The 56,222-nt window shown below is 59.9% G+C and carries 58 protein-coding genes and 1 pseudogene (2 of these 59 running past the window's edge); 17 read left to right on the top strand and 42 right to left on the bottom strand.

Annotated features, from left to right (window positions below; genetic code table 11):
* Both CAF73_RS17705 and CAF73_RS17700 read right to left on the bottom strand, forming a co-directional pair.
* Positions 1–202, bottom strand: the beginning of a protein-coding gene (locus CAF73_RS17705) for a PaaI family thioesterase (protein ID WP_007959014.1). The gene continues 251 nt to the left of window position 1, outside the view; only the first 202 of its 453 coding nucleotides appear in the window; the start codon lies at positions 200–202; its stop codon lies beyond the left edge, outside the window.
* Positions 199–675, bottom strand: a complete 477-nt coding sequence (locus tag CAF73_RS17700) for a PaaI family thioesterase (protein ID WP_085703368.1) — start codon at positions 673–675, stop codon at positions 199–201. Before CAF73_RS17700 ends, CAF73_RS17705 begins: the two co-directional genes overlap by 4 nt.
* 158 nt (positions 676–833) lie before the next feature.
* Between CAF73_RS17700 and CAF73_RS17695 the strand changes: the two genes are divergently transcribed.
* Entirely contained in the window at positions 834–1,070 is a 237-nt protein-coding gene (locus CAF73_RS17695) for a hypothetical protein (protein WP_011333123.1), read from the top strand.
* Positions 1,071–1,147: 77 nt separating this feature from the next.
* On the opposite strand, the gene CAF73_RS17690 is transcribed toward CAF73_RS17695, so the two are convergent.
* From CAF73_RS17690 to sdhC, 12 genes are all read right to left on the bottom strand, one after another.
* The gene (locus CAF73_RS17690; protein WP_085699366.1) at positions 1,148–1,549 is read right to left on the bottom strand and encodes an MAPEG family protein; all 402 of its coding nucleotides are present in this window, start codon (positions 1,547–1,549) and stop codon (positions 1,148–1,150) included.
* Positions 1,549–2,286: a DUF599 domain-containing protein gene (locus tag CAF73_RS17685; protein WP_085699368.1), complete on the bottom strand. Its 738-nt coding sequence runs from the start codon at positions 2,284–2,286 to the stop codon at positions 1,549–1,551. Before CAF73_RS17685 ends, CAF73_RS17690 begins: the two co-directional genes overlap by 1 nt.
* A gap of 151 nt (positions 2,287–2,437) precedes the next feature.
* Entirely contained in the window at positions 2,438–3,751 is a 1,314-nt protein-coding gene (gene brnQ, locus CAF73_RS17680) for a branched-chain amino acid transport system II carrier protein (RefSeq protein ID WP_085703367.1), read from the bottom strand.
* A 329-nt stretch (positions 3,752–4,080) separates the two neighbouring features.
* Entirely contained in the window at positions 4,081–4,965 is an 885-nt protein-coding gene (gene sucD / locus CAF73_RS17675) for a succinate--CoA ligase subunit alpha (RefSeq protein WP_011333119.1), read from the bottom strand.
* Positions 4,965–6,131: an ADP-forming succinate--CoA ligase subunit beta gene (gene sucC / locus CAF73_RS17670; protein ID WP_007959029.1), complete on the bottom strand. Its 1,167-nt coding sequence runs from the start codon at positions 6,129–6,131 to the stop codon at positions 4,965–4,967. The genes sucD and sucC overlap by 1 nt, the downstream gene beginning before the upstream one ends.
* Positions 6,132–6,332: 201 nt before the next feature.
* A complete protein-coding gene (lpdA, locus tag CAF73_RS17665) occupies positions 6,333–7,769 on the bottom strand; it encodes a dihydrolipoyl dehydrogenase (RefSeq protein WP_085682946.1) in 1,437 nt (478 codons plus the stop codon).
* 97 nt (positions 7,770–7,866) lie between these two features.
* Complete coding sequence (odhB, locus tag CAF73_RS17660; protein WP_085699372.1) at positions 7,867–9,093, bottom strand: 2-oxoglutarate dehydrogenase complex dihydrolipoyllysine-residue succinyltransferase; 1,227 nt, start codon at positions 9,091–9,093, stop codon at positions 7,867–7,869.
* 42 nt (positions 9,094–9,135) lie between these two features.
* Positions 9,136–11,967, bottom strand: coding sequence for a 2-oxoglutarate dehydrogenase E1 component (locus tag CAF73_RS17655; protein ID WP_085699374.1), 2,832 nt, complete (start codon positions 11,965–11,967; stop codon positions 9,136–9,138).
* Positions 11,968–12,220: 253 nt separating this feature from the next.
* The gene (locus CAF73_RS17650; RefSeq protein WP_065260469.1) at positions 12,221–12,925 is read right to left on the bottom strand and encodes a succinate dehydrogenase iron-sulfur subunit; all 705 of its coding nucleotides are present in this window, start codon (positions 12,923–12,925) and stop codon (positions 12,221–12,223) included.
* Between the two features lie 11 nt (positions 12,926–12,936).
* Positions 12,937–14,709, bottom strand: coding sequence for a succinate dehydrogenase flavoprotein subunit (gene sdhA / locus CAF73_RS17645; RefSeq protein WP_085703366.1), 1,773 nt, complete (start codon positions 14,707–14,709; stop codon positions 12,937–12,939).
* Between the two features lie 3 nt (positions 14,710–14,712).
* On the bottom strand, positions 14,713–15,081 hold the full coding sequence (gene sdhD, locus CAF73_RS17640; protein WP_007977503.1) for a succinate dehydrogenase, hydrophobic membrane anchor protein: 369 nt from the start codon (positions 15,079–15,081) through the stop codon (positions 14,713–14,715).
* Positions 15,075–15,449, bottom strand: coding sequence for a succinate dehydrogenase, cytochrome b556 subunit (gene sdhC / locus CAF73_RS17635; RefSeq protein WP_011333113.1), 375 nt, complete (start codon positions 15,447–15,449; stop codon positions 15,075–15,077). The genes sdhD and sdhC overlap by 7 nt, the downstream gene beginning before the upstream one ends.
* A 364-nt stretch (positions 15,450–15,813) precedes the next feature.
* On the opposite strand from sdhC, the gene gltA reads away from it, so the two are divergent.
* Positions 15,814–17,103, top strand: a complete 1,290-nt coding sequence (gltA, locus tag CAF73_RS17630; protein ID WP_007959044.1) for a citrate synthase — start codon at positions 15,814–15,816, stop codon at positions 17,101–17,103.
* A 270-nt stretch (positions 17,104–17,373) separates the two neighbouring features.
* Here the strand turns inward: gltA and CAF73_RS17625 are convergent, their stop codons facing one another.
* From CAF73_RS17625 to CAF73_RS17610, 4 genes are all read right to left on the bottom strand, one after another.
* Positions 17,374–19,032: a cation acetate symporter gene (locus CAF73_RS17625; RefSeq protein ID WP_085699376.1), complete on the bottom strand. Its 1,659-nt coding sequence runs from the start codon at positions 19,030–19,032 to the stop codon at positions 17,374–17,376.
* Positions 19,029–19,340 (bottom strand): DUF485 domain-containing protein, encoded by a 312-nt coding sequence (locus tag CAF73_RS17620; protein ID WP_085682951.1) that lies wholly within the window; start codon positions 19,338–19,340, stop codon positions 19,029–19,031. Before CAF73_RS17620 ends, CAF73_RS17625 begins: the two co-directional genes overlap by 4 nt.
* A gap of 230 nt (positions 19,341–19,570) precedes the next feature.
* Positions 19,571–20,422, bottom strand: coding sequence for a glycine betaine ABC transporter substrate-binding protein (locus tag CAF73_RS17615; protein ID WP_085699378.1), 852 nt, complete (start codon positions 20,420–20,422; stop codon positions 19,571–19,573).
* A 97-nt stretch (positions 20,423–20,519) separates the two neighbouring features.
* Positions 20,520–20,753, bottom strand: a complete 234-nt coding sequence (locus CAF73_RS17610) for a hypothetical protein (RefSeq protein ID WP_085699591.1) — start codon at positions 20,751–20,753, stop codon at positions 20,520–20,522.
* Between CAF73_RS17610 and CAF73_RS17605 the strand changes: the two genes are divergently transcribed.
* Positions 20,710–22,305, top strand: coding sequence for a beta (1-6) glucans synthase (locus CAF73_RS17605; protein WP_085703365.1), 1,596 nt, complete (start codon positions 20,710–20,712; stop codon positions 22,303–22,305). The two genes, CAF73_RS17610 and CAF73_RS17605, sit on opposite strands and share 44 nt — an antisense overlap.
* Before the next feature lie 100 nt (positions 22,306–22,405).
* Here CAF73_RS17605 and CAF73_RS17600 read toward each other — a convergent pair whose 3' ends face one another.
* Positions 22,406–25,117, bottom strand: coding sequence for an RHS repeat-associated core domain-containing protein (locus CAF73_RS17600; RefSeq protein ID WP_085703364.1), 2,712 nt, complete (start codon positions 25,115–25,117; stop codon positions 22,406–22,408).
* 101 nt (positions 25,118–25,218) lie between these two features.
* Positions 25,219–25,587: a hypothetical protein gene (locus CAF73_RS17595; protein ID WP_085703363.1), complete on the bottom strand. Its 369-nt coding sequence runs from the start codon at positions 25,585–25,587 to the stop codon at positions 25,219–25,221.
* Between the two features lie 223 nt (positions 25,588–25,810).
* Between CAF73_RS17595 and CAF73_RS17590 the strand changes: the two genes are divergently transcribed.
* Complete coding sequence (locus CAF73_RS17590) at positions 25,811–27,109, top strand: serine/threonine protein kinase (RefSeq protein ID WP_085703362.1); 1,299 nt, start codon at positions 25,811–25,813, stop codon at positions 27,107–27,109.
* Complete coding sequence (locus CAF73_RS17585) at positions 27,102–27,890, top strand: VacJ family lipoprotein (protein ID WP_085699386.1); 789 nt, start codon at positions 27,102–27,104, stop codon at positions 27,888–27,890. Before CAF73_RS17590 ends, CAF73_RS17585 begins: the two co-directional genes overlap by 8 nt.
* Positions 27,891–27,955: 65 nt before the next feature.
* Here the strand turns inward: CAF73_RS17585 and CAF73_RS17580 are convergent, their stop codons facing one another.
* The gene (locus CAF73_RS17580; protein ID WP_085703361.1) at positions 27,956–28,870 is read right to left on the bottom strand and encodes a DUF808 domain-containing protein; all 915 of its coding nucleotides are present in this window, start codon (positions 28,868–28,870) and stop codon (positions 27,956–27,958) included.
* 134 nt (positions 28,871–29,004) lie between these two features.
* Here CAF73_RS17580 and CAF73_RS17575 point away from each other — a divergent pair, with 134 nt between their 5' ends.
* Entirely contained in the window at positions 29,005–29,610 is a 606-nt protein-coding gene (locus CAF73_RS17575) for a TetR/AcrR family transcriptional regulator (RefSeq protein ID WP_085699390.1), read from the top strand.
* Between the two features lie 107 nt (positions 29,611–29,717).
* Here the strand turns inward: CAF73_RS17575 and CAF73_RS17570 are convergent, their stop codons facing one another.
* Together CAF73_RS17570 and CAF73_RS17565 are read right to left on the bottom strand one after the other, a co-directional pair.
* Positions 29,718–30,182, bottom strand: a complete 465-nt coding sequence (locus tag CAF73_RS17570; protein ID WP_085703360.1) for a transposase — start codon at positions 30,180–30,182, stop codon at positions 29,718–29,720.
* Positions 30,183–30,392: 210 nt separating this feature from the next.
* Complete coding sequence (locus CAF73_RS17565) at positions 30,393–30,833, bottom strand: heme-binding protein (protein ID WP_085703359.1); 441 nt, start codon at positions 30,831–30,833, stop codon at positions 30,393–30,395.
* Between the two features lie 268 nt (positions 30,834–31,101).
* Here CAF73_RS17565 and gcl point away from each other — a divergent pair, with 268 nt between their 5' ends.
* The 8 genes from gcl (at position 31,102) to CAF73_RS17520 (ending at position 40,600) form a co-directional block, all read left to right on the top strand.
* Positions 31,102–32,877, top strand: coding sequence for a glyoxylate carboligase (gene gcl / locus CAF73_RS17560; RefSeq protein WP_085699394.1), 1,776 nt, complete (start codon positions 31,102–31,104; stop codon positions 32,875–32,877).
* 138 nt (positions 32,878–33,015) lie between these two features.
* Positions 33,016–33,798: a hydroxypyruvate isomerase gene (gene hyi, locus CAF73_RS17555; RefSeq protein ID WP_085703358.1), complete on the top strand. Its 783-nt coding sequence runs from the start codon at positions 33,016–33,018 to the stop codon at positions 33,796–33,798.
* A gap of 43 nt (positions 33,799–33,841) precedes the next feature.
* The gene (locus CAF73_RS17550; RefSeq protein WP_085703357.1) at positions 33,842–34,735 is read left to right on the top strand and encodes a 2-hydroxy-3-oxopropionate reductase; all 894 of its coding nucleotides are present in this window, start codon (positions 33,842–33,844) and stop codon (positions 34,733–34,735) included.
* Positions 34,736–34,896: 161 nt separating this feature from the next.
* Positions 34,897–36,171 carry a glycerate kinase gene (locus CAF73_RS17545; protein WP_085699400.1) on the top strand — a complete coding sequence of 425 codons (1,275 nt, stop codon included), beginning with the start codon at positions 34,897–34,899 and terminating at the stop codon, positions 36,169–36,171.
* Positions 36,168–37,583, top strand: a complete 1,416-nt coding sequence (gene pyk / locus CAF73_RS17540; protein ID WP_085703356.1) for a pyruvate kinase — start codon at positions 36,168–36,170, stop codon at positions 37,581–37,583. The genes CAF73_RS17545 and pyk overlap by 4 nt, the downstream gene beginning before the upstream one ends.
* 151 nt (positions 37,584–37,734) lie before the next feature.
* Entirely contained in the window at positions 37,735–38,649 is a 915-nt protein-coding gene (locus CAF73_RS17530) for an urea transporter (RefSeq protein WP_085703354.1), read from the top strand.
* Positions 38,650–38,670: 21 nt separating this feature from the next.
* Positions 38,671–39,495, top strand: coding sequence for an ion transporter (locus tag CAF73_RS17525; protein WP_064378643.1), 825 nt, complete (start codon positions 38,671–38,673; stop codon positions 39,493–39,495).
* A gap of 106 nt (positions 39,496–39,601) precedes the next feature.
* Positions 39,602–40,600 (top strand): sulfate ABC transporter substrate-binding protein, encoded by a 999-nt coding sequence (locus CAF73_RS17520; RefSeq protein WP_085699406.1) that lies wholly within the window; start codon positions 39,602–39,604, stop codon positions 40,598–40,600.
* 55 nt (positions 40,601–40,655) lie between these two features.
* Here CAF73_RS17520 and CAF73_RS17515 read toward each other — a convergent pair whose 3' ends face one another.
* Positions 40,656–41,276, bottom strand: coding sequence for a DUF5666 domain-containing protein (locus tag CAF73_RS17515; RefSeq protein ID WP_085699408.1), 621 nt, complete (start codon positions 41,274–41,276; stop codon positions 40,656–40,658).
* A gap of 240 nt (positions 41,277–41,516) precedes the next feature.
* Between CAF73_RS17515 and CAF73_RS17510 the strand changes: the two genes are divergently transcribed.
* The gene (locus CAF73_RS17510; protein ID WP_085703353.1) at positions 41,517–42,704 is read left to right on the top strand and encodes an MFS transporter; all 1,188 of its coding nucleotides are present in this window, start codon (positions 41,517–41,519) and stop codon (positions 42,702–42,704) included.
* A gap of 46 nt (positions 42,705–42,750) precedes the next feature.
* Here CAF73_RS17510 and CAF73_RS17505 read toward each other — a convergent pair whose 3' ends face one another.
* From CAF73_RS17505 to ccmA, 13 genes and pseudogenes are all read right to left on the bottom strand, one after another.
* Positions 42,751–43,155: a type II toxin-antitoxin system HicB family antitoxin gene (locus tag CAF73_RS17505; protein WP_085703352.1), complete on the bottom strand. Its 405-nt coding sequence runs from the start codon at positions 43,153–43,155 to the stop codon at positions 42,751–42,753.
* Positions 43,156–43,160: 5 nt separating this feature from the next.
* Positions 43,161–43,366: pseudogene (locus tag CAF73_RS17500) on the bottom strand (type II toxin-antitoxin system HicA family toxin); the annotation flags it as partial.
* Between the two features lie 66 nt (positions 43,367–43,432).
* Entirely contained in the window at positions 43,433–43,603 is a 171-nt protein-coding gene (locus CAF73_RS30210) for a hypothetical protein (RefSeq protein ID WP_170929746.1), read from the bottom strand.
* Positions 43,603–44,010 carry a hypothetical protein gene (locus tag CAF73_RS17495; RefSeq protein ID WP_085682968.1) on the bottom strand — a complete coding sequence of 136 codons (408 nt, stop codon included), beginning with the start codon at positions 44,008–44,010 and terminating at the stop codon, positions 43,603–43,605. Before CAF73_RS17495 ends, CAF73_RS30210 begins: the two co-directional genes overlap by 1 nt.
* Before the next feature lie 25 nt (positions 44,011–44,035).
* Complete coding sequence (gene ccmI / locus CAF73_RS17490; protein ID WP_085699414.1) at positions 44,036–45,238, bottom strand: c-type cytochrome biogenesis protein CcmI; 1,203 nt, start codon at positions 45,236–45,238, stop codon at positions 44,036–44,038.
* Positions 45,235–45,705: a cytochrome c-type biogenesis protein gene (locus CAF73_RS17485; protein ID WP_011333089.1), complete on the bottom strand. Its 471-nt coding sequence runs from the start codon at positions 45,703–45,705 to the stop codon at positions 45,235–45,237. The genes ccmI and CAF73_RS17485 overlap by 4 nt, the downstream gene beginning before the upstream one ends.
* Positions 45,702–46,238, bottom strand: coding sequence for a DsbE family thiol:disulfide interchange protein (locus CAF73_RS17480; protein ID WP_011333088.1), 537 nt, complete (start codon positions 46,236–46,238; stop codon positions 45,702–45,704). Before CAF73_RS17480 ends, CAF73_RS17485 begins: the two co-directional genes overlap by 4 nt.
* Positions 46,235–48,223, bottom strand: coding sequence for a heme lyase CcmF/NrfE family subunit (locus CAF73_RS17475; protein WP_085699416.1), 1,989 nt, complete (start codon positions 48,221–48,223; stop codon positions 46,235–46,237). Before CAF73_RS17475 ends, CAF73_RS17480 begins: the two co-directional genes overlap by 4 nt.
* A 3-nt stretch (positions 48,224–48,226) precedes the next feature.
* On the bottom strand, positions 48,227–48,682 hold the full coding sequence (ccmE, locus tag CAF73_RS17470) for a cytochrome c maturation protein CcmE (protein ID WP_085699419.1): 456 nt from the start codon (positions 48,680–48,682) through the stop codon (positions 48,227–48,229).
* Positions 48,679–48,855 carry a heme exporter protein CcmD gene (gene ccmD / locus CAF73_RS17465; RefSeq protein ID WP_011333085.1) on the bottom strand — a complete coding sequence of 59 codons (177 nt, stop codon included), beginning with the start codon at positions 48,853–48,855 and terminating at the stop codon, positions 48,679–48,681. The genes ccmE and ccmD overlap by 4 nt, the downstream gene beginning before the upstream one ends.
* A complete protein-coding gene (locus CAF73_RS17460; RefSeq protein ID WP_085699421.1) occupies positions 48,852–49,607 on the bottom strand; it encodes a heme ABC transporter permease in 756 nt (251 codons plus the stop codon). Before CAF73_RS17460 ends, ccmD begins: the two co-directional genes overlap by 4 nt.
* Before the next feature lie 78 nt (positions 49,608–49,685).
* Positions 49,686–50,354, bottom strand: a complete 669-nt coding sequence (ccmB, locus tag CAF73_RS17455) for a heme exporter protein CcmB (RefSeq protein WP_007959235.1) — start codon at positions 50,352–50,354, stop codon at positions 49,686–49,688.
* Positions 50,351–50,986 (bottom strand): cytochrome c biogenesis heme-transporting ATPase CcmA, encoded by a 636-nt coding sequence (ccmA, locus tag CAF73_RS17450; protein WP_007959232.1) that lies wholly within the window; start codon positions 50,984–50,986, stop codon positions 50,351–50,353. Before ccmA ends, ccmB begins: the two co-directional genes overlap by 4 nt.
* 197 nt (positions 50,987–51,183) lie before the next feature.
* Here ccmA and CAF73_RS17445 point away from each other — a divergent pair, with 197 nt between their 5' ends.
* A complete protein-coding gene (locus CAF73_RS17445) occupies positions 51,184–52,758 on the top strand; it encodes a flagellar hook-length control protein FliK (protein ID WP_085703351.1) in 1,575 nt (524 codons plus the stop codon).
* Positions 52,755–53,084: an EscU/YscU/HrcU family type III secretion system export apparatus switch protein gene (locus tag CAF73_RS17440; protein ID WP_007959228.1), complete on the top strand. Its 330-nt coding sequence runs from the start codon at positions 52,755–52,757 to the stop codon at positions 53,082–53,084. Before CAF73_RS17445 ends, CAF73_RS17440 begins: the two co-directional genes overlap by 4 nt.
* A gap of 112 nt (positions 53,085–53,196) precedes the next feature.
* Here CAF73_RS17440 and CAF73_RS17435 read toward each other — a convergent pair whose 3' ends face one another.
* From CAF73_RS17435 to motD, 5 genes are all read right to left on the bottom strand, one after another.
* Positions 53,197–53,589 carry a DUF2802 domain-containing protein gene (locus tag CAF73_RS17435; protein WP_085703350.1) on the bottom strand — a complete coding sequence of 131 codons (393 nt, stop codon included), beginning with the start codon at positions 53,587–53,589 and terminating at the stop codon, positions 53,197–53,199.
* Positions 53,590–54,075 carry a chemotaxis protein CheW gene (locus tag CAF73_RS17430; RefSeq protein WP_065260749.1) on the bottom strand — a complete coding sequence of 162 codons (486 nt, stop codon included), beginning with the start codon at positions 54,073–54,075 and terminating at the stop codon, positions 53,590–53,592. It lies immediately after the preceding gene.
* Between the two features lie 73 nt (positions 54,076–54,148).
* Positions 54,149–55,102 (bottom strand): CheW domain-containing protein, encoded by a 954-nt coding sequence (locus tag CAF73_RS17425; protein ID WP_085699428.1) that lies wholly within the window; start codon positions 55,100–55,102, stop codon positions 54,149–54,151.
* A gap of 2 nt (positions 55,103–55,104) precedes the next feature.
* A complete protein-coding gene (locus CAF73_RS17420; RefSeq protein ID WP_011333076.1) occupies positions 55,105–55,893 on the bottom strand; it encodes a ParA family protein in 789 nt (262 codons plus the stop codon).
* A gap of 43 nt (positions 55,894–55,936) precedes the next feature.
* Positions 55,937–56,222 carry the 3' end of a flagellar motor protein MotD gene (gene motD, locus CAF73_RS17415; RefSeq protein WP_085699430.1) on the bottom strand. 605 nt of this gene lie beyond the right edge of the window, so the window shows 286 of its 891 coding nt (coding positions 606–891); its start codon lies beyond the right edge, outside the window; it ends in the stop codon at positions 55,937–55,939.

Below are 56,222 nucleotides of genomic sequence, written 5' to 3'. Positions count from 1 at the left end.
CGGCGATCACCCCGCCGTGAATCGCCGGCAATAAAGGGTTACCAATGTTGTCCTTGTTTGCCGGCAGCTTGAACAGCAAGTCGTCACCGACCCGCGAACACTCGACGCCGATGAGTCCGGCGTAGGGGATCAGTTTCAGCAGCGGCGCGTAGTCCCCCTTCTCGTGGGCCTCTTGCAGTTGCTGCTTGAAATCATCGCTCATGGGTTTTCTCCCTTGATCGCGCCACCAAAGCCTTTGGTGCCTTTAAGCCCCTTGCCCATGCGCATGAAGGTGCCGACAACGTGGGCAATCGGTTGCTCGGGATCGTCCTGATAAGCGAAGCCGCGGGCGAAGATCACATCGGTGGTGACTCGATAACATTGGGCGAAGCCATACACGTCTTTATTCGGCTCGGCGGCGTGCATGTAGTCGATGCGCAGATCGAGGGTCGGGCAGACTTCGAATTCCGGCAGGACGCACAGGGTCGACATGCCGCACGCCGTGTCCATCAGCGACGTGATCGCCCCGCCATGGACTACGCCGGTCAGCGGATTGCCGACGATTTGTGCACTGTACGGCAGCACCACCGTCAGGCCTTCGCGACTTGCGCTATGCACCTTCAATCCCAGCACCTGACAGTGGCGCAAGGCCGAGAGAAACCGTGTCGCACGCTCAAAAACGGGGCTTTCGGCCATTTGATAATTACTCTTGTTAATCACTGTTCGCCGTAGTGGAAAGAACAGCAAAAGTTCCATTGCAAAACAAACTTATATATCTGAAAGAAATGAGGAACTTAACCCAAGGGCCTGAGCTCTTAAGGCCAGTAGTTATTTTCCATAAGGAGAAACACCCCATGCGTAAGACTTTAGCTATTGCCTTGATGTTGACCGCTTCCCTCGGTCTCGCTGCCTGCGATAAAAAATCCGAGGACAAAGCTCAAGATGCCAACCAACATGCTGAACAAGCTCAGCAAAAAATGAACGAAGCTCAGGATAAAGTGAACGACGCGGCGAAAGAAAACGCCGAAGCCGCCAAAGATCAGGCCGAATCGAACGCTGCAGCGCAAGAAGAAGCTGCCAAGAAGCAATAAGCTGCTTCTCGATAGCAAAAAAGAAAACCCGTCAAGTGCGGGTTTTCTTTTGCCTGTGATTTTTTGCCAATGCCGTCTTAGAGCAAGACGGTTCTAAAAGTCGGACTAATCATCAGCAACAATGAACACACTAAGCCGACCAGCCAGACCAGACTGCGCAGCGTAGGAATATCCGCCAGGTAGAACCACAGATAGAGAATTCGCGAGATCACGAAGATGATCGCCAATGCATCGATCAGCCATCCCGCCGTCTGCGTGGTATGCGCCATCAGCACGCCAACGGCAAACAGGATGAACGCTTCGATGCTGTTCTGATGTGCCGCCAGCGCACGGGCCCCGTAACCGGTGAGTTGCGCCTGTTGCTGACGTGGCAGGTGGTTGTTGTAACCGCCCTGTTCTTTCATGGCCTTGCCGACCGGCATACGCGCCACGTAGATCAACAAAGCACTGATAAACACACACCAGAACGGAATACTCATCAAGCAGCCTCTTTGTTCGCTTCGGGCAATGGCGCCTCTGTAGGGGTATAGACCATTACATCGAGTACGTCGGAATGAAACTCGCGGCGATACAACACCAGCACCACGCCTGCACTCATCAACATGAACAGCCACGGGCTGACGAACCACGCCAGCATGCTCATTCCGAAGTAGTAGGAACGCAGACCAAAGTTGAACTGGTTGGCCGCCATCGAGATCACCCGCGCCGCCCGCGAGGCGAATGCCTTGCGCTCCTGCTCCGACACTTGCCGCTCACCGATCATCGGGGCCGAGCCGACCAGAATGGCGGCGAAGTTGTACTGACGCATGCACCAGCTGAAGGTGAAGAAGGCATAGACGAACACCAGCGCCAGGCACAGCAATTTGATCTCCGACATGCCCTGCGAGGCCTGTTGCACCATCGGAATATCCGCCAGCAGCGACACCGCGCGCTCGGAAGCGCCGAGCACGGTCAGAATGCCCGCCAGGATAATCAGCGTACTGGAGGCGAAGAACGAGGCGTTGCGTTCCAGGTTACCGATCACACTGGCGTCGGCGATACGGTTGTCACGCAGCAGCATGCGGCGCATCCAGTCTTCGCGGTACAGGTGCAGCACGCTGGCCAGGCACGCGGTATCACGACCTTTCCAGGTGGCATAACGGGTGTAGCCGGCCCAGCAGATGACAAACCAGAGCGCGGCCAGCAGGTGGATCAGGTTGGCTTGGATGAACGACATGCAATTCCCTGTGATGAAGATTTCGGCTCCCCTTCGACGTTAGTCGAGGGAAAAAGACACTGCCTGAAGCCCATAAAAAATGCCCCGTATCGATTGATACGGGGCATTTCTGTTTAATCGCTCGGCGACCGCTTGTGGCGGCCCGGCAATCTTAGGCGAGTGCTTCGGCGCGCTTGCCCAGCAGGCGGTCGCACACCACGGCAACCGCCAGGGTCATCACGCACGGCACCAGCCACGCCAGACCTTGCTCGCTCAGCGGCAGGTGGGCCAGTTGCGATGACATCCAGTCCGCCAGACCGGCGCCTTTCAACGCATCGATGGTGCCGAACACGAACGACACCAGCATCACCGGGCCCATGATGCGGCTCTGCTCATGCCAGAACGCAGCGCAGAAACTCAGGGCCACCAGCACGATGCACGGCGGGTAGATCGCGGTCAGTACCGGGATCGAGAACGCGATCAGCTTGGTCAGACCCAGGTTGGACACCAGCAGCGAGAACGCCGCGAGGATGATTACCAGGGTCTTGTACGACAGCGGCAGTACGCGGCTGAAGTATTCGGCACAGGCGCAGGTCAGGCCAACCGCGGTCACCAGGCACGCCAGGGAAATCAGCACGGCAAGGAAGCCACTGCCCAGCGAACCGAAGGTGTGTTGCACATACGCATGCAGCACCGCGGCGCCGTTGGTCGCGCCCGCCGCCACTTCATGGCTGCCGGAACCAAGACGAAACAGGCTGACATACACCAGCGCCAGACCGACACCGGCAATCAGCCCGGCAATGATCGCGTAACGGGTGATCAGCGCCGGCGATTCGACGCCACGGGAGCGGATCGCGTTGACGATGACGATGCCGAACACCAGCGCGCCGAGGGTATCCATGGTCAGGTAACCATTGATGAACCCTTGGGAGAAAGGTGCCGCAACGTATTCCGGAGTCGCCACGCCGATGTCACCGGCAGGCAGTGCGAACGCAGCGATGCCGAGGACGGCCAGGGCGATGATCTTCAGCGGCGCGAGGAAGCGACCGACGGTATCCAGCAGACGTCCAGGGTAGAGCGAAATGAAGAACACCAGCAGGAAGTACACCGAACTGTAGAGGAACAGCGCCAGTGGGCTCTCTCCGGTCAGCGGCGCCAGGCCTACTTCAAAGGAAACGGTCGCGGTACGCGGGGTGGCGAACAACGGGCCGACCGCCAGATAGCAAGCGGCTGCCAGTACGCCGCCGGCGATCTTGCCGATCGGGCTGCTCAGAGCGTCCATTGCTCCACCGACCTTGGCCAGTGCGACCACGGTGACCACGGGCAAACCGACCGCCGTGATCAGGAAGCCCAGCGCCGCTATCCAGACGTTGGGCCCGGACTGCAAACCGACGATAGGCGGGAAAATGATGTTGCCGGCCCCGACGAACAGGGCGAATGTCATAAAGCCAAGTGCCAGGATGTCCTGACCTTTCAAAACTTTCATTAAGGAAATACCACACTACTGAATCGGAATTTAGAGGGGGATTTCCCTGTGGGGTTAGGGAAATGCTGTCAATCCGTATAAGACTGACCCGTTTAGCGCGTTGCATGCCTTGTGGGCGGCAGACGCAAAAATGGCTGCTAGCCTAACGAATTTGCCTGACAAACGCACTGTTAGAGGGCGAACTATCCGATACGCGACGTTTCCGTGTCGCGTTTTTGCATGTTATTGGGTGAGTGCTTATAAATTGCCATCGCCTACCTGAACGCCAGAAACGACAAAGGCCACCCGAGGGTGGCCTTTGTTGCTGGAGCAGAGGAGTCAGCCGAAGCTTACTTCTTCACTTCCCAGCCAGTCAGCTCGGCCAGGGCCTTGCCGATGTCTGCCAGCGAACGCACGGTTTTCACGCCAGCGTCTTGCAGAGCAGCGAATTTCTCGTCTGCAGTGCCTTTGCCGCCGGAGATGATTGCGCCAGCATGGCCCATGCGCTTGCCCGGAGGAGCAGTCACACCAGCGATGTAGGAAACAACCGGCTTGGTCACGTTGGCCTTGATGTAGGCAGCCGCTTCTTCTTCAGCCGAACCGCCGATCTCGCCGATCATTACGATCGCTTCGGTCTTCGGGTCTTCCTGGAACAGCTTCAGGATGTCGATGAAGTTCGAACCCGGAATCGGGTCACCACCGATGCCGACGCAAGTCGACTGACCGAAACCGGCGTCAGTAGTCTGCTTGACAGCTTCGTAGGTCAGGGTGCCGGAACGGGAAACGATACCGACCTTGCCTGGCAAGTGAATGTGACCTGGCATGATGCCGATCTTGCATTCGCCAGGAGTGATCACGCCTGGGCAGTTAGGGCCGATCAGGGTAACACCCAGCTCGTCGCACTTAACTTTGGCGTCCAGCATGTCCAGGGTAGGAATGCCTTCGGTGATGCAGACGATCAGCTTGATGCCGCCGAACGCCGCTTCCAGGATCGAGTCCTTGCAGAAAGGAGCCGGAACGTAGATCACGCTGGCGGTGGCGCCAGTGGCTTCTACAGCTTCTTTCACGGTGTTGAACACAGGCAGGTTCAGGTGAGTGGTGCCACCTTTGCCTGGCGTCACGCCGCCAACCATTTTGGTGCCGTAGGCAATGGCTTGTTCGGAGTGGAAAGTACCCTGCGCACCGGTGAAGCCCTGGCAGATTACTTTGGTGTCTTTATTGATCAGGACGCTCATTACTTGCCCTCCGCAGCTTTAACGACTTGTTGAGCAGCGTCGGTCAGGCTGGTAGCAGCGATGATGTTCAAACCGCTTTCTGCCAGTACTTTAGCGCCCAGTTCAGCGTTGTTGCCTTCAAGACGAACAACAACCGGGATTTTCACGCCGACTTCTTTCACTGCACCGATGATGCCTTCGGCAATCATGTCGCAACGAACGATGCCGCCGAAGATGTTAACCAGTACTGCAGCGACATTGCTGTCGGACAGAATGATTTTGAAAGCTTCGGTTACGCGTTCTTTGGTAGCACCACCACCTACGTCGAGGAAGTTGGCTGGCTTGCCGCCGTGCAGGTTGACGATGTCCATGGTACCCATGGCCAGGCCGGCACCGTTCACCATGCAGCCGATGTTGCCTTCCAGCGCTACATAGTTCAGTTCGAACTTGGCAGCGTGCGCTTCGCGCGGATCGTCCTGCGACGGATCGTGGAAAGTCTTCAGCTTAGGCTGACGGTACATTGCGTTGGCGTCGATGTTGATCTTGGCGTCCAGGCAGTGCAGATCGCCGTCAGCCTTGATCACCAGCGGGTTCACTTCCAGCAGAGCCAGGTCGTGATCCTTGAACAGCTTGGCCAGACCTACGAAGATCTTGGCGAACTGAGCAACCTGCTTGCCTTCCAGACCCAGCTGGAATGCCAGCTCGCGACCCTGGAATGGCTGAGCGCCAACCAGTGGATCGATAGTGGCTTTCAGAATTTTTTCTGGAGTGTCGTGAGCGATTTTCTCGATGTCCACGCCACCTTCGGTGGAAGCCATGAACACGATGCGACGGCTCGAACGGTCAACGACAGCGCCCAGGTACAGCTCTTTAGCGATATCAGTGCACGATTCAACCAGGATCTTGGTGACTGGCTGGCCGTTGGCGTCAGTCTGGTAAGTCACCAGACGCTTGCCCAGCCACTGCTGTGCGAAGGCTTTGGCGTCTTCTTTGCTGCGAACCAGCTTGACGCCGCCCGCTTTACCGCGACCACCGGCGTGAACCTGGGCTTTGACAACCCACTCGTTGCCGCCGATTTTGTCGCAAGCTTCTGCTGCTGCTTCCGGGGTGTCTACTGCGAAACCAGTGGAAACTGGCAGGCCGTATTCAGCGAACAGCTGCTTACCCTGATACTCGTGAAGATTCATGCTTTTTACCGTCTTCGTTAGGTACTGCGCATTCGGCGCTGCGCTCTTTATGAGTGCCGCGCCACCTGTGACTGCTGCTTGCGTAGCGTTTCCGGATACCCGGTGCAGCTACGCAAGGCTGCGTCCAGCGGACATTCCGCGGTGAGTCTTGCACGCAAGGCTCACGACGGGCCGTACCGCCGTGGTTTCTTATTGTGTGTCTTAACGCTTCTTGCGGTTGGCAATGTGGATGGCGCCGCCATTCACTGCCAAAGCTGCTTCGTGCAAGGCTTCAGACAGGGTCGGATGGGAGAAAACCATCATGCCCAGGTCTTCAGCGCTGGTGCCGAATTCCATACCGATCGCGCCCTGCTGAACCAGTTCTGCAGCGCTCGGGCCAATCACGTGCACGCCCAATACGCGGTCAGTCTTGGCATCGGCGATGACCTTGACGAAACCACCGGTATCGTTGGCGGCCATGGCACGGCCGGATGCTGCGAACGGGAAGGTGCCGACGTTAACTTCAACGCCTTCAGCTTTCAAGGCCTGCTCGGTTTTACCGACCCATGCGATTTCCGGGTGAGTATAAATAACCGAAGGGATCAGGTCATAGTTCATCTGGGCCTTGTGGCCCTTGATGCGCTCGACAACCATGATGCCCTCTTCCGAGGCCTTGTGCGCCAGCATCATGCCGCGAACCACGTCACCGATCGCGTAAACGCCCGGTACGGTGGTAGCGCAGTGATCGTCAACATGCACGAAACCGCGCTCGTCCAGGGTCACACCGCTGTCGGCAGCCAGCAGATCAGTGGTCACCGGACGACGACCGACGGCTACGATCAGCTTGTCGAAAGTGATGGTCTGTTCGCCGTTGGCATCGGTGTAGTTCACAACGACTTCGTCGCCGTTCACTTTGGAACCGGTCACGCGAGCGCCCAGCTTGATGTCCAGACCCTGTTTGGTCAGGGTTTTCAGCGCTTCCTTGGAAACAGCGGTGTCCGCTGCCATCAGGAAGGTGTCCAGCGCTTCCAGGACAGTCACTTCTGCACCCAGACGCGACCAGACCGAACCCAGTTCCAGACCGATCACGCCAGCGCCGATTACGCCCAGACGCTTCGGTACGGTTTGGAATTCCAGAGCGCCAGTCGAATCAACGATGACTTTCTGATCGACCGGAGCCGGTGGAATGTCGATCGGACGCGAACCTGGAGCCAGGATGACGTTTTCGGCTTCAATGACTTCAACCGAGCCGTCCGGCTTGGTGACTTCGACTTTCTTGCCAGCCAGCAGCTTGCCGTGGCCCTGGATCGAAGTAACGCCGTTGGCCTTGAACAGGGTGGCAACGCCGCCGGTCAGGTTCTTGACGATGCCGGCCTTGCGGCCAACCATCGCAGCGACGTCCATTTTGACTTCGCCGGTCGAGATACCGTGGACGTTGAAGCTTTCTTTCGCTTCCTTGTATTTCCAGGAGCTGTCCAGCAGCGCCTTGGAAGGAATGCAGCCTACGTTCAGGCAGGTGCCGCCCAGGGCTTGCTTGCCTTCAGCATCGGTGTACTTCTCGATGCAGGCAGTGCTCAGGCCGAGTTGCGCGGCCTTGATAGCTGCCACGTAGCCGCCAGGGCCAGCACCGATCACTACTACGTCAAATTTCTGCGACATTCAAAAAATCCTCTTTAGCGAAAAGCTTCAAGCCGCGCGCTGCAAGCCAGGCTGCGTTATCCCGCAGCTTGAAGCTTGCAGCGCGCGACTGCTTCTATCAGATATCCAGCAACAGACGAGCCGGATCTTCCAGCAGGTTCTTGATGGTCACCAGGAAGGTTACAGCTTCTTTGCCATCGATCAGACGGTGATCGTAGGACAGTGCCAGGTACATCATCGGACGGATCACGACCTGACCGTTGATGGCCATCGGACGCTGGATGATGTTGTGCATGCCCAGAATCGCTGCCTGCGGCGGGTTGACGATCGGGGTCGACATCATCGAACCGAAGGTACCACCGTTGGTGATGGTGAAAGTACCGCCGGTCATTTCGTCCATCGACAGTTTGCCGTCACGGGCTTTCTTGCCGAAAGTGGCGATGCCGCCTTCGATTTCAGCCAGGCTCATGTGTTCGGCGTTACGCAGAACCGGAACCACCAGGCCACGGTCGCTGGAAACAGCAACGCCGATGTCGGCATAACCGTGGTAAACGATGTCGTTGCCATCGATCGAGGCGTTGACCGCCGGGAAGCGCTTCAGCGCTTCGGTGGCAGCCTTCACGAAGAACGACATGAAGCCCAGGCGTACGCCGTTGTGGGACTTCTCGAACAGGTCCTTGTACTTCGAACGCAGGGCCATGACTTCGGTCATGTCGACTTCGTTGAAAGTGGTCAGCATCGCCATGTTCGATTGAGCTTCAACCAGACGCTTGGCAACGGTGGCACGCACGCGGGTCATCGGAACGCGCTTCTCGATGCGGTCGCCAGCGGCGAACACAGGAGCGGCGGCGGCCGGAGCAGCAGCCTTGGCAGGCGCGGCAGCCGGAGCGGCTTTCTTGGCAGCAACGGCTGCAACCACGTCTTCCTTGGTCACGCGACCGCCCTTGCCGGTGCCGGCAACGGAAGCGATGTTGATGCCGTTCTCTTCAGCCAGCTTGCGTGCGGCAGGAGCAGCGATCGGGTCGTCTTCGCCATCGGCGGCCGGAGCAGCGGTAGCGGCAGCAGCGGCCGGAGCAGCAGCGGCAGCCGGAGCGGCGGCAGCAGCGCCGCCTTCAACGATGGAGCCCAGGACTTCGTCGGACAGGACGGTTTCGCCCTCGCCCTTGACGATTGCGCCCAGCACGCCGTCGGCGGTAGCCAGCACTTCCAGTACGACTTTGTCGGTTTCGATGTCGACGATCAGTTCGTCACGCTTGACGGCGTCGCCCGGTTGTTTGTGCCAGGTGGCAACGGTGCCATCGGCAACCGATTCCGGGAAAGTGGGGGCTTTGATCTCGATAGCCATTATCTGTGGTTCCTTAAATTCGGTTTCAGGTGCGCGAAGGCGTTAAACGGTAAACGCGTCTTGCAGCAGTTGTTCCTGCTGCTCGGCGTGCATCGATGCGTAACCACATGCTGGTGCAGCAGAAGCCTCACGGCCCGCGTACTCGAGTACGAGAGATTTGTTGAGGTTGCTGATGCTGCGACGCAGGTGGTGCTGACTGCAGTACCAGGCGCCCTGGTTCATCGGCTCTTCCTGACACCACACGGCCGCTTTGGCATTGGTGTAAGGAGCCAGGACTTCTTTCAAGTCGTCCTCAGGGAACGGATACAGCTGCTCGATACGCACGATGGCGATATCTTCGCGGCCTTCGGCACGACGTTTTTCCAGCAGGTCGTAGTAGACCTTGCCGCTGCACAGAACAACGCGCTCGACCTTTTTCGGGTCCAGGGCATCGATTTCCGGGATAACGGTCTGGAACGAACCTTCGGCCAGATCTTCCAGGGTCGAGATGGCCAGTTTGTGGCGCAGCAGCGACTTTGGAGTCAGAACGACCAATGGCTTGCGCAGCGGGCGAATCACCTGACGACGCAGCAAGTGGTAGATCTGGGCCGGGGTGGTCGGCATGCACACCTGAATGTTGTGCTCGGCGCACAACTGCAGGTAACGCTCAAGACGCGCCGAGCTGTGCTCAGGGCCCTGACCTTCATAACCGTGTGGCAGCAACATGGTCAGACCGCAGAGACGGCCCCACTTGTGTTCACCGCTGGTGATGAACTGGTCGATCACGACCTGCGCACCGTTGGCGAAGTCGCCGAACTGGGCTTCCCAGATCACCAGCGCGTTCGGCGTGGTGGTCGAGTAACCGTATTCGAACGCCAGTACGGCTTCTTCCGACAGGAACGAGTCGTACAGTTCGAAACGCGGCTGACCTTCGAACAGATGCTTCAACGGCACGTAGGTACCGGCATCTTTCTGGTTGTGCAGCACAGCGTGACGGTGCGAGAACGTACCGCGGCCGATGTCCTGACCGGTCATGCGGATCGGGTGCCCTTCGAACGCCAGGGTCGCGTACGCCATGGTTTCGGCATAACCCCAGTTGATCGGCAGGCCGCCGGCTTGCATCTTCTGACGGTCTTCGTAGATCTTCGCGACCTGACGCTGAACCACGAAGCCTTCCGGAATTTCCAGCAGCTTGGCAGACAGTTCCTGCAGGGTCTTCAGATCGAAGCGTGTGTCGTGACGCGCAGTCCAGGTGTGGCCCAGATACGGACGCCAGTCCACGAACAGCTCTTTGTTCGGCTCCTTGACCAGCGACTTCACCACGTGCAGACCGTTGTCCAGCGCGTTGCGGTATTCGTCGACTTTCGCCTGAACACGCTCTGCATCCAATACACCGGCCTGGGTCAGACGATCAGCGTACAGCTCACGGGTGGTGCGCTGCTTGGTGATCTGCTGATACATCAGAGGCTGGGTGCCGCTTGGCTCGTCGGCCTCGTTGTGGCCGCGACGACGGTAGCAGACCAGGTCGATCACCACGTCACGCTTGAACTGCATGCGGTAGTCGATGGCCAGCTGGGTCACGAACAATACGGCTTCCGGATCATCACCATTCACATGGAGGATCGGCGCCTGGATCATTTTCGCAACGTCGGTCGCGTACTCGGTGGAGCGCGAGTCCAGCGGGTTGCTGATGGTGAAACCAACCTGGTTGTTGATCACGATGTGCACGGTACCGCCGGTCTTGAAACCGCGGGTCTGCGACATCTGGAAGGTTTCCATCACCACGCCCTGACCGGCGAATGCCGCGTCACCGTGGATGGAGATCGGCAGAACCTTCTCACCGGTAGGGTCGTTGCGACGATCCTGACGGGCGCGAACCGAACCCTCGACCACCGGGGAAACGATTTCCAGGTGGGACGGGTTGAACGCCATGGCCAGGTGAACTTCACCGCCGGTGGTCATTACGTTGGACGAGAAGCCCTGGTGGTATTTAACGTCACCGGAACCCAGCTCGACCTTCTTCTTGCCTTCGAACTCATCGAACAGCTCGCGCGGGTTCTTGCCGAAGGTGTTGACCAGTACGTTCAGACGGCCACGGTGGGCCATGCCGATGACGACTTCCTTGGTGCCGTAGGAACCGGAACGCTGGATCAGTTCGTCGAGCATCGGAATCAGGCTTTCGCCGCCTTCCAGACCGAAACGCTTGGTGCCCGGGTATTTGGTACCCAGGTATTTTTCCAGACCTTCACCGGCCGTCACACGCTCGAGCAGGTGGCTCTTGATGTCGGCGGAGTATTCCGGACGGCCGCGTACGCTTTCCAGACGCTGCTGGAACCACTGGCGCTGCTCGGAATCGGTGATGTGCGTAAATTCAGCGCCGATGGTGCGGCAATATGTCTGCTGCAACGCTTCGTGAATTTCGCGTAGGCTCGCTTCCTCTTTGCCGATGAACAGGTCGCCGGCACGGAAGGTCGTATCAAGATCGGCATTGGTCAAGCCGTAGTGATTGATCGACAGGTCTGCAGGTGCAGGACGCTGCCACAGTCCCAGCGGGTCAAGCTGGGCTGCCTGGTGGCCACGCATACGGTAGGCCTGGATCAATCGCAGCACTTCAACTTGCTTCTTCTCGTGCTCAGTGCTCACGCTACCGGCGGAAACCGGCTGGGCGCGGCGCTGGTTCTTTGCCAGCAGCACGAAATGATCGCGAATCGTGGAGTGCGAAACATCGGTGGAGGAGTTGCCGTCGGCAGGCAACTTCTGGAAGTAGTTGCGCCACTCTTCTGGCACAGCGTTAGGGTCGTGCAGGTAGAGCTCATAAAGCTCTTCCACATAGGCAGCGTTACCTCCGGAAAGGTAGGCGCTGTTCCACATGCGCTGCATCACGCTTTCTTGCATGCTTGGTCACCCTCGGTTAGGGGAACACCACCGGTGTCGACACCGAGCAAGCTTGCAGAAGTCCGAATGCAGCGACCAAAACAAGCCACTTAGGATCACACTGATAGTCCGGGTACCAGCCCGGATGCCCCTGCTTGTCTCATTTCTTCAAAATAAGAGCCGCAGCTTATGGCTGCTGCTCTGGTTATAGCCATGGCGCGGGTTGAAGCCCGCGCCTAAGCCTTCTTCGGGTACAGCGGTTACAGCAGCTGAATCACACGCCGCTCGAAAGCAACATGTTACGGATGTGACCGATGGCCTTAGTCGGGTTCAGGCCTTTCGGACATACGTTGACGCAGTTCATGATGCCCCGGCAGCGGAAGACGCTGAACGGGTCATCGAGGGACGCCAGACGCTCGGACGTCTTGGTGTCACGGCTGTCTGCCAGGAAGCGGTACGCTTGCAGCAGGGCAGCCGGACCCAGGAACTTGTCCGGGTTCCACCAGAAGGACGGGCAAGAGGTCGAGCAGCAAGCGCACAGGATGCACTCGTACAGACCGTCGAGCTTCTCACGCTCTTCAGGGGACTGCAGACGCTCGATGGCCGGAGCCGGCGTGTCGTTCTGCAGGAATGGCTTAACCTTCTCGTATTGCTTGTAGAAGATGCTCATATCGACAACCAGGTCACGGATAACCGGCAAACCTGGCAGCGGACGAATGACCAGCTTGTTACCTTTCACGACAGCGGACAGCGGCGTGATGCACGCCAGGCCGTTCTTGCCGTTGATGTTCATGCCGTCGGAGCCGCAGACGCCTTCACGGCAGGAGCGACGATAGGAGAAACCTTCGTCCTGTTCCTTGATGAGGGCCAGCACGTCCAGCACCATAAGGTCTTTACCACCGGTATCGACCTGGAATTCCTGCATGAACGGCGCAGCGTCCTGATCAGGGTTGTAACGATAAACACTGACTTTCAACATGGCGGTCACCCTTAATAAGTCCGGACTTTAGGTTCGAAAGTCGGAACAGTCTTCGGCGAGAAGTTCACGGCACGCTTGGCGACACGTTTCTCACCCGGGAAGTACAGGGTGTGGCACAGCCAGTTTTCGTCGTCACGGTCTTCGAAGTCTTCACGGGCGTGAGCACCACGGGACTCTTTACGTACTTCGGCAGCGATGGCGGTAGCTTCAGCCACTTCCAGCAGGTTTTGCAGTTCCAGCGCTTCGATACGTGCAGTGTTGAACGCCTGCGACTTATCGTTGATCTTCACGCTGGCAATGCGCTTGCGCAGATCTGCCAGCTGGGCAATACCCTTCTGCATGTATTCGCCGGTACGGAATACACCGAAGTAGTTCTGCATGCAGCTTTGCAGCTCGCGACGCAGGGTAGCGACGTCTTCGCCGTCGGTACGGTTGTTCAGGGCGTTCAGACGCGCCAGGGCAGCTTCGATGTCGGCTTCGGTAGCGTCGTCATATTCGATGCCGTCGGTCAGCGCCTTCTCCAGGTGCAGGCCGGCAGCGCGGCCGAATACCACCAGGTCGAGCAGCGAGTTGCCGCCCAGACGGTTGGCACCGTGAACCGATACGCAAGCCACTTCACCGACTGCGAACAGACCAGGAATGATCTGATCCACGCCTTCGGCGTCCTGAGTGATCGCCTGGCCGTGAATGTTGGTGGCAACGCCGCCCATCATGTAGTGGCAAGTCGGAACAACCGGAACCGGAGCAACCACCGGATCAACGTGTGCGAAAGTCTTCGACAGTTCGCAGATGCCTGGCAGACGGCTGTGCAGCACTTCCTCGCCCAGGTGGTCGAGTTTGAGCATTACGTGGTCGCCATTCGGACCGCAACCATTGCCGGCGATGATTTCTTTAACCATCGAACGCGCAACCACGTCACGACCGGCAAGGTCTTTGGCGTTCGGAGCATAACGCTCCATGAAACGCTCGCCGTGCTTGTTGATCAGGTAACCACCTTCACCACGGCAACCTTCGGTAACCAGTACACCGGCGCCGGCGATGCCGGTCGGGTGGAACTGCCACATTTCGATGTCTTGTACCGGCACGCCGGCACGCAGAGCCATGCCGACGCCGTCACCGGTGTTGATCAGGGCGTTGGTGGTGGATGCATAGATACGACCTGCACCGCCGGTAGCCAGTACGGTGGCTTTGGCGCGGATGTAGGTGGTTTCGCCGGTTTCGATGCAGATTGCGATCACACCGACGAATTCGCCTTCCTGGTTTTTCACCAGGTCGACTGCGTAGTACTCGTTCAGGAACGTGGTACCGGCTTTCAGGTTGCCCTGATAAAGAGTGTGCAGCAGCGCGTGACCGGTACGGTCGGAAGCGGCGCAGGTACGGGCAGCCTGCCCGCCCTTGCCGTAATCCTTCGACTGACCGCCGAATGGACGCTGGTAGATACGGCCGGTTTCGGTACGCGAGAACGGCAGACCCATGTGGTCCAGCTCGAAAACGGCAGCCGGGCCTTCCTGACACATGTATTCGATAGCGTCCTGGTCACCGATGTAGTCGGAACCCTTGACGGTATCGTACATGTGCCAGCGCCAGTCATCGTTCGGGTCGGCCGATGCGATGGCGCAAGTGATGCCGCCCTGTGCGGACACAGTGTGCGAGCGGGTCGGGAAAACCTTGGTGATCACGGCAGTCTTGTGACCGCCCTGTGCCAGTTGCAGCGCAGCGCGCATGCCGGCACCGCCGCCACCAATAATGATGGCGTCGAAAGAAATCGTTGGAATGTTAGCCATGAATCAGATACCCCAGAGAATCTGCACACCCCAGACGAAGTAAGCGAACATCGCGACGCCGCATACTGCCTGGAAAAGGAAACGTACTGCAGTCGCGGACTTGCCCAGCGCCATTGGCGTCAGGTAGTCGGTCGCGATGGTCCACATGCCGACCCAGGCGTGAGCGCCCAGGGCAACCAGTGCCAGCAGACTGAAGATACGCATTCCGTTGTGGGCGAACAGGCCGTGCCATTGGTCGTAGCCAATGCCCGGGTTCGCGGCGAGGTAGCCGATCAGGAAAATGAAATAAGCCGCGAGAACGACCGCAGACACACGTTGTGCCATCCAGTCATAGAGGCCCGAACGCGAAAGGTTTGTAACGCTGGTTACCATATCCAAACTCCTGCCAGAACGATCAGCACCACGGAAACGGCGATGATCAGTTTCGAGCCCAGGCGGCCGCCTTCCAGCGTCTCACCGATGCCCATGTCCATGATCAAGTGGCGCACACCGGCAACCAGGTGATACAGAAGAGCGGACAGGAGGCCCCATGCTACGAACTTGGCCAGCGGGCTGGTCAAGCATGCCTTCACCTCGACATAACCTTCCTCGGAACCCAGGGATTTGCCCAATGCATAAAGCATGATGCCGAGGCCCAGGAAGAGGATGATGCCGGAAACACGGTGAAGAAACGACGTAACGCCGGTGATGGGGAGTTTGATGGTCCTTAGGTCTAGGTTTACAGGTCGTTGGCTTTTCACGGCTTTTTTTTCACACTGAAGAGCCCCTAACAATCAGGGCAAAGTTGTTGGGGAGTGCACTGGTCAGGTAACCACCACCCAGGGATGCGACCCCCAATGAAAGCGAGCCCAAAAGCCCTTGGCGGTCGGTCGCCGAGTATAGACAGTTAGGCTACTAATGACAACGCAATCGCCTACCCCCAATAGCGGATTGCACAAGTCGTATAAAAGGCGTAAATGGCAGGCAATTTCGAGGAAAAAGTACGGTTAAAGCCTTCTGGAGCAAGACTTTAGGCAAATTGACATTCGAATTTATCTCACTATAGTGGTGCGGGCCCTGCGTGGGGGGTCTGTCTGATGATTTCAAGCATAAATAGGAGGCCACATGGCTGACAAAAAAGCGCAGTTGATCATCGAGGGCGCAGCCCCCGTCGAGCTGCCCATTTTAACCGGCACCGTTGGTCCCGATGTTATCGATGTTCGGGGCCTGACGGCCACGGGCCGCTTCACTTTCGACCCCGGTTTCATGTCGACCGCTTCCTGCGAATCGAAGATTACCTATATCGACGGCGACAACGGCATCCTGCTGCACCGCGGCTACCCGATCGAACAGCTGGCTGAAAAGTCGGACTACCTGGAAACCTGCTACCTGCTGCTGAACGGCGAACTGCCAACTGCAGAGCAAAAGGCCCAGTTCGTCGGCACCGTAAAGAACCACACCATGGTTCACGAGCAGCTGAAAACCTTCTTCAACGGCTTCCGCCGTGACGCCCACCCGATGGCCGTCATGTGTGGTGTAGTCGGCGCCCTCTCGGCCTTTTACCACGACTCCCTCGACATCAATAACCCGCAGCATCGCGAAATCTCCGCGATCCGCCTGGTTGCCAAGATGCCGACCCTGGCCGCGATGGTTTACAAGTACTCCATGGGTCAACCCATGATGTACCCGCGCAACGACCTGTCGTACGCGGAAAACTTCCTGCACATGATGTTCAACACCCCGTGCGAGATCAAACCGATCAGCCCGGTACTCGCCAAGGCCATGGACCGGATCTTTATCCTCCACGCCGACCACGAGCAGAACGCATCGACCTCCACCGTGCGTCTGGCGGGCTCCTCGGGTGCCAACCCGTTCGCCTGTATCGCCGCCGGTATCGCCGCACTGTGGGGCCCTGCCCACGGCGGTGCGAACGAAGCCGTGCTGACCATGCTCGATGAAATCGGCGATGTTTCGAACATCGACAAGTTCATCGCCAAGGCCAAGGACAAGAACGATCCGTTCAAGCTGATGGGCTTCGGTCACCGCGTCTACAAGAACCGCGACCCTCGCGCGACTGTAATGAAGCAGACCTGCGACGAAGTGCTGAAGGAACTGGGCATCCAGAACGATCCGCAACTCGAACTGGCCATGCGCCTGGAAGAGATCGCGCTGACCGACCCGTACTTCATCGAGCGCTCGCTGTATCCGAACGTCGACTTCTACTCGGGGATCATCCTCAAGGCGATCGGCATTCCGACCAGCATGTTCACCGTGATTTTCGCCCTGGCACGTACTGTCGGCTGGATCTCGCACTGGAAGGAAATGCTCTCCAGCCCGTACAAGATCGGCCGTCCGCGCCAGCTTTACACTGGCTACGAGTCGCGGGACATCACCAAGCTGGAAGACCGCAAATAAGAGCTGTCTAGCGATAGCGTCTTAGCGCTGTACCGGGAACGGCCTCCATGAGAATGGGGGCCGTTTTTTGTTTGGGGCATTTCAGCGGCCTTTGGACCGACTGGTTTATTGCTTATTGGGTACATATTCGTTTCTTCGGGTGCTACCGCTGGTGGCCATTACCGCAGCAACGGATATCCCACCCCAAAGAAAGTCCGATAACCGCCCACAAAAAAATGCCCCAATCTCTCGACCAGGGCATTTTCATTCAACTCAACCTACACAAGATCCTCAGTGCGATACCGCCCCACTCGCCCCCAACCCGGTCTGCGAACGCACAAACTGCGGGAAGAACAGCGCCCGCTCGTTCTCGGCCTCAGCCGACTTGTCGGTGATCGAGAAGAACCAGATCCCGATGAACGCAATGATCATCGAAAACAGCGCCGGATACTCGTAAGGGAAAATCGCCTTCTCGTGATGCAGGATCTGCACCCAGATGGTCGGGCCAAGAATCATCAGCCCCACCGCGCTCACCAGCCCCAGCCAGCCACCAATCATGGCGCCACGAGTGGTCAGCTTCTTCCAGTACATCGAAAGCAGCAGCACCGGGAAGTTGCAGCTTGCCGCGATGGAGAACGCCAGACCGACCATGAACGCGATGTTCTGGCTTTCGAACAGGATGCCCAGGCCGATGGCCAGAACGCCCAGCGCGATGGTGGTGATCTTCGAAACGCGAATCTCATCCTTCTCGTTGGCCTTGCCCTTCTTGATCACGCTGGCGTACAGGTCGTGAGACACCGCCGAAGCACCGGCCAAAGTCAGGCCGGCCACCACCGCCAGGATGGTCGCGAACGCCACCGCCGAGATGAAGCCGAGGAACACGCTGCCGCCCACGGCGTTCGCCAGGTGCACTGCCGCCATGTTGTTGCCGCCGAGCAGAGCGCCCGCCGCATCTTTAAAGGCCGGGTTGGTGCTGACCAGAAGGATCGCGCCGAAGCCAATGATGAAGGTCAGGATGTAGAAGTAGCCAATGAAACCGGTCGCGTACAGCACGCTTTTACGAGCTTCTTTCGCGTCGCTTACGGTGAAGAAGCGCATCAGGATGTGCGGCAGGCCGGCGGTACCGAACATCAGTGCCAGACCCAGGGAGAATGCCGAGATCGGGTCTTTTACCAGACCGCCCGGGCTCATGATCGCTTCGCCCTTGGCGTGAACCTTGATGGCTTCGGAGAACAGGGTGTTGAAATCGAAGTTGACATGCTTCATCACCATCAGCGCCATGAACGAGGCACCGGACAGCAACAGCACAGCCTTGATGATCTGCACCCAGGTGGTTGCCAGCATGCCGCCGAACAGCACGTACAGGCACATCAGGATACCGACCAGAATCACCGCAACGTGGTAGTCGAGACCGAACAGCAGCTGGATCAGCTTGCCGGCACCGACCATTTGCGCGATCAGGTAGAACGCCACCACCACCAGCGAACCGCAGGCAGACAGGGTGCGGATCTGGGTCTGCCCGAGGCGGTAGGACGCCACGTCGGCAAAGGTGTATTTACCCAGGTTGCGCAGACGCTCGGCGATCAGGAACAGAATGATCGGCCAGCCCACGAGGAAGCCGATCGAGTAGATCAGGCCGTCGTAGCCGGAGGTGAACACCAGCGCGGAAATACCCAGGAAGGACGCCGCCGACATGTAGTCACCGGCAATTGCCAGACCGTTCTGGAAACCGGTGATCTTGCCGCCCGCCGCATAGTAGTCGGCTGCCGAGTTGTTGCGTTTGGACGCCCAGTAAGTGATGCACAGGGTCGCACCAACGAACGCCACGAACATGACGATCGCGGAAACGTTGAGCGGTTGCTTGTGGACTTCGCCGGTCAGGGCGTCAGCGGCCCAGACGGCCGGAGCGAACGCTGCGATGCTCAAAAGAGCCAGTAGACGCCGGATCATTGCTGAGCCTCCTTGAGAATCGCGTTGTTCAGGTCGTCGAACTCGCCATTGGCGCGGCGCACGTAAATGCCGGTCAGGATGAAGGCCGAGACAATCAGTCCGACACCGATCGGGATGCCCCAGGTGATGGATGATTCGGCACTGATTTTCGTGCCGAGCACTTGCGGCCCGTACGCGATCAGAAGGATGAAGCCGGAGTAGAGCCCGAGCATGATCGCCGAGAGTATCCAGGCGAACCTTTCTCTTTTCTTGACCAGCTCCTTGAAGCGCGGGCTGTTCTGAATCGAGAGGTAAATGCTGTCGTTCATTGTTTTTATCCTCGCAGCACAGATTTTTATTTTTGGAACATATCCACTGTATGCGGCTGCGAGCCGGGTTCCAGACGACCTTAGTAGTAGAGCGCCATGACGTTTTTGCCAATTTCCAGACCAGCCGAAAACGGCCAACGCTGCCTATTAATAGAGGACCAACAAAAAAGGCCGCCCGACTGATATGTCGGACGGCCCTGGGAAGCGCAGATTAGACGCTTCGGCTTAAATCACTTGGTCCAGTCGGCAACACGCTCAGGGTGCTTGGCCACCCAGTCCTTGGCCGCTACGTCAGGTTTTGCACCGTCCTGAATCGCCAGCATGACTTCGCCGATTTCGTCTTTCGAAGCCCATTGGAAGTTTTTCAGGAACTTGGCCACTTCCGGCGCCTTGGTCGCCAGCTCCTTGCTGCCGATGCTGTTCACGGTTTCAGCCGCGCCATACACACCTTTCGGGTCGTCGAGGAAGCGCAGTTTCCACTTGGCGAACATCCAGTGCGGCACCCAGCCGGTGACGGCGATGGATTCGTTTTTCTTCTCGGCGCGGGTCAGCTCGGCAATCATGCCGGCGCCGGAACTGGCCTTGAGTTGATAGCCGGTCAGGTCGTAATCCTTGATCGCCTGATCAGTCTTGAGCATCACGCCTGAACCGGCGTCGATGCCGACGATGCGTTTCTTGAAGGAATCGTCGGTTTTCAGATCTTCGATGGTCTTGGCCTTGACGTACTCCGGCACGATCAGACCGATTTTCGCATCCTTGAAGTTCGGGCCGTAATCGACGACCTGATCCTTGTTCTTGGCCCAGTATTCGCCGTGGGTCACTGGCAGCCAGGCCGAGAGCATGGCGTCGAGTTTGCCGGTGGCAACACCCTGCCACATGATGCCGGTGGCGACGGCTTGCAGTTTCACGTCGTAGCCGAGCTTCTGCTTGATCACTTCGGCCGCCACGTGGGTGGTCGCGACGCTGTCGGACCAACCGTCAACGTAACCGATGTTCAGGGTCTGTTTTTCAGCGCTGGCGAAAGTGGAGCCCATCGCAAGCACCAGAGCGGCACCTGCGCCTAAAAGTCGTCGCATCTTCATCGTTACTTCCCCGAAATGCTGCGCCCGACGGATGCCGGGCATCGTCAACGTATTGTTATGGTGCACAGCGCCCCCATCACGCCCGACCGCAAACTCGTTAGAACATCAGCGGAGTACTGATGGCTCCGATCATCAACCCGACGCCCGATAAGACCTGCTCTGTCAGCGACCTCAAGGCAACGAGAAACGACATCAGAAAGCCATTAACTGCATTCGGATATTTGGCGCCAGACAATCCGCCCGAACTTTGCATGTCAAAATCGTGCGGGCCACCAACCTGCTCATAAATGCAGGTAACATGCGTCGCTTTGCAGCCACTCGGCCTGACCATGTCCGCGACCTCCCGCTTCCCCTTTCTTCCTTATCTGCTCGCCTGCCTGCTCGGGCTGTTTGCCCTGTGCGGCTTCTGGTACGGACTCGGCAAACCGGTGATCCTGCCGGACGTCACCACCCCGACCCACAAGCTGCAATGCGCCTCCTACACCCCGTTCGACAAGGACCAGTCGCCGTTCGACGTCCCGTTCAAACTGCGCCCGGAGCGCATGGACGCCGACCTCGCCCTGCTCGCCACCCGCTTCGAATGCATTCGCACCTACTCGATGACCGGCCTCGAAGCGCTGCCGGATCTGGCGCGCAAGCATGGCCTGAAGTTGATGATCGGCGCGTGGGTCAACAGCAACCCGGTGGACACCGAGAAGGAAGTCGACCTACTGATTGCCTCGGCCAATGCCAACCCGGACGTGGTCAGCGCCGTGATCGTCGGCAACGAAGCCCTGCTGCGCAAGGAAGTGACCGGCGCGCAACTGGCGAAGCTGATCAACAAGGTCAAGAGCCGCATCAAGCAACCAGTCACCTACGCGGATGTCTGGGAGTTCTGGCTCAAACACCCGGAAGTCGCGCCGGCGGTGGATTTTCTGACCATTCACTTGCTGCCGTACTGGGAAGACGATCCGTCGAACATTGACGTCGCGCTGCATCATGTAGCGCAAGTGCGTCAGGTATTCGGCAACAAGTTCGCACCCAAGGACGTGATGATCGGCGAAACCGGCTGGCCGAGTGAAGGCCGCCAGCGTGAGACCGCACTGCCGAGCCGGGTCAACGAAGCCAGGTTCATACGTGGTTTTGTCACCCTCGCCGAACAGGAAGGCTGGCGGTACAACCTGATAGAAGCGTTCGACCAGCCGTGGAAGCGCGGCAGCGAGGGTGCGGTCGGCGGTTATTGGGGACTGTTCGATGCTGATCGCCAGGACAAAGGCGTGCTGGCCGGGCCGGTGTCGAACGTGCCGTACTGGTCGCAGTGGCTGGCGGTCGGCGGGCTGATTTTCCTCGGAACATTGCTGCTGGGTGGCCGGGTTCGCACGACGCGCTCGGCGCTGATCCTGCCGTTGCTCGGCGCCCTCGCCGCCTGTTCGATTGGCGCCTGGGGTGATCTGGCGCGAGTGACCACGCGGTTTGCCAGCGAATGGCTGTGGGTCGGGTTACTGACGGCTCTGAATCTGTTGGTGCTGGCCCATGCCGCGCTGACCTTGAGCGCCCGCAGCGGCTGGCGTGAGCGGGCGTTCAACGCTTTTGAGCGACGGGCCGGCTGGCTGGTCGCAGCGGCCGGATTCGCCGCTGCGGTGATGATGCTGGAGCTGGTGTTCGATCCGCGCTACCGAAGCTTTCCGAGTGTGGCATTCATCCTGCCGACGCTGGTTTACCTGTGCCGCCCGGTAAATGTGGCCCGTCGGGAGATCGCCCTGCTGACCTTCATCATCGGCGCCGGCATTGCGCCGCAACTGTTCCGCGAAGGTTTGCAGAATCAGCAGGCGTGGGGCTGGGCGCTGGTCAGCGTGTTGATGGTGGCTGCGCTTTGGCGCTGCTTGCGGGTTCGCAAGAACTGATATTCAGGACTGCACGCAAATCCTGTCTCCAGCCTGGAGAACAGGATTTGCGCTCCCCCCCTCATGCACCAACTTATCCCGCTAACCTGAAAGCCCGCGACTAATGCATGTTTTGCGCTGCTCGACGCGGTACAGCAACGCTTTTGAACATTTTCTTGGGTTGATAATTCTTCCAGGCCGGCAATGCAAAGAACTCTGCCTGCGGCACTTCTCTGTCAGCCACAAAAAATTTCACATTGTTTTTGACTTCAGGCGTGTCTTTTCGCCGATACACATATCTTATTTCAGAGGCCGTCACACTGGTTCCTGCTCCTGCCGTTTTTGCAACAATGTCATCCAGCGTCTCCATCAAGTTATCGATCGCAAAGAGGACTTTTTTATTTCGCCCGAAAATCTGGTACTCCAAACCTGCTTTACTTGAGCGACGCCACATCGGAACGTTTATTTCAAAGAAGTTGCCGGTGCCTTTTTCATCCTTTTGAAAATACCGATTGGTCATTGCAAACTCTTTGTAACCAATACCACGATCCACATCGACCAGCTCTGACTTGATCTGCTCGTTCGTTCTGTAAATACCCGCCGTAACCGTCGGGCCAAACGCAGCATCGGTCAGGTCATTCTGCTTCAGGACATTGCGTTTTTTCTCCCAAAGCACCCTCGTTAACCCGCCTCTCCACAAAGGCACTCTTGAAAATTCCTTGAACCCGACCTTTTCCAGGGCTTTCAGCGCAGCATCACGAGGTTCTCGCAGCCCGAACAGAATATCGCCCGCTGAAAAGCTGGCAACCAGACTCTCATAATTGCCCTGGCTACTTACATTGATATCAGTACCGGCAAACCCTGCGTCATCAAAAAAAGTAACCGGGTTATTACCAACCATACGGTACAAATTCAAACCATCCACCACACCGCCAGGATCCGGGCTGAGCCATTGGTGCCACCAAGGCACGTAATATCTCACTCCGTAGTAATACAGTCCTGTCAAGTCCCGTTCCTTGCCCGAAAAACGCCGGGTCTTGTCACTGGCTTTAATCTGGTCGCTGCCCGCCCACCAGACTGTGCGGCCAAAGGCAGAAAAAACTTCTTCACTGATAAGCGCGCCGGTCTCATCAAGTTCCAGGCAGCAAGAGCCAATCTGATCAGTCACTGCAAACCGGATAGTGACAGTGGCTTTACCTGACCGCGGATCTTTTCGGTTGAGCACACGGACATCGCACAGTTCTGCCTGCACGTTGATGACTTGCAGCAGGCTTGAACTGCTGGTTCGCACTTCCAGCGCTCCCAGATAACGAACCTCCTGGGGAATTGCCAAACGACCGCGCAGAGTCGTGCGAATTTTCCGCAGTCTCTGCCCGCCATGATCGTAAACGTATGCCTCATCATCGTTTGGCAAATCAGGGCGCACTACCGTCCCTACTCTGCACAATCGATTGCGCTCATCCCATTCCAGTTGCTGCCCCGGTAGCAGAATAAGCTTGTTGCCAGCCAAATCGTGCCCCTGTGCAATTTCAGCTTCCGTTGGTAAATCTCCATTTTCTTTTTGCACCAGTGCACGATTACTGTACTTCGAGACAACCATCTGCTGAGTGCGACTTCCAATCGCTGCGCTGATAACTTGCTTGATCAGATTTCCGCTGCAATCGTAATCAAACGACTCGGTGTAGTTTTCCAACTGCCCCGGATCCGCCGGGGACTGAAACGCAGGCAGGCTCGGGCCTGCACTCCCTCCAATCACCTGCCATCCAGTAGCACCGATGAGTTGGTAATTTGTGTCGTAACGGAACGTCCTGACAGGATCAATCTTCTGATTACCGAAGTAGCGAACGCGCAACGCGCGGTTTTCGATAGCGACCACGTTACCCACCGGGTCGTATCGGTAAACAAGGTGCTGCAGAGGCGAATGGCCCGGGATCCGTGATCTCAGCTCATACAGTCTTCCATCGACCGGAGAATAAGAGGCAGAACAGACCAGCCCATTGGCCAGAGTTTGCTGCTCGACTTTATTGAAAGCGTTGTACCGAATCTCGGTGACCACATCAGTTGACGTCCCGTCCTTTCCTACTTTCACTTTTATTCCGAGAGCCTGCCCATCCACTTGATAATTGAAGATGCGGGCATTGCTCTTGGCATCGATTTCGCTAAGCAGTTGAGACGTCGCGCTGTAACAAGAGCGGGTCGTTGCACCAGTGCCTGACTCATGGAGTAGATCGCGATCAATCTCTGAAGAAGGCCAATCCGGTGGTGCCACGATCTCTAGAAAGTGTTGAGTACTTTCGAGTAACTCGCCTTTGAGTGAATACGAGCGATGAAATTTTGTTCCGGCATTATCATCTTGCCGAATGAGTTGCCCGCATTGATTGCGCTCGGCAAACGACATTCCGCTGCCACCATACGAAAAATACGTACAGGTCCGTTCAGCCTGGCCGGGCACACGCACGGTTTCCTTTACAGGACGAATAAGCTCATCGTAAACCGTATGAAAATGCGTTGACCTGCTGTCCCAGCTATCGACGTTCTGGCCAGCAGGCCCTGACAATTGCACGCGACAGCCGATGTCGACGTTATCGGTCAGCAGTTCTTCCCCCGCGAGGTTGAATACCGTTCGCAGGCTTGCGGGGATATCGGGCTCCATATCGAGAAGCAGGAACAGACGAGGGTCATAGCGCTTGGTTGCACGCCTGGAAGCATCGTAGGCCTGATGGGTGACCCGTCGTTCAATGAGGTTCCCGACAGCAGCCCTGTAATAGGCGACATCACGCACCACCAAACCTCGTGGATCCGTCACGGTCATCACAGGCGTATGTGAATGCATCGCGGAATCTCCCGACAGGATCAACCCTCTACGACGGCTTGAATATGTTCGGTGCCGCAGACATCGTCAACTGTCAGAAATAACAGGTCATGCAAACCTGCTTAGCGCATCATCGACTTTCTTACCAACCGCAACCCGGCAATCACCACCGCAAACACCGCCAGCGTCGTGTTGTACAGCGCCAGCGCCGGCAACCCGAACATCAGCGCCAGCACCGCCAGCCACCGCCCTGCCCGTCCCGGCACGACAAAACCGATCACCGCGGCCGTGACCGCCGCCCAGCCCAGCATCTGGGAATGAATGATCAGGCCCAGGTTCGAGCGCACCGAGCATTCCCAACGGCTCGCCTCATCCACGCAGATGCCCACCCACTGCGCGTCCTCCATGAAGCCATAACGCGCGCCATAACTGGCGGCCAGCCACAACGGCAACAGAACGAGCAGCAGAATCACAGGCAAGCGGCGGGACATGGAACACTCCAATCGATGAAATCGGCGGCCAGCTTAATCCGCCGCCGCGCATACGCAAGGACTAACAACTCTTAACTGGTCATTCATTCCTTGCAAAGTGTATCGTCCGGCTACTATTACTCCGAATTCCGTCAGATAGATGCCGTGGCATGGCACTTTGGCGCAAACCCGGTGGTCATAGCCTGCGAACTTCATTCGGCACCTTCCTCTAAGGGATCCAGTCATGCTCCGTTCCTTGCGCTTCGCCGCCCTGTTTGGCGGCCTTATTCTGAGTGCGTCCGCGCTGGCGGTGGATATCGACGCCGCCAGCTATGGCTATCCCCTGACCAATCCGTTCGAGGCGACCATCGCCACCACGCCGCCGGACTTGCGCCCTGAACTGCCACTGGACGACGACATCGATCAGACCGATCGCAGCGTCACCCTGCGCCCCGAGCGCGAATTCATCCTGCCGGACAATTTCTGGCCGGTGAAAAAACTGACCTATCGCATCGCCACCCAGGACAAGGCCGCGCCGCTGATCTTTCTGATCGCCGGCACTGGCGCGCGCTACGACAGCACGCTCAACGAATACCTGAAGAAGCTTTATTACAAGGCCGGCTACCACGTCGTGCAGCTGTCGTCGCCGACCAGCTTCGACTTCATGAGCGCCGCCTCGCGTTTCGCCACCCCCGGCGTGACCAAGGAAGACGCCGAAGACATGTATCGGGTGATGCAGGCCGTGCGGGCGCAAAACCCGAAACTGCCGGTCACCGACTATTACCTCAGCGGCTACAGCCTCGGCGCACTGGACGCAGCATTCGTTGCCCATCTGGATGAAACCCGTCGCAGCTTCAACTTCAAGAAAGTCCTGCTGCTCAATCCACCGGTCAACCTCTATACCTCGATCACCAACCTCGACAAGCTGGTGCAGACCGAGGTCAAGGGCATCAACAACAGCACCACCTTCTATGAACTGGTGCTGAGCAAACTGACCCGCTACTTCCAGCAAAAAGGCTACATCGACCTCAACGATGCGTTGCTCTACGACTTCCAGCAGTCCAAGCAGCATCTGAGCAACGAGCAGATGGCGATGCTGATCGGCACCTCGTTCCGCTTCTCGGCGGCGGACATCGCGTTCACTTCGGACCTGATCAACCGCCGTGGCCTGATCACCCCGCCGAAATTCCCGATCACCGAAGGCACCAGCCTCACGCCGTTCCTCAAGCGTGCGCTGCAATGTGACTTCGACTGCTACCTCACCGAACAGGTGATCCCGATGTGGCGCGCCCGCACCGACGGCGGCAGCCTGCTGCAACTGATCGATCAGGTGAGCCTGTACGCATTGAAGGATTACCTGCACGACAGCCCGAAAATCGCCGTCATGCACAACTCCGACGACGTGATCCTCGGTCCGGGCGATCTCGGTTTCCTGCGTCGGACCTTCGGTGATCGCCTGACCGTTTACCCACTGGGCGGCCATTGCGGCAACCTTAACTATCGCGTCAACAGCGACGCCATGCTGGAGTTCTTCCGTGGCTAAATATCTCCTGCTGATTGCAGCGCTCCTCAGTGCAGGTATGGCCCAGGCCGACAACAGCAAAGCCAATGCACCGGTGGTCATCGACAGCGACGGCTTCAAGGAGCCGCTGTCCAAACTCAAATTCAACCCGGGGCTGGATCAGCGCGAGTTCGAGCGCTCGACCCTCAGCGCGCTGAACGTCTACGACCCGCTGGAAGAGTGGAACCGGCGCGTCTACCACTTCAACTACCGCTTCGACCAATGGGTGTTCCTGCCGGTGGTCGATGGCTATCGCTACATCACCCCGAGCTTCGTGCGCACCGGCGTGAGCAACTTCTTCAACAACCTTGGCGACGTGCCGAATCTGGTCAACAGCCTGTTGCAGTTCAAGGGCAAACGCTCGATGGAAACCACCGCGCGCCTGCTGCTCAACACCACCATCGGCATCGCCGGGCTCTGGGACCCGGCCACCGCCATGGGCCTGCCGCGCCAGAACGAAGACTTCGGTCAGACCCTGGGCTTCTACGGCGTACCGGGCGGCGCCTATTTCGTGCTGCCGATTCTCGGCCCGTCGAACCTGCGCGATACCGCCGGCCTTGCGGTGGATTTCTCAGCCGAGTCCGCGATCAACTTTCTCAATGTTTCGGAAGTCAGCTCCAACCATCCGGAAGTCTGGGCATTGCGCGCGGTCGACAAGCGTTACCAGACCAGCTTCCGCTACGGTCAGCTGAACTCACCGTTCGAGTACGAGAAGGTGCGCTACGTCTATACCGAGTCGCGCAAGTTGCAGATCGCCGAGTAAAAACGCCAGCTACAAAAAAAGGCCATTCGATGCGAGTCGAATGGCCTTTTTGTTTGCCTCGGGATTCAACCCTTCAGGGCTTTCCAGACTTTGCCGATCACGGACACGCCCGCCAGCACCACCGCACCCGCGATGATCCCCGCCACGCCGTTCAACAGCATCGGCACCACAAACCCGGCGCCACCGGCCGCTGCGCCGACGCTTTCGATCCAGTGATGCACCACCGGTACGCCGTGGGTCAGAATGCCGCCACCGACCAGGAACATCGCTGCGGTGCCGATAACCGACAGGCCTTTCATCATGTAAGGCGCGGCACGCAGGATAGCGTTACCGATACGCTTCGCCGCAGCGCCGGGCTTCTGCGTCAGCCACAGGCCGAGGTCATCGAGCTTGACGATACCGGCCACCAGACCGTAAACACCCACGGTCATGACGATGGCGATGCCCGACATCACGATCACTTGCTGGGTCAGCGAAGCATCGGCCACGGTACCGAGGGTGATGGCGATGATTTCCGCCGAGAGGATGAAGTCGGTGCGGATCGCGCCCTTGATCTTGTCTTTCTCGTAGGCCACCAGATCGGTTGCCGGATCAGCCACGGCTTCAACCAACTGGGCGTGCTCGGCCTCGTCTTCAGCCTTGCTGTGCAGAAACTTGTGCGCGAGTTTCTCGAAACCTTCGAAACACAGGTAGGCGCCACCGACCATCAACAGCGGCGTCACCAGCCACGGCACGAACGCGCTGATCGCCAGCGCCGACGGCACCAGGATCAGCTTGTTGACGAATGAGCCCTTGGCCACCGCCCAGACCACCGGGATTTCCCGCTCCGCGCGTACGCCGGAGACCTGCTGGGCATTGAGCGCCAAGTCGTCGCCGAGCACGCCGGCGGTTTTCTTGGCAGCCATTTTGGTCATCAACGCAACGTCGTCCAGAACGGTGGCGATGTCGTCGATCAGCACCAGCAAACTGCTTCCTGCCATGAATCTTGTTTCCTTATGTGAATAATGCCGCGCAGCATACCGCGACTGCAGGCCACACGGGGCATTGTTGAGCGCCGCGCGAGGCCGGTGCTACCATGCGCAACCGCCAGAACAGGCAAGGAACCACCGGGTTTATGAGCACAATCCGCGAGCGCAACAAAGAACTGATCCTGCGTGCAGCCAGTGAAGAGTTTGCCGACAAGGGCTTCGCTGCGACCAAAACCAGCGACATCGCCGCCAAGGCAGGACTGCCCAAGCCCAACGTCTATTACTACTTCAAGTCCAAGGAAAACCTCTACCGCGAGGTACTGGAAAGTATCATCGTGCCGATCCTGCAGGCCTCGACCCCGTTCAACCCGGACGGCGTACCGAGCGAAGTACTGAGCGGCTACATTCGCTCGAAGATCCGCATCTCCCGCGACCTGCCTTTCGCCTCCAAGGTGTTCGCCAGCGAAATCATGCACGGCGCCCCGCACCTGAGCGCCGACCTGGTCGAGCAGCTCAACGGCCAGGCCAAGCACAACATCGACTGCATCCAGACCTGGATCGAGCGCGGCCAGATCGCCCCGATCGACCCCAACCACCTGATGTTCAGCATCTGGGCCGCGACCCAGACCTACGCCGACTTCGACTGGCAGATCTCCGCCGTGACCGGCAAGGAAAAGCTCGACGAAGCCGACTATGAAGCGGCAGCACAAACCATCATCCGGTTGGTGCTCAAGGGCTGCGAGCCGGACTGAAAGACTGCGGTGCCCCCTTCGCGAGCAAGCTCGCTCCCACACTGGATCTGTGGCGTTCACAAATCTTCTGTGGGAGCGAGCTTGCTCGCGAACGGGGCGACTCAGTCTTACCGACAGGCCCAGACCGCATCCCACAACGGGTACTGAGCCAGCTTTTTCACCAAACCGGCCCGCAATGGGTTGGCCACAACATACCGGGCCATTTTCACCAAATCCTCGTCCCGACGCAGCGCATGATCATGAAACCCCGGCTGCCAAATACTTCCGCTTCTCCCGGCGCTTAGATTCACAGCCCGCGCACTCAAGGATTTGGTTTTCTGCATCAGCTCACGGAGCGATCCCTGCTTCAGATTGATCAACCAGTGCAAGTGATCAGGCATGACCACCCAGGCCAATGAATCAACCAAGCCTTGCTCCTGAGCACTTTGAAACTGATCTGCGACCAATCTACCCAACATGTAGTCCCTGAAAAAAGGAGCACGTCTCAACGTATTGGCAGTCAGCAGATAAATGCGATTGGGTTCGTCATAACGCCCCAAGCGCAGTCGATGTGAGGCTGATGATTTCGGCATTCCGTTGCCCTTTCAATAGAAGATTTGAAAGGTTAGATCCGCGAACAGAATTAGACTGCGGATGACTTTGGCAGGATGTGTCTGTTGAATCGCCTTCGCGAGCAAGCTCGCTCCCACAGTGGGCTCGCAGTGTTAGACATTTTGTGTCCGACACTTCGAATCAATGGGGAGCGAGCCAGTCAGCGATGGCGTCAGTTCAAACGCCGCAAATCACGCAGCCACCCCCGCATCCGCCCGCAGCTCCAGGGCCTCTACGGCCTTGATCGCGACCTGCTCATCGATGTCCGACAGATCGCCGCTGATGCCGATCGCACCCAGCACGTTCCCCGCCTGATCCCGAATCAGCACACCGCCCGGTGCCGGCACGACACTGCCCTGCCCCATGCTGTTGAGCGCGGCGATGAACGCCGGGCGTTGTTGCGCGTCCAGCGCCAGCAGGCGTGAGCCCTTGCCCAGGGCGATGGCGCCCCAGGCTTTGCCGATGGCGATGTTCGGGCGCAGCAGGCTGGCGCCGTCTTCGCGTTGCAGGGTGACCAGATGGCCGCCGGTATCCAGTACCGCGATGGTCAGCGGTGCAGCGGAAATGGCCCGCCCTGCACTGATGGCTTCGTTGACCAGCTTGACTGCGACTTTCAAGGTTAAAGCGCTCATGGTGCCGTCCTCATTTTGTTATTGGGAAAGTCGTTGAGCTGCGCTCTTGTGCCGCAGCTCGATGCAACAAATAGAACACAATGAATTATTTTTTTGTATACAATAATCGCCGAAAAGCGCCTCATGCGACGAAAAGCCACAGCAGAATCGGCTTCCGACGAATGAAACAGGTGCTTGAGAAAATGGATTGACCTGCGCCGTCCGCCGTGAATACACTCTGCGCAAAGCCACTTGTATACAATTACAAAACGTAAAGAGGCACAAAACCATGAGCAAAATGAGAGCAATCGAAGCCGCCGTTCTGGTGATGCGCCGTGAAGGGGTCGATACCGCTTTTGGCATTCCGGGTGCTGCGATCAACCCGCTGTATTCCGCCCTGAAGAAAGTCGGTGGCATCGATCACGTCCTCGCTCGCCACGTTGAAGGCGCCTCGCACATGGCCGAGGGCTACACCCGCACCAAGGCCGGCAACATCGGCGTGTGCATCGGCACTTCCGGCCCGGCCGGTACCGACATGGTCACCGGTCTGTACAGCGCCTCCGCAGACTCGATCCCGATCCTCTGCATTACCGGCCAGGCACCCCGCGCCCGTATGCACAAGGAAGACTTCCAGGCCGTCGACATCACCAGCATCGTCAAGCCGGTGACCAAGTGGGCGACCACTGTTCTGGAGCCGGGCCAAGTGCCTTACGCCTTCCAGAAAGCCTTCTATGAAATGCGTTCCGGCCGTCCGGGCCCGGTGCTGATTGACCTGCCGTTCGACGTGCAGATGGCTGAAATCGAATTCGACATCGACGCCTACCAGCCACTGCCGCTGGCCAAGCCGAGCGCGACCCGCGTGCAAGTCGAAAAAGCCCTGGCGATGCTGGATCAGGCTGAACGTCCGTTGCTGGTCGCCGGTGGCGGCATCATCAACGCTGACGCCAGCGAGCTGCTGGTCGAGTTCGCCGAGCTGACAGGTATTCCAGTCATCCCGACCCTGATGGGCTGGGGCACCATCCCGGACGATCACCCGCTGATGGTCGGCATGGTGGGTCTGCAGACTTCGCACCGCTACGGCAACGCCACCCTGCTCAAATCCGATGTGGTACTGGGCGTCGGCAACCGCTGGGCCAACCGTCACACCGGCTCGGTCGACGTTTACACCGAAGGCCGCAAGTTCATTCACGTCGACATCGAACCGACCCAGATCGGCCGCGTGTTCACCCCGGACCTGGGCATCGTGTCCGACGCCGCTGCCGCGCTGACCGTGTTCATCGAAGTCGCCCGTGAATGGCAAGCCGCCGGCAAGTTGAAAAACCGCAGCGCATGGCTGCAGGACTGCCAGCAGCGCAAGTCCAGCCTGCAACGCAAGACCCACTTCGACAACGTGCCGGTCAAACCGCAGCGCGTTTACGAAGAAATGAACCAGGTGTTCGGCAAAGACACCTGCTACGTCAGCACCATCGGTCTGTCGCAGATTGCCGGCGCGCAGTTCCTGCACGTCTACAAGCCGCGTCACTGGATCAACTGCGGCCAGGCCGGCCCGTTGGGCTGGACCATTCCGGCAGCGCTGGGTGTGGTGAAGGCCGATCCGAACCGGAAAGTCGTGGCCCTGTCGGGGGACTATGACTTCCAGTTCATGATCGAAGAACTGGCGGTCGGCGCTCAGTTCAATCTGCCGTACATCCACGTCGTGGTGAACAACTCGTACCTGGGGCTGATCCGTCAGGCCCAGCGCGGGTTCGAAATGGACTACTGCGTGCAGCTGTCCTTCGATAACCTGAACGCGCCGGAACTCAACGGTTACGGTGTCGACCACGTCGCAGTCGCCGAAGGCCTGGGCTGCAAGGCACTGCGTGTGTTCGAACCGGCTGACATTGCCCCTGCCCTGCGCAAGGCCGAAGAGCTGATCGAAGAGTTCAAGGTGCCGGTGATCGTCGAGATCATTCTGGAGCGTGTGACCAACATCTCCATGGGCACCGAGATCAACGCCGTCAACGAATTCGAAGACCTGGCGCTGGTCGGCAACGATGCACCTACCGCGATTTCGCTGCTCGATTGATTGCTTTTGCTTGATCGTTCCCACGCTTTGCGTGGGAACGCAGCCAGGGACGCTCCGCGTCCCAAAGCGGACGCAGAGCGTCCATAGAGGCATTCCCACGCAGAGCGTGGGAACGAGAATCTAGAACGGGAGACCACCATGCCGCGTTTCGCAGCCAACCTGTCCATGCTGTTCACCGAACAGGATTTCCTTGCCCGTTTCGATGCCGCCGCCAAGGCCGGCTTCAGCGGTGTCGAGTACCTGTTCCCGTACGATTTCAGCTCTGCCGAGATCAAGGCCAAACTCGACGCCAACGGTCTGACCCAAGTGCTGTTCAACCTGCCGGCGGGTGACTGGGCCAAGGGCGAGCGCGGTATCGCGTGCCTGCCGGACCGGGTCGAAGAGTTCCGCGCCGGGGTCGATCTGGCCATCGCCTACGCACAGGTCCTGGGCAATACCCAGGTCAACTGCCTGGCAGGTATCCGTCCGCAGGGCGTGGACGATGCCACCGTTGAAAAGACCTTCGTCGCCAACCTCAAGTACGCCGCCGAAAAGCTGCAAGCCGTCGGCATCAAACTGGTGATGGAAGCGATCAACACCCGCGACATCCCGGGTTTCTACCTGAACAACACGGCGCAGGCCCTGTCGATTCGCGAGCAGGTCGGCAGCGCCAATCTGTTCCTGCAATACGACATCTATCACATGCAAATCATGGAAGGCGATCTGGCCCGCACCCTGCAATCGCACCTGAGCGAGATCAACCATGTGCAGTTGGCCGACAACCCGGGCCGCAACGAGCCGGGCACTGGCGAGATCAACTACCGCTTCCTGTTCGAACACCTCGATCGCATCGGTTATCAGGGCTGGGTCGGCTGCGAGTACAAACCGCTGACCACCACTGAAGCAGGCCTCGGCTGGCTGAAGACCCACAACGCGATCTGACCCCCTATTTGCTTGAGCAAGACAAAAACAAGAGGATTTTCTCATGGCTAAAATCGGATTCATCGGCACCGGCATCATGGGCCACCCAATGGCGGCGAACCTGCAGAAAGCCGGTCACAGCCTGTTCCTGTCGGCGCACCACGACGCGGCCCCTGACGACCTGGTCGCCGCTGGCGCGATCGCTCTGGCCAACCCGAAAGAAGTGGCCCAGGAAGCCGAATTCATCATCGTCATGGTGCCGGATACCCCGCAGGTCGAAGACGTGCTGTTCCGCGCCGACGGCGTAGCGGCCGGCATCGGCAAAGGCAAGGTCGTGATCGACATGAGCTCGATCTCGCCGACCGCCACCAAGGCTTTCGCCGCGAAGATCAACGAGAAAGGCGCGCAATACCTCGACGCCCCGGTGTCCGGTGGTGAAGTCGGCGCCAAGGCTGCGACCCTGAGCATCATGGTCGGTGGCGACGCCGATGCCTTCGAACGCGCACTGCCGCTGTTCCAGGCCATGGGCAAGAACATCACTCTGGTCGGTGGCAATGGCGACGGTCAGACCGCGAAAGTGGCGAACCAGATCATCGTTGCGTTGAACATTCAGGCCGTCGCCGAAGCCCTGCTGTTCGCGTCGAAAAACGGTGCCGATCCGGCCAAGGTGCGTGAAGCGCTGATGGGCGGTTTCGCCTCTTCGAAGATCCTCGAAGTGCACGGCGAGCGCATGATCAAGGGCACCTTCGATCCGGGCTTCCGCATCAGCCTGCACCAGAAGGACCTGAACCTGGCCCTGCAAGGCGCCAAGGAGCTGAGCATCAATCTGCCAAACACCGCCAACGCCCAGCAAGTGTTCAGCACCTGCGCGGCCATCGGTGGCAGCAACTGGGACCACTCGGCGCTGATCAAGGGCCTGGAACACATGGCCAACTTCTCGATTCGCGACAAGAAGTAAGTCTCTGCTGCAACGTTTGAAACCTGTGGGAGCGAGCTTGCTCGCGAATAGGGTCTGTCAGTCGACATGGATATTGACTGATCCACCGCCTTCGCGAGCAAGCTCGCTCCCGCAGATCCTGTAGCGCTCTATCCCAATAACAAGAATTCCGGGAGCCCGCCATGTCGGTCGATCCGCAACACCTGCTGCGCGAGCTGTTTGCCACAGCCATCGACGCGGCCCATCCGAACCAGGTCCTCGAAGCTCATCTGCCGGCCGATCGCACAGGTCGCGTGATTGTCATCGGCGCCGGCAAGGCTGCCGCTGCCATGGCGCAAGTGGTCGAGCGCTGCTGGGAAGGTGAAGTCTCGGGCCTTGTGGTGACCCGTTACGGTCACGGCGCCCCGTGCGAAAAAATCGAAGTGGTCGAAGCCGCGCACCCGGTGCCGGACGCTGCCGGTCTGGCCGTGGCCAAACGGGTGCTGGAACTGGTCAGCAACCTGACCGAAGACGACCGCGTGATCTTCCTGTTGTCCGGCGGTGGCTCTGCCCTGCTGGCGCTGCCGGCCGAAGGCATCACCCTGGCCGACAAGCAGTCGATCAACAAAGCCCTGCTCAAATCCGGCGCGACCATCGGCGAGATGAACTGCGTGCGCAAGCACCTCTCGGCGATCAAGGGCGGACGGCTGGGCAAAGCCTGCTGGCCGGCGACTGTTTATACCTACGCGATTTCCGATGTACCGGGCGACCTCGCCACGGTCATCGCCTCCGGCCCGACCGTGGCCGACCCGAGCACCAGCGCCGAAGCGCTGGCGATCATCAAGCGCTACGGCATCGAGATTCCGGCCTCCGTGCGCACCTGGCTGCAAAGCCCGGAATCGGAAACCGTCAAACCCGGCGATCCGAGCCTGGCCCGCAGTCACTTCCAATTGATCGCCCGCCCTCAGCAATCGCTCGATGCGGCGGCGGTGAAATGCCGTCAGGCCGGTTTCAGCACGCTGATCCTTGGCGACCTGGAAGGCGAATCCCGCGAAGTGGCGAAAGTCCATGCCGGCATCGCACGCCAGATCATTCATCACGGCCAGCCATTGGCAGCGCCGTGCGTGATCCTGTCCGGCGGCGAAACCACCGTGACCGTGCGCGGCAATGGCCGTGGCGGACGCAACGCCGAATTCCTCCTCAGCCTCACCGACAGCCTCAAGGGCCAGCCCGGCGTCTATGCGCTGGCCGGTGACACCGACGGCATCGATGGCTCGGAAGACAACGCCGGCGCGATCATGACCCCGGACAGCTACGCCCGCGCCGCCGCCCTTGGCCTGAGCGCCAGCGACGAGCTGGATAACAACAACGGTTACGGTTACTTCGCGGCGCTCGATGCGCTGATCGTCACCGAGCCGACCCGCACCAATGTCAACGACTTCCGCGCCATTCTGATCCTCGAGAGTTCCAAATCATGACGCCTGACAAAAAGGTCAAAATCCTCGCCACCCTCGGGCCTGCCGTCGACGGCATCGAAGACATCCGCGAGCTGGTCGAGGCCGGGGTCAACATCTTCCGCCTCAACTTCAGCCACGGCGATCACGCCGACCACGCCAAGCGCTATCAGTGGATCCGCGAAGTCGAGCGCCAGCTCAACTATCCGCTCGGCATCCTGATGGATCTGCAAGGGCCGAAACTGCGGGTCGGCAAGTTCGCTGACGGCAAGGTTCAGTTGCATCGCGGTCAGGCCTTCCGCCTCGATCTGGACGCGACACCGGGCGACGAACGCCGGGTGAATCTGCCGCATCCGGAGATCATCGCGGCACTGGAAGCCGGGATGGACCTGCTGCTCGATGACGGCAAACTGCGTCTGCGGGTCGTCACCAAATACAGCGATGCGATCGACACCACCGTGCTCAACGGCGGCGAGCTGTCGGACCGCAAAGGCGTGAACGTGCCGCAAGCGGTGCTCGACCTGAGCCCGCTGACCACCAAGGATCGTCGCGACCTGAGCTTCGGTCTGGAGCTGGGTGTGGACTGGGTCGCGCTGTCGTTCGTGCAACGTCCTGAAGACATCCGCGAAGCCCGCGCCCTGATCGGCGACAAGGCGTTCCTGATGGCAAAAATCGAGAAGCCGTCGGCCGTCGAGCAACTGCGCGAGATCGCCGAACTGAGCGACGCGATCATGGTGGCTCGCGGTGACCTGGGCGTGGAGGTGCCGGCCGAGAGCGTGCCGCAGATCCAGAAAAACATCATCACCACCTGCCGTCAGCTCGGCAAACCGGTGGTGGTGGCGACGCAGATGCTTGAGTCGATGCGCTTCTCCCCGGCCCCGACCCGCGCCGAAGTCACCGACGTGGCCAACGCCGTGGCCGAAGGCGCCGATGCGGTGATGCTGTCGGCAGAAACGGCGTCCGGCGAGTACCCGCTGGAAGCCGTGCAGATGATGAGCAAGATCATCCGCCAGGTCGAGAACGGTCCGGATTACCAGACCCAACTCGACGTCAGCCGGCCGAAAGCCGAAGCGACTGTTTCCGATGCGATCAGTTGCGCGATCCGCCGCATCAGCAACGTGCTGCCGGTGGCGGTGCTGGTCAACTACAGCGAATCCGGTGCATCGAGTCTGCGTGCGGCACGGGAACGGCCGAAAGCGCCGATCCTCAACCTGACGCCGAACCTGCAGACCGCCCGCCGCTTGAGCGTGGCGTGGGGCATTCACTCGGTGGTCAATGATCGCCTGCGTCAGGTGGATGAGGTGTGCTCGACCGCGCTGGAAATCGCTCAGGCTCAAGGAATGGCCGAGCGTGGCGATACGTTGCTGATCACCGCGGGTGTGCCGTTCGGGCAGCCGGGGTCGACTAATTCGCTGCGGATCGAAACATTGATTTAACCACTGACCAAGATCGTTCCCACGCTCCGCGTGGGAATGCGGCCCGGGGCGCTCTGCGTCCCAAGAGCAGACGCAGAGCGTCCTTTGAGGCATTCCCACGCAGACGGTTCGACGCCTCGACGTGGGAACGATCAGTACCGAATGACCTGCCATGCCTGCCAATCATTTCAACACCCACTGCCCTGACTGGGCCGAGGCTTTGCTCAACGGTTTCAGTCAGATCTTCCTCCAGCGTCATCCGCTGTGCGGCCTGCTGTGCCTTTTGGCCATTCTATTCACCGCGCCGGTGCTGTTTGCCGGCGCGCTGCTCGGCGCGGTCGCCGGGTTGCTCACCGCGCAACGGCGCAACTACGCCAAGGCTGATCGTCAGGCCGGACTGTTCAGCTACAACGGCGTACTGGTCGGCCTTTTGCTGAGCCTGTATTTCCCTTGGTCGCCGATGCTGCCACCGCTGATTCTGGCGGCCGGTGGCCTGAGCGCGATGATCACGCAGCAGTGGCTCAAGCGCGCACGCCTCACCGAGTACCTGCCCGCCTACACTGCGCCGTTCGTATTGTTGAGCTGGGTGTTCCTGTGTTTCGCCGAGCCTTCGACGCCAGCTCCGGCGCTTGAGATGAATACCGCGAACCTGCTCGGCGCCGCGCTGAAAAGCTTCGGTCAGGTGATGTTCCTCGACCATCCGTTGGCCGGTGGATTGATCGCCGCCGGTTTGCTGATCGCCGATCGCCGGGCCTTTGCCTGGGCGTTGCTGGCGTCGGCGATCGGCCTGGGTTCCAGCCTGTTGCACCACGACAGCCAGGTCGCGCTGTTGGGCCTGGGGGGTTACAACGCTGTGCTCGCCGCCCTCGCCTTCAGCGCCCAGCGCCAGCAACCCTGGCTGCCGCTGTTGGGCATTGGTCTGGCGCTGCTGCTGACGCCGCTGTTCAGTGCCCTGGGTCTGGCGACTCTCACGGCACCGTTCATTCTCGCCTGCTGGTTGCTGCGCACCGGCATTCGCCTGATGCACCAACCGCAGATCAACGTCGCGCCTTGCGCTGACGGGGAGAATCAACCTAGGCTGCGCTGATCTTTGATTCAGGCGTTATCCATGGACAGTAACAAGCACTGGCGTGAACAGCTTTACGTCATGATTTTCCAGAGCGACACCCCCGCCGGGCGACGTTTTGACGGCATCCTGCTGCTGATCATTCTTGCCAGCCTGGTGATCGTGATGCTCGACAGCATCGACAGCGTTCACCGCAATTACGCCGACGTGCTGGCATATATCGAGTGGGGGTTCACCATCATCTTTGCCGGCGAGTACATTCTGCGTCTGTACTGCTCGCCCAAACCTCTGCGCTATGCATTCAGTTTTTATGGACTGGTGGACCTGCTGGCGATCGTGCCGGGCATCCTCGCGCTCTACTACAGCGATGCGCAGTACCTATTGATTATCCGGATCATCCGGATGCTGCGAATTTTCCGAGTCCTCAAACTCAGTCCCTACCTCAAACAAGCCAACTACCTGATGTCGGCGCTGCGCGGCAGCAAGCAGAAGATTGTGGTGTTTCTGGTGAGCGTCTGCACACTCGTAACGGTCTTCGGCACCTTGATGTACGTGATCGAAGGCCCGGAGCACGGTTTCACCAGCATCCCCAAGGGTATCTATTGGGCTATCGTGACCCTGACCACCGTCGGTTTCGGTGACATCGTGCCGAAGACGCCATTGGGGCAGGTGATTTCATCGCTGGTGATGATCACCGGTTACTCGATCATCGCTGTGCCCACCGGAATCTTCACCGCTGAACTGGCCAATGCGATGCGTGGTGAACAGTTGCAACACGACTGCCCGGTTTGCCAGAAAAAGAGCCATGAAAGCAGCGCCGCATTCTGTTCGCGGTGCGGTAATCCGTTATTCAAAAAAATGGAATAAGCAAAGTTCTTTTTAATCTTTAAACGACTATGCGTGCCCCGCTATAGTCGCTGGCAAATGGCCTCATCTTTGTAAAAAACACCCCCTACAGAACAAGGAATGCGCAGTGAAAAAACTCTTTGGCGCCTCACTTCTCGCCGCTGGTCTCGCCTTCGGCAGCGTGGCTCAGGCCGCACCGACTCTGCTTAACGTTTCCTACGACGTGATGCGCGATTTCTACAAGGACTACAACACTGCGTTCCAGAAACACTGGCAAGCCGAGCACAAAGAGAACATCACCGTGCAGATGTCTTTTGGCGGTTCGAGCAAACAAGCCCGTTCGGTGATCGACGGCCTGCCGGCTGACGTCATCACCATGAACATGGCCACCGACATCAACGCCCTGGCCGACAACGGTCAACTGGTGCCGAAGGACTGGGTCACCCGCCTGCCGAACAACAGCGCACCGTTCACCTCGGCCACCGTGTTCATCGTCCGCAAGGGCAACCCGAAAGCCCTGAAAGACTGGCCGGACCTGCTCAAGGACGGCGTGCAAGTGATCGTGCCGAACCCGAAAACCTCGGGCAACGGCCGCTACACCTACCTGTCGGCCTGGGGCTACGTGCTGAAGAACGGCGGTGACGAGAACAAGGCCAAAGACTTCGTCGGCAAGCTGTTCAAGCAAGCGCCGGTACTGGACACCGGTGGCCGCGCCGCGACCACCACGTTCATGACCAACCAGATCGGCGACGTACTGGTGACCTTCGAAAACGAAGCGGAAATGATCGCCCGCGAATTCGGCCGCGACCAGTTCGAAGTCATCTACCCGAGCGTCTCCGCCGAAGCCGAGCCGCCGGTGTCGGTAGTCGACAAAGTCGTCGAGAAGAAAGGCTCGCGCGCCGCGGCAGAGGAATACCTGAAGTTCCTGTGGTCGCCGGAAGGCCAGGAAATCGCCGCCGCCAACTACCTGCGTCCACGTGACCCGGCGGTACTGGCCAAGTACACCGACCGTTTCCCGAAAGTCGACTTTCTGTCGGTCGAGAAGACCTTCGGCGACTGGCGCACCGTGCAGAAGACCCACTTCAACGACGGCGGGATCTTCGACCAGATCTACAACGGCCAGTAAGGCGTGAGCTGACATGAAAAAGGCGACCTGAAGAGGTCGCCTTTTTTGTCTGCGGCTACATAGGCGGCTTGACGCCATCCTTGCCCGCCGAGATCGATTGCGCAGTCAACGTGCCGTCCGCGCTCTGGGTCACGAAGGTGACAATCTTCACCCCGACCTTGAGCAGGCTGCGATCGCCCGGCGTCAGGTTGACGATCGGCACATCCTCCGGCACCAGGATCTTCTGCTGGCCGCCCTTGTAATTGACGGTCAGCACCCGGCCGTTGCTGACCACCAGATCGCCGACGCTGCCGTTGGTCATGCTGCTGCCCTTGGCGAGATCGAACGGCCGATGGCCATCGCCGCTGCCGGCCAGCTCCGGTGGGAAGACGTGAACCTCGAGCGCCTTGAGCGTGCCATCCTCCTGGGGAATGGCGGCCGAACCGATATAGCTGCCGGGCCTGATGTCTTCGATATTGGCCAGAGTGACCGCGCGGACCTTGGTGTCCGGGGTCAACCGGACCACCACGTTTTCACCGCTGGTGACGTGAACCTTGAGCGAGTCGGGGCTGACCCCGGTGATCTCGCCGCGCACGCCCATGCGCATCCCCGGCGCTTCGGCGGCCTGTGCGGCAGTGACGCCGAGCAGAGTGATCAGGGCAATGGTTTTGGTGTGGCGAAGCAACTGACGAAACATCGCAATCCTCCGTTGATGAACGTTGAAACCCGGTCACAACATAAGCACGCTATCGAACAAGATGTAAGTGAATGTATCATCGCCACTCAACGGTCGGACGCAAGGTTCGCCGATGAACATTGGATTGCTCGGCGCCACCTGTTCCGCAACGGAATAACTGATATCGATCAGAAGCCTCTACTGCCGGCTCGGCCCGTCCCTTAGCCTCACCGCATTCCTTTTCGCTGGATCGAGAACCCTATGACCGCCACAACTCACGCAATGACCCGAGGCATGGTGCTGCTGTTCGCTTTCTGCTGCGGCGCCATCGTTGCCAACATCTACTACGCCCAGCCGATCATCGGCCTGATCGCGCCGGACATCGGCCTGACCGACACCATGGCCAGTTTCATCGTGTCGCTGACCCAGATCGGCTATGCGCTGGGTCTGTTCTTCCTGGTGCCGCTGGCCGACCTGTTGGAAAACCGCCGTCTGATGATCATCACCACCGTGGTGGCGATTGCCAGCCTGCTGGGTGCGGCGTTTACCGATCAACCGAATGTGTTCCTGCTGATTTCGTTGCTGGTGGGTTTCAGCTCGGTGTCGGTGCAGGTGCTGATTCCACTGGCAGCGCATCTGGCGCCGGAGGAATCCCGTGGCCGGGTGGTCGGCGGGATCATGGGCGGTCTGTTGCTGGGGATTCTGCTGGCACGTCCGGTGTCGAGCGTGGTCGCCGACCATCTCGGCTGGCGGGCGATGTTCATGATTGCAGCAGCCTTGATGGCGGCGATCAGCGTGGTGCTGGTGTTGACCGTGCCCAAGCGCCAGCCGGATCACAGTGCTTCTTATGGTCAGTTGCTCGGATCGCTGTGGACGCTGCTGCGCAAGCAACCGGTGCTGCGTCAGCGGGCGTTTTACCAGGCCTGCATGTTCGCCACCTTCAGCCTGTTCTGGACCGCCGTGCCGCTGGAACTGGCACGCAACCATGGTCTGTCCCAGAGTGAAATCGCGATCTTCGCCCTGGTCGGCGCCATTGGTGCCATCGCAGCGCCGATCAGCGGACGCCTGGCCGATGCCGGCCACACACGCATCGCCTCGCTGCTGGCCATGCTGTTCGCCAGCCTGAGCTTCCTGCCCGCCTTCATCCATCCGGCCTACAGCGTGATCGGCCTGGCCGTGACCGGCGTGGTGCTCGACTTCTGCGTACAGATGAACATGGTGCTCGGCCAGCGCGCGGTCTACTCCCTCGACGCCAAAAGCCGCGGCCGCCTCAATGCGCTGTACATGACCAGCATCTTCGTCGGCGGCGCCTTCGGCTCCTCGGTGGCGAGTGCGGTGTACGAGCATGGCGGCTGGTTGTGGATCGTGATTGTTGGCAGTGCGTTTCCGCTGCTGGCGCTGGTGCGGTTTTTGAGTGCTTCGCAAAAGCCTGTTCTGGCAACTGCCTAGAAGCTGAAAAGCACTGCCGGATCGCTGATCCGACAGTGCTCGAGGCTCAATGCCGGACCAGTTTTTCCATGGCGGCATCTGCCAAAAAAGAGGAACGGCTTTTGACGTTGTGTTCACGCACGTAGCGGTCAATGCGCTGGATGACATAGCCGGGCAACGTCACATTGACCTTTTCGGTCTTGCCCATGTACGGCGAAATATCCAGCTCCAGCATGCCCCAACCCATGTCGGCAAAATCCGGATTGTTGCGATGGGCGGCCGCCGAAGTCGGCATCGGGATCGAGTCGCCATCAGTCGCGATCTCCTGCAGCATGATATGGGCAATCTCGACGGCCGCGTTGTAGGCATCCTCAAACGTATCCCCGGCGGTTACCGCGCCGGGAATGTCAGGGATCTGAATCCCGATGGCGGTGTTCTCGTCACCCCACTCGATGCAGATTGGGTATTGCATTGTGAATCTCCTGTGTCACTGGCTGGCGGGTTGTACAACCCGGCACGCCTTCTGATGCTCTTGACCGTCCCGACCGGCAAATCCTTTTCGGATGAGGGACGGGAATCGTGTATGGGTTGTAACGGTGCGTGAAGATGTGGTGACTGCCGGTTATCCGGTCCAGCGTCCAGCCTGCCTCCTCCAGCTCCTTGATCAATAGCCTGCTCTGCACCAACCGCCTCCTTGCTTCGGCTTAACAAAAGTAACCCTAGAGTTATCTTTACTCAAGCACAGAAATTCACAGCACGACGTTCGGTTGTTTTGCAGCATGTGATTGATGCAGTGGCCCGGCGAGCAGGCGATGGCGCTTCTCGCAAAGAAAGCTCAGGCGGTAAGGACTGGATACGAGTGAGGCATTGTTCATCACCCCAGACAGCAAAACGGCGATCCAAAGATCGCCGTTTTTCATTACTCCCCGAACTGTTTGCCCAGTCCCGCCGGTACGCCGTGGATGTTGGTTTCTTCCCACGGGCCGTTGGGGCTGATCGAGCGGCTCCAGCCGTTGTTCCAGCGATAGTAGGTGCGCTGGCGGTAGAAGGTGTTGGTCTGGTCGTCGAGCACATACACGCCCAGCTTCTGGTCCCAGTGGCTGTTGCCGCCCGGTGGCGGTGCGAAGCTGGCGGAGGTGCGCGGGACGGGTTTGGCGGGCTTGGCCGGAATCCCCGGTTTGCTCGGCGTCGGGCTGGTCGACGGGGTCGGGCTGGGTTGTGACGGCGGGATCGGCGGCAGCCTGGTGCTCGGCTCCGGTCGTTGCACCGCACATGCGCTCAAGCCCAGGGCCAGTGTGAGGACTGTGATTCGGGCGATGGCGTTCATGGCGGTGCGTTCCTGTTGGTTCCGGCTATTTGTCCGGGCTGTCGATGGTCAGTGTCTGTGGCGCGGTGGTGCTGCTGGCTAGAGGCCCGCTGCGACCGACCCACTCACCGGCGGTCGGCTGACCGGCACGGGAGATGCGCGCAACCAGTTGGACTTCGGGGAAGTTCGACAGTTTCAATTGCGGCATCATCGCGTCGGCATCGCCCAGTTCGACGGTCACCGGCAGATCGGCGACGGTCAGGCGCTTGGCCGCCAGCGGCGCCGGCGGGCCCGAGGTGGCGCGGGCAAAAATGAACACGCTGTCGCCCGGTTGCACCTTGCCTTTCAACTCGCTGGCCAGATCCACCCGCACTTTCAACAGCGCCGCCGCTTTCGCCGCCGGCGCCTGGGCAACCTTGCCGCCGCTGGCCTGCAGTTTTTCAGTGGCGCGGGCGATGCCGCCCTGCAGGGCCTCGCGGGATTTGTCCTGCGGCGGCAGTTGCGCCAGCAGACGGTTCCAGTAGTCGATCGCTTCCTGATAGCGCTCGCCTTCGAACGCGGCGATGCCCAGCAGGCCGAGGCTGGTGACTTCCTTCGGATCGGCTTTCAGCGCTTCATCGGTCAGCGCCTGCACCTTGTCCGACCATTTTTTGTTGTCGGCAAAGTACTGGGCCTGCGCCCACTGCCCCAGCAGCTCCGGCTGACGACCGGCGAGATTGACGGCGCGCTCGAACATCTTCGCCGCGTCCGCCGGACGATCCTGGGCCATGTAGGTGCGACCGAGGAAATACACGCCTTCAGCGGAATCCGGTTGCGCGGCGACTGCGCGCTCCAGACGCTGAGTCATCTCTTCCATCGACTGTGGCGCCTGGGCGAATTCCCGGGTCAGCTCGACCTTGTCGCTCGCGCCAAAGTGCAGGTACAGACCGAGGCCCAACACCGGCACCAGCACGGCCGCCAGCAAAGGCAGCGGCTTACCCAGACGCGACACCCGCGCCGGCGCCACACCTTCGGTATCGGCCAACAATTCACGGGCCGCTTCGGCACGGCCGCTGTCCATTTGCGCGGCATCGAGAACGCCTTCGGCCTGCTGCGATTGCAGTTCGGCGACGCGTTCCTGATACAGGGCGACGTTGAGAGCGGTTCGATCCTCTTCACGCTGGGCGCGACGTTCGCGTAGAACGGGGATCAGCAGAAAACTCAGGGCGACCAGAAGCAACAGCCCTGCGGCAAGCCAGAAATCAATCATTCTTGGTTTTTATCCAACAGTTGGTCGAGGCGCTGACGCTCTTCAGGGGACAGCGATTGCGGCGTCTCGGCGCGTTGCCCGCGACGGCGGCGGACGATCACGGCAATCACCACGAACCCGCCCAGCAACAAACCGGCCGGGCCGAACCAGAGCAACGCGGTCTTGGCATTGAGCGCCGGCTTGTAGCGGACGAAATCACCGTAGCGGTCGACCATGAAGTCGATGATCTGCTGATTGTCCTTGCCCTCGCCGAGCATGCGGAAAATCTCTTTGCGCAGGTCGGCGGCAATCGGCGCATTGGAATCGGCGATGTCCTGGTTCTGGCACTTGGGGCAGCGCAGCTCCTTGGTCAGTTCGCGAAAACGCTCGCGATCGCCTTCTTTGGCAAACTCGTAGGTGTCGATAGCGGCGTGGGCCACACCGGCCAGGCTCAAGCCCAGCACCATGGCAGCTAAAAAGCGCTTCATGGCTTGGCCTCATCGACCAGCGCCTGATATTTGGCCGCCAGCTTTTCCCGCCAGACCTGCTCGTCGATCACGCCGACGTACTTGTCGCGGATGATGCCCTTGGCGTCGATGAAGAAGGTTTCCGGCGCGCCGTAGACACCGAGGTTCAGGCCCAGGGAGCCTTCGTCATCGCGGATGTCGAGTTGATACGGATTGTGGAACTCGGCCAGCCACTTCAGCGCATCGGCGTTGGTGTCCTTGTAGTTGATGCCGTAGATCACCACGCCGCGCTCGGCGAGTTTGTTCAGCACCGGGTGCTCGACCCGGCAGGAAATGCACCAGGTGCCCCAGACGTTGACCAGCGCCGGTTTGCCGAGGATGTCAGCCTTGGTCAGGGTCTTGTCGCCCTGCACCGCCGGCAGGGAAAACTCCGGGAACGGTTTGCCGATCATCGCCGACGGCAGCTCCGCCGGATCCAGGTACAGACCGCGATAAAGAAATACCGCCACCAGCAAGAAAATCGCCAGTGGCACCAGCATCAACCAACGTCTCATGCAGCGGCTCCTTCCATGCCCAGCGCTTCACGCACTTTGGCTTTGACCTTGACTCGGTAACGCCGGTCCAGCGCCGCCAGCAGCCCGCCCAGGCCGGTCAGCAGACCGCCGAACCAGATCCAGCGTACGAACGGCTTCACATGCACCCGCACCGCCCAGGCACCGTCGCCCAGTGGTTCACCCAGCGCGACATAGAGGTCGCGGGTGAAGCCGGCGTCGATCCCGGCTTCGGTCATCATCGAACTCTGCACGGTGTACAGGCGTTTTTCCGGGTGCAGCACGCTGACTTCACGGCCATCGCGGATCACCCGGATGGTGCCCTTGTCGGAGGTGAAATTCGGGCCTTCGAAATGTTTGGCGCCTTCGAACACGAACTGATAACCGGCCAGATCCATCGACTCGCCCGGTGCCAGACGCAGGTCACGTTCGGCACTGTTCTGGCTCGACAACACCACGCCCAGCGCGCAGACGGCGATACCGAGGTGGGCGAGTTGCATGCCCCAGTAACTGCGGGTCAGGGTCGGCAGGCCTTTGATCAGGCCTTTGTGGCGCGTCTTGTCGAAGATGTCGCGCACGCCGGCCAGCAACACCCAGGCCGCCAGCAGGAAGGTTGCGATCACCGCCCAGTTGAAATCGCCATAGGCAATACCGGCAACGACCGCCAGAGCGACGCTGCCCAACAGCACCGGGGTCAACATGTTGGCCAGCCATTTCACCGGGGTGTCTTTCCAGCGCACGATCACGCCGACCGCCATCACCACCATCAGCAACGCCATCAACGGTATGAACAGTGCATTGAAGTACGGTGGGCCGACCGACAGCTTGGCGCCGCTGATGGCATCGAGGATCAGCGGATACAACGTGCCGAGCAGGATCATCGAGGCAGCCACCACCAGCACCAGGTTGTTGCCCAGCAGCAGGGTTTCCCGCGACCACAGATTGAAGCCGACCTGGCTCTTGACCACCGGAGCGCGCAAGGCAAAGAGGGTCAGCGAACCACCGACCACGAACAGCAGGAAAATCAGGATGAACACGCCGCGCGCGGGATCGGAGGCAAACGCATGCACCGACGTCAGTACCCCGGAACGCACAAGGAAGGTGCCGAGCAGGCTCAGGGAAAACGCGGCAATCGCCAGCAACACCGTCCAGCTCTTGAACACACCACGTTTCTCGGTGACCGCCAACGAGTGAATCAGCGCAGTGCCCACCAGCCATGGCATGAAGGAGGCGTTTTCCACCGGGTCCCAGAACCACCAGCCCCCCCAACCGAGTTCGTAGTAAGCCCACCACGAACCCAGGGTGATGCCGATACCCAGGAAGGCCCAGGCAACGATGGTCCACGGACGCGACCAGCGTGCCCACGCCGCATCGAGGCGACCGCCCAGCAGTGCGGCGATGGCGAAGGCGAAGGCCACCGAGAACCCGACATAACCCATGTACAGCATCGGCGGATGCACGATCAGGCCGATGTCCTGCAGCAACGGATTGAGGTCACGACCGTCGGCCGGAATCTGCGGCAGGATCCGCGAGAACGGGTTCGACGTGAGGATCAGGAACAACAGGAAACCGGTGCTGATCATGCCCATCACCGCCAGCACGCGAGCGAGCATGACTTGCGGCAACTGTCGGGAGAACACCGACACGGCGAAGGTCCAGCCGCCGAGGATCAACGCCCACAGCAGCAACGAACCTTCGTGGGCACCCCACACCGCGCTGAACTTGTAGTACCACGGCAGCGCGCTGTTGGAATTCATCGCGACATAAGCCACGGAGAAATCGTCGGTCATGAACGCGTAGGTCAGGACGCCGAAGGCGAACAGCAAAAATGCGAATTGGCCCCACGCTGCCGGTTGAGCGAGGCCCATCCACAGACGATCACCGCGCCAGGCACCGAGCAACGGCACCACGGCCTGCACCAGCGCAAAACACAGCGCGAGAATCATGGCCAGATGGCCAAGCTCGGGAATGAAAATGGTGGATGTCATCGATCAACCCTCCTTCGCAGGGGTTGGCGCGGATTGACCGCTGTCCTTCAGGGCTTTGGTCACTTCCGGCGGCATGTATTTCTCGTCGTGCTTGGCCAGTACTTCATCGGCAACCACCACGCCATCGGCGTTGAGCTTGCCGAGCGCCACAATGCCCTGCCCTTCGCGGAACAGGTCCGGGAGGATCCCGCGATAAGTAATGGTCACGGACTTGTTGAAGTCGGTGACCACGAATTTGACGTCCAGCGAATCCGGGGAACGTTGCAGCGAACCTTTCTCGACCATGCCGCCGGCGCGGATGCGGGTGTCCTGCGGCGCTTCGCCGTTGGCGATCTGGGTCGGGGTGTAAAACAGGTTGATGTTCTGCTGCAGGGCGCTCAGGGCCAGGCCGACGGCAGCGCCGACCCCGACCAGAATTGCCAGGATGATGATCAAGCGTTTTTTGCGCAGCGGATTCACTTGCCGTTCTCCCGGCGCAGACGACGCGCCTCTTGTTGCAGATAACGCTTGCGGGCCGCGATCGGCGCCGCCACGTTGAGGATCAGTACCGCCAGACAGATGCCGTAGGCCGACCAGACATACAGGCCGTGATGGCCCATGGCGAGGAAGTCGCCGAATGACGCGAAACTCATCGAGCGGCCTCCAGGCTGTTCTGCACTTCTTCTTTCACCCAACTGGCGCGGGCTTCGCGCTTGAGCACTTCAAGGCGCATGCGCAGCAACAGCACGGCGCCAAAGAAGCAATAGAAACCCAGCACCGTCAGCAGCAGTGGCAGCCACATCTCGACGGGCATGGCCGGTTTTTCGGTGAGGGTGAACGTCGCGCCCTGGTGCAGGGTGTTCCACCACTCCACCGAGTATTTGATGATCGGAATGTTGATCACACCGACGATGGCCAGCACCGCGCAGGCCTTGGCGGCGCTGTCGCGATTGCTGATGGCGTTGCCCAGCGCGATCACGCCGAAATACAGAAACAGCAGAATCAGCATCGAGGTCAGCCGCGCGTCCCAGACCCACCACGAACCCCAGGTCGGCTTGCCCCAGATCGCCCCGGTGACCAGCGCCACGGCGGTCATCCACGCGCCGATCGGCGCGGCGCATTGCAGGGCGACGTCGGCCAGTTTCATCTTCCACACCAGCCCGACCACACCGCACACCGCCAGCATCACGTAGATCGACTGAGCGAGCATCGCTGCGGGTACGTGGATATAGATGATGCGAAAGCTGTTGCCTTGCTGATAGTCCGGCGGCGCGAAGGCCAGGCCCCAGACGACGCCGACAGCGATCAGCAGCAACGCTGCAATGCTCAGCCACGGCAGGAACTTGCTGCTGATGCCGTAGAACCACTTGGGCGAGCCGAGCTTGTGAAACCAGGTCCAGTTCATACTGTTTCCATCACGGGTGCCGCTCATCGGTGTGAGCAGTCTCAGGGTCTTTGCTGGTTAAATTTTAACCAGACCTCATTATTCGCCGACGCTGATCTTCAGGCCAGCAGCTATTGCAAAGGGTGTCAGGGTTATCGCCAGGGCGGTCAGGCTACCAAGCCACAACAGATAACCAATCGCCGGCATCCCCTGCAACGCCGCCTGCAAGGCGCCACTGCCCAGGATCAACACCGGGATGTACAACGGCAGAATCAGCAGCGCCAGCAACAGGCCACCGCGCTTCAGACCGACCGTCAGCGCCGCGCCCACCGCGCCGAGCAAACTCAGCACCGGAGTACCCAGCAGCAACGAAAGCAACAATACCGGCAGACACGCAGCCGGCAACCCGAGCATCAACGCCAGTAACGGCGAGAGCAAAACCAGTGCCAGCCCGGAAAAAAGCCAGTGTGCCAGCACCTTGGCCAATACCAGAAGTGGCAGGGGGTGCGGCGAAAGGACCCACTGTTCGAGGGATCCGTCTTCGAAATCACTGCGGAAAAGCCCGTCCAGCGAGAGCAGGACCGACAAAAGTGCCGCCACCCAGACTAACCCCGGGGACAAGTTTTGCAATACTTGAGTTTCCGGTCCGACGGCCAGCGGGAACAGGGCAATGACGATGGCGAAGAAAATAAGCGGATTGGCCAGCTCCGCCGGGCGGCGGAACAGCAGTCGGGATTCACGGGCAACCAGCAGGCCGAACACACTCATACCGCCCAATTCCCCAGATCGATGTCGCGATAACCGGCCGGCATCCGGCTCAACGTGTGGTGCGTGGTGAGCACCACCAGCCCTCCCCGTTCGCAGTGCCCGGCCAGGTGTTCTTCAAGCTGTGCCACGCCCTGCTTGTCGAGGGCGGTGAAGGGTTCGTCGAGAATCCACAACGGCGGGCTGTCCAGATACAACCGCGCCAGCGCCACGCGGCGCTGCTGGCCGGCAGACAGACTATGGCAGGGAACATCCTCGAAACCACGCAATCCAACCGCCGCCAGGGCCTGCCAGATGGCGTCGCGTTCGGCGGGTTGATGCAGGGCGCAGAGCCAGGCGAGGTTTTCTTCCGGCGTAAGCAAGTCCTTGATCCCGGCGGCGTGACCGATCCACAACAGGTTGCGTGCCAGTTCGCTGCGTTGCTCGCCCAGCGGCTTGCCGTTGAGCAGCACCTGACCGTCGGTCGGCTGCATCAGGCCGGCCAGCAAGCGCAACAAGCTGGTCTTGCCGCTGCCGTTGGGACCGCTGATCTGCACCATATCGCCACTGGCCAGTCTCAATTCGAGATTGTCGAAGAGCAGTCTGAGATCACGTTCACACGCGAGGGCAACGGTTTGCAGGACAGGACTGGTCAAGGGATCACGGGCCTTATACGGTTCAAGTCGGCTCTGGCGCGGCCGTTAAAGAGTTGCAGCATAAATGCAATGACGGCTCAATCCAGAGAGCTGCGTCAAACAATTGCTATGTTTTTTGAACGAATGGAAGGACGGGCGGCATTATACATGGCGTCCCCCGCTCTCCCGAGTGCATTTTCCTCAGGTTGTGTCCGCGTATGACAGGCGAAATGAACATCCTCCCGCTCCCGCCCACCACCCCGGCGACCGCTCGCCCGCAGGTGGGTGAGCTGTTGAAGTTGCTGACGCCCGTCGACGGGCTGATTGCCGCCGGCCAGAGCGCCAAGGCCGAGGTGTTGTCGCTCAAGCAGGCGGATCAGACCTTTCAATTGCTGCTCAAGGTGACACTGGACAGCGGCCGTCAGACCACCGTGCAAGCCACCAGCAATCTGCCGCTGCCTCAGGGCACCAGCCTGGCGATCACCCAGCCGTCGGCGGGCAATCTGGCGATCACCGTGCAACAGGCCATCGCCAGCAGCGTCGCCACCCTCACCCGCATCGACACCGCGCAATTGCCGGTCGGCACGCTGCTGCAAGGCAAGGTGCTGACGACTCAGGCCCTGCCGCAGGTTCCGGGGCAACCGACGGTTTACCGCTCGATGGTCAGCCTGCTCAACACCGCGCTCAGCGGCAGCACCCTGAGCATCGACAGCCCGCAACCGTTGCGCATCGGCACCCTGCTGTCGGCGCTGGTGCAAGACTCGCAGACCCTGAAGTTCCTGCCGCTGAGCAATCGCCAGGAACAACTGGCGGTCAGCCAGCAACTGGTCAGTCAGCAAAGCCGTCAGGGTTCGCTCGACGGCTTGCTGAAAATGCTCCAGAGCCTGCCGCCCGCCACTGATCAGACATCCCGGGATTTGCGCGCCGCCGTGGACAGGCTGCTCGCCAACCTGCCCGACGTGCAGCAACTGAGCACCCCAAAAGGTCTGGCCCAGGCGCTGGCCAACAGCGGTGTGTTCCTGGAGACCAAACTGCTGACCGGACAGAACCCGGCGCTGGTTCCGGACATGAAAGCCGATCTGCTCAAGCTGATCGCCCAGCTCACCCCCGGCCTGCCGGGCAACACCAACCTGAACGCGATCATCGCTGCCAACACCCTGGCCCAGGCGCTACCGAGTTTCGTGCGCAACGCCCTCGGCATGCTCGGTCAGGTCAGCGCGAAACCGGTGCCAAGCAGTTTCCCGCTGCCCGACCGGTTGCTGCAAAGTCTGGAAGGCGAAGGCGATCTGGAGCATCTGCTGCGCCTCGCCGCAGCCGCCGTGTCACGCCTGCAGAGTCATCAGCTGTCGAGCCTGGAGCAGACCGGCGTCACCGACGACGGCCGCCTGCTCAGCACCTGGCAACTGGAAATCCCGATGCGCAACCTGCAGGACATCGTGCCGCTGCAGGTCAAGTTCCAGCGCGAAGAAGCGCCGCAGAACCAGGAATCGAACGAGCAGCGCCGCGATGAACGGGAACCGAAACAACAACTGTGGCGCGTCGATCTGGCGTTCGACATGGAACCGCTGGGGCCGATGCAGATTCAGGCACAGTTGATAAGCGGCAGCCTGTCCAGCCAGTTATGGGCCGAGCGGCCGTACACCGCGAGCCTGATCGAAAGCAATCTGACCGCACTGCGCCAGCGTCTGCTGGATTCCGGGCTGAATGTCGGCGACCTCGACTGCCACCTCGGCACCCCGCCGCAAGGCATCCAAACCCGCCTCGAACACCGCTGGGTCGACGAAACCGCATGAATGACACCACCGCTCCACGCCAGGCCATCGCCCTCAAATACGACGGCAGCCACGCCCCGACCCTCACCGCCAAGGGCGACGAAGAACTGGCCGAAGAAATCCTGCGGATCGCCCGCGACTGTGAAGTACCGATCTACGAGAACGCCGAACTGGTGAAGTTGCTGGCGCGCATGGAACTGGGCGACAGCATTCCTGAAGAGCTGTACCGCACGATCGCCGAAATCATCGCGTTTGCCTGGAACCTCAAGGGCAAGTTCCCGGCGGGACACAATCCGGATGCGCCGATGGTCGAGAAGGACGTCACCGAACGCGGCGACGATTACTGAGACTTCAAAGACGCCTTCGCGAGCAAGCTCGCTCCCACATTGGTTCGGCGTACACCGATCGAATGTGGGAGCGAGCTTGCTCGCGAATAGGCCAACAGCTTGAGCGCAAAAATCAGTTCTTGTGCAGCTTGCGCATCAACTCCGCCTCAGCCTGGGTCAACCCGCAGGACTGAGTCAGCTCATCGACACTCGCGCCCATTCCCACCAGTTTCGCCGCCTGGGCGAATGACAGGCTGGACGGGTCGCGCTGTTCGAGCTGGGTGATCTTGTCCGGGATCGGACTGACGACCGCGCGCAGCTCGTGCAGGGCTTCGCCCATGCGCACGTTGCCGTTCTGGTAATCGTCGACACGCTTGGCCAGGTCCTTGATGCGCTGATCACGCAGCGCATCGCCCTGGGCCTGTTGCGCAGCGATCACGCGCTGCGCCTTGATGTACGCCAGAAACATCGCCAGCGTGCCTGCCCAGAACAGGAACAGGACAATGACCGCTACCTCCAGAATCAATCAGATGTTCTCCAGTTCCGACCATTCTTCTTCAGTCATCATCTTGTCCAGCTCGACCAGGATCAGCAACTCGTTGTTCTTGTTGCATACGCCCTGGATGAACTTGGCCGACTCTTCGTTACCGACGTTCGGTGCGGTCTCGATTTCCGACTGACGCAGGTAAACCACTTCAGCCACGCTGTCGACCATGATGCCGACCACTTGCTTGTCGGCTTCGATGATGACGATACGGGTGTTGTCGCTGATCTCGCCGCTCATCAGGCCGAAGCGCTGACGGGTGTCGATCACGGTCACCACGTTGCCGCGCAGGTTGATGATGCCCAGCACGTAGCTTGGCGCACCCGGAACCGGAGCGATCTCGGTGTAGCGCAGGACTTCCTGAACGCGCATCACGTTGATGCCGTAGGTTTCGTTGTCCAGCTTGAAGGTCACCCATTGCAGGATCGGATCTTCGGAACCCTTTGCCGCCGTAGCCTTGTCGTTCATACCCTAGCCCCTCGAAAAACCGCGCCTGGCGGTGTGTGTTTCGTTCGCCGGCATTTGAATGCCGGTACTGTCTTTATGTCGGTTTGTGGTTCGGCTTACTGCCGGACATGTGCTTTGCCCCACCGCTGGCAATCAACTCGGCCAGAGCGGAGACATCGAGCAAGGCGCACATGTGTTCAATCACCGTGCCGGCGAGCCATGGCCGCTGACCCCGCTGACTTCTCCATTTGATTTCATTCGGATCCAGACGCAGCGAGCGACTGACCTGATGCACCGCCAGGCCCCACTCGTAACCCTGCACCGAAATCACGTATTGCAGGCCTTGACGGAAGTCATCGCGATAGCGATCCGGCATGACCCAGCGCGCGGTGTCCAGCACCTTAAGGTTGCCGGCCTGGCTCGGCAGGATGCCGAGGAACCACTCCGGCTGACCGAACAGTGGCGTCAGTTCGTGGCCGGCCAGCGAATAGATCGAGCCCAGGCACACCAGCGGCACCGCCAGCGTCAGCCCGGCCACGTCGAACAGCAGGCACTCGAACGCTTCCGACGCCCAGGCCGGACGGCCATCGGTTTCCACCGGTGGCGGCGTATTGCTGGGTGGCAGATGCACTTCGACCAGCGGCGCCACCAGGGTCGGCTCGACCGGGGCTGGCGCAGGCGCTTCAGGTGCGGGCTCTGGCGCCGCCGGAACCGGAGGGGTTTGCAGAAGCTGGGATTGCAGCAGCGGTGCCAGAGTCGAAACCACGCGCACCGGTTCAGGCTCTTTGATCAACGTCGCAGGTGCCTTCGCCACCACAGCGGCAGGCGCTACGACCGGGGCGACCGGCCGGGCGGCTTTTTGCGCATCCCGGGCCTGCTCTTCAAGCACGGCAGCCTGGAATTCATCGAGTGCCGCAGCGGTCTCGACCTCCTCGGCCGGCGCTGCGATTTCCTGCTCGACCTCGTCTGTCACTTCCTGCAGCAAGCTGTCCAGATAGGACTGCACAGCCAGTTGCGGACGCGAAGTCAGTTTGATCGGCCGATTCATGCTCAAGCCACCTGCGGAACGAGTTGCTGCGCCAGCAGATGCTTGAGCAGTGCGCGGTAAGCCAGCACGCCACGGCTCTTGCCGTCGAACTGCGAAGGGGTGACACCGGCACGACTGGCGTCGCGCAGTCGGGTATCGACCGGGATGTAACCCTGCCAGATCTCGTCGGGGAATTTGTCGCGCAGCACGCGCAAGGTGCCCATCGACGCCTGGGTACGGCGGTCGAACAGGGTCGGCACGATGCTGAACGGCAGCGCCTGCTTGCGCGAGCGGTTGATCATCGCCAGGGTATTGACCATCCGCTCCAGGCCTTTGACGGCCAGGTGCTCGGTCTGCACCGGGATCACCAGTTGCTGACTGGCGGCCAAGGCGTTGACCATCAGCACGCCGAGCAATGGCGGGCTGTCGATGATCGCGTAATCGAAGTCCTGCCACAGCTGCGCCAGACTCTTGGCGATCACCAGGCCCAGACCGCTCTGCCCCGGCGACTGGCGCTCAAGGGTGGCCAGCGCGGTGCTCGACGGCAACAGGGAAATGCGTTCATCGCTGGTGGACAGCAGCAACTGGCCCGGCAGGCCTTGCGGCACGCCGCCCTTGTGCAGAAACAGGTCGTAGTTGCTGTGTTCCAGGCTGTCGGGGTCGTAACCGAAATAGCTGGTCATCGAGCCGTGCGGGTCGAGATCGACCACGACCACGCGCTTGCCCGCCTCTGCCAGCAAACCGGCTAAAGCGATGGAAGAAGTGGTTTTACCAACACCACCTTTTTGATTGGCGACTGCCCAGACTCTCATTCAGATCGTTCCTCCCGGCCGGGATACTCGGCCGAGACATGGTTCAGCGTATTAATGCGGGCGACGGAGAATTGACGGCACTCTCGCGTCCCGGCGTCTTGACCGGGGTCGGTGCAGTTTGTGTGCCAGCACGCTTCAACGCGGCGTCCGGTGTTGCATTGGCGGTTCCGGTGCCGGTCAGGCTGCGGCGCACGTCGAGATTGCGCGACACCACCAGCACCACGCGACGGTTCTTCGCCCGGCCTTCGGCCGTGGCGTTGTTGGCAACCGGCTGAAATTCGCCGTAGCCCACCGAGGCCAGACGCCCAGGGTTCACGCCCTGCATCGCC

The organism is Pseudomonas sp. B15(2017) (assembly GCF_002113215.1).
GTDB lineage: Bacteria > Pseudomonadota > Gammaproteobacteria > Pseudomonadales > Pseudomonadaceae > Aquipseudomonas.
This window is presented reverse-complemented; position numbering and strand designations above follow the sequence as displayed.

Bases quoted from the DNA above. Each gene is read 5' to 3' on its own strand.
- CAF73_RS17700 (WP_085703368.1), bottom strand. From the start codon at position 675: ATGGCCGAAAGCCCCGTTTTTGAGCGTGCGACACGGTTTCTCTCGGCC.
- CAF73_RS17695 (WP_011333123.1), top strand. From the start codon at position 834: ATGCGTAAGACTTTAGCTATTGCCTTGATGTTGACCGCTTCCCTCGGT.
- CAF73_RS17690 (WP_085699366.1), bottom strand. From the start codon at position 1,549: ATGAGTATTCCGTTCTGGTGTGTGTTTATCAGTGCTTTGTTGATCTAC.
- CAF73_RS17685 (WP_085699368.1), bottom strand. From the start codon at position 2,286: ATGTCGTTCATCCAAGCCAACCTGATCCACCTGCTGGCCGCGCTCTGG.
- brnQ (WP_085703367.1), bottom strand. From the start codon at position 3,751: ATGAAAGTTTTGAAAGGTCAGGACATCCTGGCACTTGGCTTTATGACA.
- sucD (WP_011333119.1), bottom strand. From the start codon at position 4,965: ATGAGCGTCCTGATCAATAAAGACACCAAAGTAATCTGCCAGGGCTTC.
- sucC (WP_007959029.1), bottom strand. From the start codon at position 6,131: ATGAATCTTCACGAGTATCAGGGTAAGCAGCTGTTCGCTGAATACGGC.
- lpdA (WP_085682946.1), bottom strand. From the start codon at position 7,769: ATGTCGCAGAAATTTGACGTAGTAGTGATCGGTGCTGGCCCTGGCGGC.
- odhB (WP_085699372.1), bottom strand. From the start codon at position 9,093: ATGGCTATCGAGATCAAAGCCCCCACTTTCCCGGAATCGGTTGCCGAT.
- CAF73_RS17655 (WP_085699374.1), bottom strand. From the start codon at position 11,967: ATGCAAGAAAGCGTGATGCAGCGCATGTGGAACAGCGCCTACCTTTCC.
- CAF73_RS17650 (WP_065260469.1), bottom strand. From the start codon at position 12,925: ATGTTGAAAGTCAGTGTTTATCGTTACAACCCTGATCAGGACGCTGCG.
- sdhA (WP_085703366.1), bottom strand. From the start codon at position 14,709: ATGGCTAACATTCCAACGATTTCTTTCGACGCCATCATTATTGGTGGC.
- sdhD (WP_007977503.1), bottom strand. From the start codon at position 15,081: ATGGTAACCAGCGTTACAAACCTTTCGCGTTCGGGCCTCTATGACTGG.
- gltA (WP_007959044.1), top strand. From the start codon at position 15,814: ATGGCTGACAAAAAAGCGCAGTTGATCATCGAGGGCGCAGCCCCCGTC.
- CAF73_RS17625 (WP_085699376.1), bottom strand. From the start codon at position 19,032: ATGATCCGGCGTCTACTGGCTCTTTTGAGCATCGCAGCGTTCGCTCCG.
- CAF73_RS17620 (WP_085682951.1), bottom strand. From the start codon at position 19,340: ATGAACGACAGCATTTACCTCTCGATTCAGAACAGCCCGCGCTTCAAG.
- CAF73_RS17615 (WP_085699378.1), bottom strand. From the start codon at position 20,422: ATGAAGATGCGACGACTTTTAGGCGCAGGTGCCGCTCTGGTGCTTGCG.
- CAF73_RS17605 (WP_085703365.1), top strand. From the start codon at position 20,710: ATGCAGGTAACATGCGTCGCTTTGCAGCCACTCGGCCTGACCATGTCC.
- CAF73_RS17610 (WP_085699591.1), bottom strand. From the start codon at position 20,753: ATGGTCAGGCCGAGTGGCTGCAAAGCGACGCATGTTACCTGCATTTAT.
- CAF73_RS17600 (WP_085703364.1), bottom strand. From the start codon at position 25,117: ATGCATTCACATACGCCTGTGATGACCGTGACGGATCCACGAGGTTTG.
- CAF73_RS17595 (WP_085703363.1), bottom strand. From the start codon at position 25,587: ATGTCCCGCCGCTTGCCTGTGATTCTGCTGCTCGTTCTGTTGCCGTTG.
- CAF73_RS17590 (WP_085703362.1), top strand. From the start codon at position 25,811: ATGCTCCGTTCCTTGCGCTTCGCCGCCCTGTTTGGCGGCCTTATTCTG.
- CAF73_RS17580 (WP_085703361.1), bottom strand. From the start codon at position 28,870: ATGGCAGGAAGCAGTTTGCTGGTGCTGATCGACGACATCGCCACCGTT.
- CAF73_RS17575 (WP_085699390.1), top strand. From the start codon at position 29,005: ATGAGCACAATCCGCGAGCGCAACAAAGAACTGATCCTGCGTGCAGCC.
- CAF73_RS17570 (WP_085703360.1), bottom strand. From the start codon at position 30,182: ATGCCGAAATCATCAGCCTCACATCGACTGCGCTTGGGGCGTTATGAC.
- CAF73_RS17565 (WP_085703359.1), bottom strand. From the start codon at position 30,833: ATGAGCGCTTTAACCTTGAAAGTCGCAGTCAAGCTGGTCAACGAAGCC.
- gcl (WP_085699394.1), top strand. From the start codon at position 31,102: ATGAGCAAAATGAGAGCAATCGAAGCCGCCGTTCTGGTGATGCGCCGT.
- hyi (WP_085703358.1), top strand. From the start codon at position 33,016: ATGCCGCGTTTCGCAGCCAACCTGTCCATGCTGTTCACCGAACAGGAT.
- CAF73_RS17550 (WP_085703357.1), top strand. From the start codon at position 33,842: ATGGCTAAAATCGGATTCATCGGCACCGGCATCATGGGCCACCCAATG.
- CAF73_RS17545 (WP_085699400.1), top strand. From the start codon at position 34,897: ATGTCGGTCGATCCGCAACACCTGCTGCGCGAGCTGTTTGCCACAGCC.
- pyk (WP_085703356.1), top strand. From the start codon at position 36,168: ATGACGCCTGACAAAAAGGTCAAAATCCTCGCCACCCTCGGGCCTGCC.
- CAF73_RS17530 (WP_085703354.1), top strand. From the start codon at position 37,735: ATGCCTGCCAATCATTTCAACACCCACTGCCCTGACTGGGCCGAGGCT.
- CAF73_RS17525 (WP_064378643.1), top strand. From the start codon at position 38,671: ATGGACAGTAACAAGCACTGGCGTGAACAGCTTTACGTCATGATTTTC.
- CAF73_RS17515 (WP_085699408.1), bottom strand. From the start codon at position 41,276: ATGTTTCGTCAGTTGCTTCGCCACACCAAAACCATTGCCCTGATCACT.
- CAF73_RS17510 (WP_085703353.1), top strand. From the start codon at position 41,517: ATGACCGCCACAACTCACGCAATGACCCGAGGCATGGTGCTGCTGTTC.
- CAF73_RS17505 (WP_085703352.1), bottom strand. From the start codon at position 43,155: ATGCAATACCCAATCTGCATCGAGTGGGGTGACGAGAACACCGCCATC.
- CAF73_RS30210 (WP_170929746.1), bottom strand. From the start codon at position 43,603: ATGAAAAACGGCGATCTTTGGATCGCCGTTTTGCTGTCTGGGGTGATG.
- CAF73_RS17495 (WP_085682968.1), bottom strand. From the start codon at position 44,010: ATGAACGCCATCGCCCGAATCACAGTCCTCACACTGGCCCTGGGCTTG.
- ccmI (WP_085699414.1), bottom strand. From the start codon at position 45,238: ATGATTGATTTCTGGCTTGCCGCAGGGCTGTTGCTTCTGGTCGCCCTG.
- CAF73_RS17485 (WP_011333089.1), bottom strand. From the start codon at position 45,705: ATGAAGCGCTTTTTAGCTGCCATGGTGCTGGGCTTGAGCCTGGCCGGT.
- CAF73_RS17480 (WP_011333088.1), bottom strand. From the start codon at position 46,238: ATGAGACGTTGGTTGATGCTGGTGCCACTGGCGATTTTCTTGCTGGTG.
- CAF73_RS17475 (WP_085699416.1), bottom strand. From the start codon at position 48,223: ATGACATCCACCATTTTCATTCCCGAGCTTGGCCATCTGGCCATGATT.
- ccmD (WP_011333085.1), bottom strand. From the start codon at position 48,855: ATGAGTTTCGCGTCATTCGGCGACTTCCTCGCCATGGGCCATCACGGC.
- CAF73_RS17460 (WP_085699421.1), bottom strand. From the start codon at position 49,607: ATGAACTGGACCTGGTTTCACAAGCTCGGCTCGCCCAAGTGGTTCTAC.
- ccmB (WP_007959235.1), bottom strand. From the start codon at position 50,354: ATGAGTGTGTTCGGCCTGCTGGTTGCCCGTGAATCCCGACTGCTGTTC.
- CAF73_RS17445 (WP_085703351.1), top strand. From the start codon at position 51,184: ATGACAGGCGAAATGAACATCCTCCCGCTCCCGCCCACCACCCCGGCG.
- CAF73_RS17440 (WP_007959228.1), top strand. From the start codon at position 52,755: ATGAATGACACCACCGCTCCACGCCAGGCCATCGCCCTCAAATACGAC.
- CAF73_RS17430 (WP_065260749.1), bottom strand. From the start codon at position 54,075: ATGAACGACAAGGCTACGGCGGCAAAGGGTTCCGAAGATCCGATCCTG.
- CAF73_RS17425 (WP_085699428.1), bottom strand. From the start codon at position 55,102: ATGAATCGGCCGATCAAACTGACTTCGCGTCCGCAACTGGCTGTGCAG.
- CAF73_RS17420 (WP_011333076.1), bottom strand. From the start codon at position 55,893: ATGAGAGTCTGGGCAGTCGCCAATCAAAAAGGTGGTGTTGGTAAAACC.